The organism is Lysobacter silvisoli (assembly GCF_003382365.1).
GTDB classification, from domain to species: Bacteria; Pseudomonadota; Gammaproteobacteria; order Xanthomonadales; family Xanthomonadaceae; genus Lysobacter; species Lysobacter silvisoli.
Map to the genome: position 1 here is coordinate 1 of NZ_QTSU01000005.1, position 56,553 is coordinate 56,553.

Annotated in this window: 49 protein-coding genes; 19 read left to right on the forward strand and 30 right to left on the reverse strand. The window is 70.0% G+C overall.

Translation table 11 applies throughout. From position 1 onward, the window contains the following. A partial coding sequence (locus DX914_RS18830) for a PKD domain-containing protein (protein WP_231118341.1) occupies positions 1-2,138 on the reverse strand: 2,138 nt, incomplete at its 3' end. Between the two features lie 479 nt (positions 2,139-2,617). Between DX914_RS18830 and DX914_RS18835 the strand changes: the two genes are divergently transcribed. The 3 genes from DX914_RS18835 to DX914_RS18845 all read left to right on the forward strand — a co-directional run bounded on the left by DX914_RS18835 (position 2,618) and on the right by DX914_RS18845 (position 5,544). After that, on the forward strand, positions 2,618-4,255 hold the full coding sequence (locus tag DX914_RS18835) for a multicopper oxidase family protein (RefSeq protein ID WP_115861726.1): 1,638 nt from the start codon (positions 2,618-2,620) through the stop codon (positions 4,253-4,255). Positions 4,256-4,289: 34 nt separating this feature from the next. Further along, positions 4,290-5,027 (forward strand): FKBP-type peptidyl-prolyl cis-trans isomerase, encoded by a 738-nt coding sequence (locus DX914_RS18840; protein WP_115861728.1) that lies wholly within the window; start codon positions 4,290-4,292, stop codon positions 5,025-5,027. A gap of 112 nt (positions 5,028-5,139) precedes the next feature. After that, complete coding sequence (locus tag DX914_RS18845; RefSeq protein ID WP_115862092.1) at positions 5,140-5,544, forward strand: DUF3224 domain-containing protein; 405 nt, start codon at positions 5,140-5,142, stop codon at positions 5,542-5,544. A gap of 221 nt (positions 5,545-5,765) precedes the next feature. On the opposite strand, the gene DX914_RS18850 is transcribed toward DX914_RS18845, so the two are convergent. The 7 genes from DX914_RS18850 to DX914_RS18880 form a co-directional block, all read right to left on the reverse strand. Continuing rightward, positions 5,766-6,749, reverse strand: a complete 984-nt coding sequence (locus tag DX914_RS18850) for an NAD-dependent epimerase/dehydratase family protein (RefSeq protein ID WP_115861730.1) — start codon at positions 6,747-6,749, stop codon at positions 5,766-5,768. 85 nt (positions 6,750-6,834) lie between these two features. After that, entirely contained in the window at positions 6,835-7,626 is a 792-nt protein-coding gene (locus tag DX914_RS18855; protein ID WP_115861732.1) for a MetQ/NlpA family ABC transporter substrate-binding protein, read from the reverse strand. 74 nt (positions 7,627-7,700) lie between these two features. Beyond that, positions 7,701-8,372 (reverse strand): methionine ABC transporter permease, encoded by a 672-nt coding sequence (locus DX914_RS18860; protein ID WP_115861734.1) that lies wholly within the window; start codon positions 8,370-8,372, stop codon positions 7,701-7,703. Then, positions 8,369-9,376 carry a methionine ABC transporter ATP-binding protein gene (locus DX914_RS18865; protein WP_115861736.1) on the reverse strand — a complete coding sequence of 336 codons (1,008 nt, stop codon included), beginning with the start codon at positions 9,374-9,376 and terminating at the stop codon, positions 8,369-8,371. Before DX914_RS18865 ends, DX914_RS18860 begins: the two co-directional genes overlap by 4 nt. Positions 9,377-9,489: 113 nt before the next feature. Then, positions 9,490-10,143, reverse strand: coding sequence for a DsbA family oxidoreductase (locus DX914_RS18870; RefSeq protein WP_115861738.1), 654 nt, complete (start codon positions 10,141-10,143; stop codon positions 9,490-9,492). A 121-nt stretch (positions 10,144-10,264) separates the two neighbouring features. Then, positions 10,265-10,795, reverse strand: coding sequence for a GNAT family N-acetyltransferase (locus DX914_RS18875; protein WP_115861740.1), 531 nt, complete (start codon positions 10,793-10,795; stop codon positions 10,265-10,267). A 51-nt stretch (positions 10,796-10,846) separates the two neighbouring features. Continuing rightward, entirely contained in the window at positions 10,847-12,496 is a 1,650-nt protein-coding gene (locus tag DX914_RS18880) for a M28 family metallopeptidase (protein WP_115861742.1), read from the reverse strand. 344 nt (positions 12,497-12,840) lie between these two features. On the opposite strand from DX914_RS18880, the gene DX914_RS18885 reads away from it, so the two are divergent. Next, entirely contained in the window at positions 12,841-14,112 is a 1,272-nt protein-coding gene (locus DX914_RS18885) for an MFS transporter (RefSeq protein ID WP_115861744.1), read from the forward strand. Between the two features lie 145 nt (positions 14,113-14,257). On the opposite strand, the gene DX914_RS18890 is transcribed toward DX914_RS18885, so the two are convergent. Together DX914_RS18890 and DX914_RS18895 are read right to left on the reverse strand one after the other, a co-directional pair. Continuing rightward, positions 14,258-14,689, reverse strand: coding sequence for a PepSY domain-containing protein (locus DX914_RS18890; RefSeq protein WP_115861746.1), 432 nt, complete (start codon positions 14,687-14,689; stop codon positions 14,258-14,260). Between the two features lie 162 nt (positions 14,690-14,851). Continuing rightward, positions 14,852-15,601: a hypothetical protein gene (locus DX914_RS18895; protein WP_115861748.1), complete on the reverse strand. Its 750-nt coding sequence runs from the start codon at positions 15,599-15,601 to the stop codon at positions 14,852-14,854. Between the two features lie 185 nt (positions 15,602-15,786). Here DX914_RS18895 and DX914_RS18900 point away from each other — a divergent pair, with 185 nt between their 5' ends. Continuing rightward, entirely contained in the window at positions 15,787-17,148 is a 1,362-nt protein-coding gene (locus DX914_RS18900; protein WP_115861750.1) for an MATE family efflux transporter, read from the forward strand. A 193-nt stretch (positions 17,149-17,341) separates the two neighbouring features. Next, positions 17,342-20,596: a PGAP1-like alpha/beta domain-containing protein gene (locus tag DX914_RS20430; protein ID WP_196778966.1), complete on the forward strand. Its 3,255-nt coding sequence runs from the start codon at positions 17,342-17,344 to the stop codon at positions 20,594-20,596. A gap of 126 nt (positions 20,597-20,722) precedes the next feature. Here DX914_RS20430 and DX914_RS18910 read toward each other — a convergent pair whose 3' ends face one another. Then, positions 20,723-20,932 (reverse strand): cold-shock protein, encoded by a 210-nt coding sequence (locus DX914_RS18910; RefSeq protein WP_115861752.1) that lies wholly within the window; start codon positions 20,930-20,932, stop codon positions 20,723-20,725. 308 nt (positions 20,933-21,240) lie between these two features. On the opposite strand from DX914_RS18910, the gene msrB reads away from it, so the two are divergent. Continuing rightward, positions 21,241-21,708, forward strand: coding sequence for a peptide-methionine (R)-S-oxide reductase MsrB (gene msrB, locus DX914_RS18915; RefSeq protein WP_115861754.1), 468 nt, complete (start codon positions 21,241-21,243; stop codon positions 21,706-21,708). A 201-nt stretch (positions 21,709-21,909) separates the two neighbouring features. Next, positions 21,910-24,411 carry a S8 family peptidase gene (locus tag DX914_RS18920; protein ID WP_115862094.1) on the forward strand — a complete coding sequence of 834 codons (2,502 nt, stop codon included), beginning with the start codon at positions 21,910-21,912 and terminating at the stop codon, positions 24,409-24,411. A gap of 294 nt (positions 24,412-24,705) precedes the next feature. Here DX914_RS18920 and DX914_RS18925 read toward each other — a convergent pair whose 3' ends face one another. Beyond that, entirely contained in the window at positions 24,706-25,254 is a 549-nt protein-coding gene (locus DX914_RS18925) for a DUF6630 family protein (protein WP_115861756.1), read from the reverse strand. Positions 25,255-25,354: 100 nt separating this feature from the next. Here DX914_RS18925 and DX914_RS18930 point away from each other — a divergent pair, with 100 nt between their 5' ends. Together DX914_RS18930 and DX914_RS18935 are read left to right on the forward strand one after the other, a co-directional pair. Further along, on the forward strand, positions 25,355-25,669 hold the full coding sequence (locus DX914_RS18930) for a DUF3247 family protein (RefSeq protein ID WP_115861758.1): 315 nt from the start codon (positions 25,355-25,357) through the stop codon (positions 25,667-25,669). A gap of 75 nt (positions 25,670-25,744) precedes the next feature. Then, entirely contained in the window at positions 25,745-25,993 is a 249-nt protein-coding gene (locus tag DX914_RS18935) for a DUF3297 family protein (protein ID WP_115861760.1), read from the forward strand. Positions 25,994-26,041: 48 nt separating this feature from the next. Here the strand turns inward: DX914_RS18935 and DX914_RS18940 are convergent, their stop codons facing one another. Then, on the reverse strand, positions 26,042-27,412 hold the full coding sequence (locus tag DX914_RS18940) for an amino acid permease (protein WP_115861762.1): 1,371 nt from the start codon (positions 27,410-27,412) through the stop codon (positions 26,042-26,044). A gap of 171 nt (positions 27,413-27,583) precedes the next feature. Here DX914_RS18940 and DX914_RS18945 point away from each other — a divergent pair, with 171 nt between their 5' ends. Next, a complete protein-coding gene (locus DX914_RS18945) occupies positions 27,584-28,999 on the forward strand; it encodes a DUF1800 domain-containing protein (protein ID WP_115861764.1) in 1,416 nt (471 codons plus the stop codon). Between the two features lies 1 nt (position 29,000). Next, the gene (locus tag DX914_RS18950; RefSeq protein ID WP_115861766.1) at positions 29,001-30,143 is read left to right on the forward strand and encodes a DUF1501 domain-containing protein; all 1,143 of its coding nucleotides are present in this window, start codon (positions 29,001-29,003) and stop codon (positions 30,141-30,143) included. A gap of 1 nt (position 30,144) precedes the next feature. Here the strand turns inward: DX914_RS18950 and DX914_RS18955 are convergent, their stop codons facing one another. The 7 genes from DX914_RS18955 to DX914_RS18985 all read right to left on the reverse strand — a co-directional run bounded on the left by DX914_RS18955 (position 30,145) and on the right by DX914_RS18985 (position 42,195). After that, complete coding sequence (locus DX914_RS18955; RefSeq protein ID WP_115861768.1) at positions 30,145-32,007, reverse strand: hypothetical protein; 1,863 nt, start codon at positions 32,005-32,007, stop codon at positions 30,145-30,147. A 39-nt stretch (positions 32,008-32,046) separates the two neighbouring features. Then, positions 32,047-34,323, reverse strand: a complete 2,277-nt coding sequence (locus DX914_RS18960; RefSeq protein ID WP_115861770.1) for a hypothetical protein — start codon at positions 34,321-34,323, stop codon at positions 32,047-32,049. Between the two features lie 116 nt (positions 34,324-34,439). After that, entirely contained in the window at positions 34,440-35,474 is a 1,035-nt protein-coding gene (locus DX914_RS18965; protein WP_115861772.1) for a saccharopine dehydrogenase NADP-binding domain-containing protein, read from the reverse strand. A gap of 137 nt (positions 35,475-35,611) precedes the next feature. Further along, complete coding sequence (locus DX914_RS18970) at positions 35,612-36,136, reverse strand: class I SAM-dependent methyltransferase (RefSeq protein WP_115861774.1); 525 nt, start codon at positions 36,134-36,136, stop codon at positions 35,612-35,614. A gap of 2 nt (positions 36,137-36,138) precedes the next feature. Next, on the reverse strand, positions 36,139-36,603 hold the full coding sequence (locus DX914_RS18975) for a GNAT family N-acetyltransferase (protein ID WP_115861776.1): 465 nt from the start codon (positions 36,601-36,603) through the stop codon (positions 36,139-36,141). A 76-nt stretch (positions 36,604-36,679) separates the two neighbouring features. After that, positions 36,680-37,651 carry a diguanylate cyclase gene (locus tag DX914_RS18980; protein WP_115861778.1) on the reverse strand — a complete coding sequence of 324 codons (972 nt, stop codon included), beginning with the start codon at positions 37,649-37,651 and terminating at the stop codon, positions 36,680-36,682. An 8-nt stretch (positions 37,652-37,659) separates the two neighbouring features. After that, positions 37,660-42,195, reverse strand: a complete 4,536-nt coding sequence (locus tag DX914_RS18985) for a CHASE domain-containing hybrid sensor histidine kinase/response regulator (protein WP_231118342.1) — start codon at positions 42,193-42,195, stop codon at positions 37,660-37,662. 256 nt (positions 42,196-42,451) lie between these two features. Between DX914_RS18985 and DX914_RS18990 the strand changes: the two genes are divergently transcribed. Then, a complete protein-coding gene (locus tag DX914_RS18990) occupies positions 42,452-42,826 on the forward strand; it encodes a YciI family protein (protein WP_115861782.1) in 375 nt (124 codons plus the stop codon). A 251-nt stretch (positions 42,827-43,077) separates the two neighbouring features. On the opposite strand, the gene DX914_RS18995 is transcribed toward DX914_RS18990, so the two are convergent. Next, a complete protein-coding gene (locus DX914_RS18995; RefSeq protein ID WP_115861784.1) occupies positions 43,078-44,397 on the reverse strand; it encodes a metal-dependent hydrolase family protein in 1,320 nt (439 codons plus the stop codon). Positions 44,398-44,536: 139 nt separating this feature from the next. Then, complete coding sequence (locus DX914_RS19000; protein WP_115861786.1) at positions 44,537-45,292, reverse strand: type 1 glutamine amidotransferase domain-containing protein; 756 nt, start codon at positions 45,290-45,292, stop codon at positions 44,537-44,539. A gap of 115 nt (positions 45,293-45,407) precedes the next feature. Here DX914_RS19000 and DX914_RS19005 point away from each other — a divergent pair, with 115 nt between their 5' ends. Then, the gene (locus DX914_RS19005; protein ID WP_115861788.1) at positions 45,408-46,304 is read left to right on the forward strand and encodes a LysR family transcriptional regulator; all 897 of its coding nucleotides are present in this window, start codon (positions 45,408-45,410) and stop codon (positions 46,302-46,304) included. An 87-nt stretch (positions 46,305-46,391) separates the two neighbouring features. Further along, positions 46,392-46,949 carry a DUF3016 domain-containing protein gene (locus DX914_RS19010; protein ID WP_115861790.1) on the forward strand — a complete coding sequence of 186 codons (558 nt, stop codon included), beginning with the start codon at positions 46,392-46,394 and terminating at the stop codon, positions 46,947-46,949. A 33-nt stretch (positions 46,950-46,982) separates the two neighbouring features. Here DX914_RS19010 and DX914_RS19015 read toward each other — a convergent pair whose 3' ends face one another. From DX914_RS19015 to DX914_RS19025, 3 genes are all read right to left on the reverse strand, one after another. Next, entirely contained in the window at positions 46,983-47,798 is an 816-nt protein-coding gene (locus tag DX914_RS19015; RefSeq protein ID WP_158549401.1) for an alpha/beta fold hydrolase, read from the reverse strand. 255 nt (positions 47,799-48,053) lie between these two features. Beyond that, a complete protein-coding gene (locus DX914_RS19020; protein ID WP_115861794.1) occupies positions 48,054-48,470 on the reverse strand; it encodes a VOC family protein in 417 nt (138 codons plus the stop codon). A 129-nt stretch (positions 48,471-48,599) separates the two neighbouring features. After that, positions 48,600-49,508, reverse strand: coding sequence for a LysR substrate-binding domain-containing protein (locus DX914_RS19025; RefSeq protein ID WP_115861796.1), 909 nt, complete (start codon positions 49,506-49,508; stop codon positions 48,600-48,602). Between the two features lie 115 nt (positions 49,509-49,623). On the opposite strand from DX914_RS19025, the gene DX914_RS19030 reads away from it, so the two are divergent. The 3 genes from DX914_RS19030 (at position 49,624) to DX914_RS19040 (ending at position 52,020) form a co-directional block, all read left to right on the forward strand. After that, the gene (locus DX914_RS19030; RefSeq protein ID WP_115861798.1) at positions 49,624-50,382 is read left to right on the forward strand and encodes an SDR family NAD(P)-dependent oxidoreductase; all 759 of its coding nucleotides are present in this window, start codon (positions 49,624-49,626) and stop codon (positions 50,380-50,382) included. A 161-nt stretch (positions 50,383-50,543) separates the two neighbouring features. Beyond that, complete coding sequence (locus DX914_RS19035; protein ID WP_115861800.1) at positions 50,544-51,014, forward strand: RcnB family protein; 471 nt, start codon at positions 50,544-50,546, stop codon at positions 51,012-51,014. A gap of 127 nt (positions 51,015-51,141) precedes the next feature. Continuing rightward, positions 51,142-52,020 (forward strand): tetratricopeptide repeat protein, encoded by an 879-nt coding sequence (locus tag DX914_RS19040; protein ID WP_115861802.1) that lies wholly within the window; start codon positions 51,142-51,144, stop codon positions 52,018-52,020. Positions 52,021-52,032: 12 nt separating this feature from the next. On the opposite strand, the gene DX914_RS19045 is transcribed toward DX914_RS19040, so the two are convergent. The 4 genes from DX914_RS19045 to DX914_RS19060 form a co-directional block, all read right to left on the reverse strand. After that, the gene (locus tag DX914_RS19045; protein WP_115861804.1) at positions 52,033-52,608 is read right to left on the reverse strand and encodes a dihydrofolate reductase family protein; all 576 of its coding nucleotides are present in this window, start codon (positions 52,606-52,608) and stop codon (positions 52,033-52,035) included. An 89-nt stretch (positions 52,609-52,697) separates the two neighbouring features. After that, positions 52,698-53,537: an arylamine N-acetyltransferase family protein gene (locus DX914_RS19050; RefSeq protein ID WP_115861806.1), complete on the reverse strand. Its 840-nt coding sequence runs from the start codon at positions 53,535-53,537 to the stop codon at positions 52,698-52,700. A gap of 104 nt (positions 53,538-53,641) precedes the next feature. Then, positions 53,642-54,154, reverse strand: coding sequence for a DUF1697 domain-containing protein (locus DX914_RS19055; protein ID WP_115861808.1), 513 nt, complete (start codon positions 54,152-54,154; stop codon positions 53,642-53,644). A gap of 2 nt (positions 54,155-54,156) precedes the next feature. Beyond that, complete coding sequence (locus tag DX914_RS19060; RefSeq protein ID WP_115861810.1) at positions 54,157-55,128, reverse strand: LysR family transcriptional regulator; 972 nt, start codon at positions 55,126-55,128, stop codon at positions 54,157-54,159. Between the two features lie 113 nt (positions 55,129-55,241). Here DX914_RS19060 and DX914_RS19065 point away from each other — a divergent pair, with 113 nt between their 5' ends. Then, complete coding sequence (locus DX914_RS19065; RefSeq protein WP_115861812.1) at positions 55,242-56,036, forward strand: alpha/beta fold hydrolase; 795 nt, start codon at positions 55,242-55,244, stop codon at positions 56,034-56,036. Positions 56,037-56,045: 9 nt separating this feature from the next. Here the strand turns inward: DX914_RS19065 and DX914_RS19070 are convergent, their stop codons facing one another. Further along, positions 56,046-56,534 (reverse strand): hypothetical protein, encoded by a 489-nt coding sequence (locus DX914_RS19070; protein WP_115861814.1) that lies wholly within the window; start codon positions 56,532-56,534, stop codon positions 56,046-56,048. Positions 56,535-56,553: the final 19 nt, after the last annotated feature.

Sequence of the window (56,553 nt, forward strand, 5' to 3'; positions counted from 1 at the left end):
TGGTAGGTGTGCACGATCGCCACCGTCACCGACGCGTTGCTCGGGGCGTTGCCGCTACGGCCGGAGACCGTGATCGGGCTCTCCACCGTCGCGTTGTCGCTGATGGTGTAGTCGGCGGTGTTGCTGTAGGTTTGCACGCCGCTGCCGGTCACCGTGACCGAGGCGGACTTGGTGTTCGTGGCGCCGTCGTCGTCGGTGACCGTGAGCGAGACCGTGTAGGTGCCGGCGGCGCTGTAGGTCTTGCTCGGGTTGGTCGCGGTGGACGTGCTGCCGTCGCCGAAGTTCCAGCTACGCGAGACGATGCTGCCGTCGCTGTCGCTGGAGCTGTCGGTGAAGCTCGCGCTCAAGCCGCTGGTGCTCGAACTGAAGTTGGCCACGGGCGCGGCGTTGACCGGACCGCCGGCGGTGTAGTTCAGGATCAGCTTGGGCGCCGACGCGCTTTCGCGCGAGGTCCAGTCCACGCCGTCGATGACGCCCGAAGCGTTGACCAGGGCCAGGCCGTGATTGGCCGCCGCGCCCGATGCCCAATCCTCCATCAGCTGCACGCCGGCCGCGTTGAGGGCGATGGTGTGGGTGCCGGTGCTGGTGGGCGTCACGCTGCCCAGCTTGGGACCCAAGGTCGCGCCGGCATAGGTCGCATCGGCCTCGGTCCAGGCGCCGGTGACCTGGTACAGGTCGTAAGCGCCGTTGGACAGATTGGTCACATTGAGCGAAACCGTGGCCGAGGTGATGTCCAGACCCGCGGCCGACGACAGGTTCCAACCCATCAGACCGCGCAGCTGCAGGCCCACGTCGTCGCCGTCGGCGTACAAGGTGGCGCCGTTGTCGCGCGTGCCGTTCGACTTCACGGTCACGTCGCGCACGGTGTCCAGGCTCAGCGTGTTGGCCGGAGGCGCGCCCTTGTTGCAGGTGCCGCTGAAGCTGTCGGTGTAGCTGCTGCCGGCCTTGGGCACGAACTCGCCGATGTAGCCGGTGGCGGTGAGGCTGAGCTTGAGCACGCCATGGGTGCTGGCGTTGCTGGCTTCCAGCAGCGGATGGCTGCCGCTGAGGCCGTAGAACGCGCGGCCGCCGGTGCCCACCAGCACCTGGCGGATGCCATCGCTGGCCGCGGCCTGGCTCGGGTTCATCTTGGCGTAGCGCTGGTAGTTGTGGTCGTGACCCACCAGCACGAGGTCGGCCTTGGCCGCGTACAGCGCGTCCCAGAACGGCTTGACCTGGCTGTAGCCGGTGTAATGGCCGCGGCTGACCAAGGGATGATGGAAGTAGGCCGCCGTGCAGGGCTTGGTGTTCGCGGCCAGATCGGCCTTGAGCCAGTTGATCTGCGCGCTGGCGACGGTGCCGCCGGACATGGTGTTGAGGGCGATGAAATGCCACTCGCCCACGTCCCAGCTGTAGTAGCCCTTGCTGCGGTCGCCAGCCGGGCCGGTTTGCGCGCCCACGCCGTTGAAGTAGTCGAAGTAGCCGCTGGCGCCGCTGGTGTTGTACTCGTGGTTGCCGGGCGTCGGGCTGGTCAGGTCCTTGAAGCGGCCCCAGGTCGGCGCGTAGCGGTTGTTGTATTCGCTGAGCGTGCCGCTGCTGTAGGCGTTGTCGCCGGCGGTGAACACCGCGGTCGGATTGATCGCCACGATCAGATCCGAGGTGCCCGCGCAGGCGTTGCCGCTGGTGTCGCAGATGTCGCCCGCACCGGCCACCACCACCGGGCTCGCGGCCAGGCTTTGCAGGCCGTAGTCGTAGCTGTCGACTTCGAAGGCGCTGTCGGGATTGCCGAAGTAGGGGCGGATCTCGACGCAGTCGCCGCGCAGCGCGCGGGCGTGGAAGGCGCGGCCGTTCCACTGCTGGCCTTCGAAGGTGTAGCGGTCGCCGCCCGAGCTGATCAGGGTCAGCGAATCGTAGGGCTTGAGGTTCAGCGATTTGAAACCCAGGCGCACCCACTTGGCGCCGGGTTCGCACACCCGGTGGGAGGGCGCGCTGAGCACCGATGCGCTGCGCGCGGCGGGAATGCGTTTGCTGATGGCATTGTCCTCGGCCAGCTGCAGCGTGCGCTGCGCGGCACCGGCCTGCGGTGCGTGCAGCCATAGCGACGTCAGCGCCAGCGCGCAGGCCGCGATGGCGCCGCGGCCCGGCCATTCCTTGTGCATGTTGTTCACTGGTGGATTCCCGTTGGGTTGCTGTGAGGCGCGCGCACTGCGCGCCGCTCGCTGCCGGGGACGCGTTCCGGCGCCGCGGGCAAACGCCCGGCTCGCGCCAGCGCCCGGGCGCCGCCGGCAAGACGCCGACGCGACCGAGCAGACCACCGCCGCCGCCCGTCCCGGACCGCGCCGATGCAAAGGACCGCGCGCCCCCTGCGCGCGACGGTGCCGACAACTGCCCCAGCGGACTGGGCCGCTTCGGGGCTAGGCAACAACGCTGCGGATCATCGGCATCAGGCGCCCGCGCGACTGGGGCGGACGTCACAGGGCCGAAGCGTGCGACGGCGCCAGTGTGTGGCTGCGTCCACGGTTTGCCGCGTTGGCGGCGGCTATGGTGTCGCGGTTTTGTTGCAGTCGCGTTTTAGCCTGAGCCGTTTCTAGGGGGACCAGGTCGGGGCCGGGCCGGATGCTGTGCACAGGAATTGCGCATGATTGATGTACGACGCCGCCATGTGCTGACCGCACTCTCGGCCGCCGCCGGCGTGGCGGTGGCCGCGCCGTTCGCATGGCGGCAATGGCGTGCGCCGCCCGCGCCGCAAGCGGCCGCGTCTGTGCCGCCGCCTGCCGACGAGCACGCCGAGCCTGCGCGCTTCGCGCACGCGCTGCGCATGCCCGGCCGCGACGGTTTGTTCGCCGAACTGCCCTTGTCGCGGCTGTCGGCCTTGAGCGCGAGCATCGCCGCGTTCGACATCTTTGGCGGCGCGCACACCGAGCTATGGCATTACGCCGCCGAGCACGAAGGCCGCCGCTGCGCCGACCCGCTGCTGCGCGCGCAACGCGGCGAGCGTGTGCGTTTGAGCCTGCGAAACCAATTGCGCGAGGCCACCACCGTGCACTGGCACGGCCTGGCCGTGGACGAGGCCAACGACGGCAGCGGCCTGCATCCGGTCGCGGCCGGCGCGCAACGCGACTGCGATTTTTCCATCGACAACCGCGCCGGCCTGTACTGGTATCACGCCCATCCGCACGGCCGCACCGGCGCGCAGTTGCAGCGCGGCATGGCCGGCCTGCTGCTGATCGAGGACGAAGAGGAACGCGCGCTACAGCAACGCCTGGGACTGACCTGGGGCGAGCGCGACCTGCCCTTGATGATCGCCGATAAGCAGGTCGATGCGCGCAACGCCATCATCTACAAGGACTGCGCCGACGACTGGATCGGCAACCGCGTGCTGGTGAACTGGACGCCAGAACCGTATCTGGACGTGGCGCCGGCGCTGTACCGTTTCCGTCTGGCCAACGTGGCCAACGCGCGCATGCTGCGCCCGGCCTTCGTGCACCGCGGCCAGGCGCTGCCGATGCTATTGATCGGCACCGACGGCGGCCTGCTGGAACGACCGTGGCCAGTGGAAGACCTGTTTTTGGCGCCGGCGCAGCGTGCCGACGTGCTGGTCGATTTCTCCGCGCTCGCGCCGGGCGAGCGCGCGCTGCTGCGCAGCCTGGACTACGTGGCGATGGAGAACGAGGACGAGTCCGGCGCGTTCCAGCCCGACCCCATGGCCGACCATCCCGGCGCGGTCGCGATGGGCGATCCGCTGGACCTGATGGAACTGCGTGTGGTGGCGCCCCATGCGCCCGCACGCCCGCCCGTGCGCGTGCCCGAGCGGATGTCGGCGCTGCCGCCGCTGCCGGACACCGAAGGCTGGCCGGTGCGTGCGCTGCGCCTGCGCATGGACGATCAAGGCCGCTGGTTCATCAACGACTGGAACTTCCACCTCACCGGTCACGAGCCGGCCTTCAGCGTGCGCCGCGGCAGCCGCGAGGTTTGGGAGCTGCGCAACAGCATGACCAGCATGCCCCACCCCATCCACATCCACGGCCTGCAGTTCCGCGTGCTCTCGCGCAGCATCAGCCCGCCCGACATCCGCGGCCGCAAGGTCGCCGAGGGCGGCTTGGGACCGCAGGACCTGGGCTGGAACGACACCGTGGTGATTTGGCCCGGCGAGATCGTGCGCCTGGCGCTGGACTTCGACCAGCCCTGGCGCGGCACCCAGCGCTACATGCTCCACTGCCACAACCTGGAGCATGAAGACATGGGCATGATGATCAGTTTCGCGGTCACCGATTGATGGCACACACAACGCTAGAAACACGGAGTTCCGCATGAAGCTCGCCCCGCACCTGCCCGTCGCCGCGCTGCTGCTGGCCGCCTCGGCCGCGCTGTTCGCCTGCAGCCGCGCGCCGTCGCCGCCAACGTCCGCGCCGCCGGCGTTGGACAGCGAACGCGCGCGCGCCAGCTATGTGGTCGGCCTGGACATGGCCAAGACCCTGGCGCCGGTGCGCGAGGACGTGGACATCGAGGTGGTGCTGCAGGCGGTGCGCGCGGCCTACGACGGCCGTCCCTCGCCCATCGACGAGCCCGCGGCGCAACGCATCCGCGCGCAGCTGAGCCAGCGCTTGCGCGATCGTCACGATGCGGCCCAGCGCGAACTGGCGAAGAAAAACCTGCAAGCGGGCGATGACTTCCTGGCCGGCAACGGCAAACAGCCCGGCGTGCGCAGCACCGCCAGCGGGCTGCAGTACCAAGTGCTCAAGGACGCGCAGGGGCCCAAGCCGAATGCGCAGGACACGGTGCGGGTGAACTACATCGGCGCGCGGCTGGACGGCGCCAAGTTCGAAAGCACGTACGACACCGACCACCCGGCCGAACTGGTGCTGAGCCAGGTCATGCCCGGCTGGAGCGAGGGCGTGCGGCTGATGCCGGTGGGCAGCCGTTACCGCTTCTGGATACCGGCGCGGCTGGCCTACGGCGAGCGTGGCGTGCCCGGCCAGATCGAGCCCAATGCGACCCTGGTGTTCGAGGTCGAACTGCTGGAGATCGCCGGGCGCGGCGCGCCTTGAACCGACGCGCTCCTGTCGCAGCTTCGGCGACGCGGATCGTCGATGCTGGCCATTGACGGCCCATGCCGCCGCGCGCATCGTCGGCGCGGTCTTCGCCTGCCAGGACCCATTCATGAGCCGACACATCCATGGCGCTTTCGACGTCAAGATGAACCCGCAAGCCGCCGACGAAGGCGCCAGCGATGGCCTGGGCCGCATGCGCCTGGACAAGCGCTACCACGGCGAACTCGAGGCCAGCGGCCAGGGCCAGATGCTGGCCTTCCGCAGCGCCGTCGCCGGTTCGGCCGGCTATGTCGCGATGGAACGCGTGGAGGGCACGCTCGGTGGCCGCCGCGGCAGTTTCGTCCTGCAGCACAGCGGCACCCTGGATCGCGGCGCGGCGCAGCTGGATCTGAATGTGGTGCCCGATTCCGGCACCGGCGAACTCACCGGCCTGCGCGGGCGCATGAGCATCGTCATCGCCGAGGGCGGCGAGCATTACTACGACTTCGACTACGAACTGGCCGAGGCCCCGTAGGATGATTCTTGCTAAAGCGTAACCCGAAGACTTCGGAGTCATGCCTGGATGAAGCGCTGGATTCCCGCGTTCGCGGGAACGACTGGTGGGTTTGCGGCGAGCGCCACGATCCGTCATCCCCGCGAAGGCGGGGATCCAGAGACTTCAGAGTCATGCCTGGATGAAGCCCTGGGTTCCCGCCTTCGCGGGAACGACGGGCAAAAGCGCTTCGGGGCTGCGGCTCAATCGACCGGATACGGCCCTTCGGCGAAGGCATGTTCGTGGTAGCCCTTGCTGCCGATGCTGCGGGCCAGGTCGCTGCGCAGGTCCAGGCCTTCGCGCAGGCGTTGCAGGGCGTGGGCGAAGTCGTACTTCGGCGCCCAGCCCAGGTCGGCGCGCGCGCGTTCGTTGACGTAGACGCGGTCGATGCCGGGGAACATGCGCCAGCCGCGGCGCGCGTACTCGGCCTCGTAGCCGGGCACGCGTCGCGCCAGCACCGCCGGCGCGTCCTCGCGCAACTCCGCCAGGTCCTCGCGCTGGAACGGCGTGGTGGCGCTGATGATGTAGCGGCCGAAGCCCAGCGCCGGTGCGCGCTGGATCGCCAGCAGGTGCGCATCGACCACATCCTCGATGTCCACCCGCCGGAACAGCAGCTCGTTGGCCTTGATGTTGGCGTCGTCGAAGGCCTCGCGCGCCGACTTCAGGTCGTCCTGCTCGGGGAAGAAGCGCGAGGTGCGCAGCACCAGCAGCGGCAGGCCCTGCTTGTGCTGGAACAGCTCGCACAGGCTCTCGGCGGCGATCTTGGTGGTGCCATAGATGTTGCGCGGCACCGGCGCCACGTCCTCGGTCACCCAGGCCGCCGGGGCGCCCGGCGGCGGCGTCAGCGCACGACCGAAGGCGCTGGTGGTGCTGGTGAACACGAACGCGCCCACGCCGGCGCTCACCGCCTCCTCGAGCAGGTTGAGGGTGCCGCTGATGTTGGTGTCGACGAAGTCCTGGCGGCTGTGGGTGGCCACGTGCGGCTTGTGCAGGGTGGCGGTGTGCAGCACTGCGTCGACGCCGCGCATGCAGCGCGCGACCAGCCCGCGATCGACGATGGAGCCGACCGCGTCGGTGTGGGCCGAGGCGCTCACGTCCAAACCGATGGCCTCGTGGCCGTCGTGGCGCAGGCGCCGCATCAGCGCCTCGCCCAAGTGGCCGGCGCTGCCGGTGACCAGGATCTTCATTGCGGCTCCATCGTACGCCGGACGCGACCGCGTCCCGTGCCGGCATTGTCTCCGATCGCCGGCGCGCGCGACACCGCGCGCGGCCTTAGAACGCCGGCAGCACCGCGCCCTTGTACTTGGTCTGGATGAACACCTTGACCTCGGGGCTGGTCAGCGCCTGCGCCAGCTTGAGCACGCGCGGGTCCTTGAGGTTGTCCGGGCGTGCGACCAGGAAGTTCACGTAGGGCGAATTGCGGTCCTCGATGGTCAGCGCGTCGCGGGTCGGGTCCAGGCCGGCGTCCAGGGCGTAGTTGGTGTTGATCAGGGCCAGGTCGACCTGGTCCAGCACGCGCGGCAGCATCGCCGAATCCAGTTCGCGGAAGGCCAGCTTCTTCGGGTTGTCGATCACGTCGCGCAGCGTCGCCAGCGGGTCTTTGGGATTGCGCAGTTTGATGATGCCGGCCTTGTGCAGCAGGATCAGCGCGCGGCTGTTGTTGCTGGGGTCGTTGGGGATGGCCACGTCGGCGCCGGCCGGCAGCGCATCCAGCGACTTGTAGCGGCGCGAATAGGCGCCGAAGGGCTCGATGTGCACGCCGATCACCGTGGTCAGCTGGGTGCCGCGGTTGCGGTTGTAGGCGTCCAGGTAGGGCTCGGTCTGGAAGTAGTTCACGTCCAGCAGCTTCTGCGCGACCTGGTCGTTGGGCTGCACGTAGTCGTTGAACACGTGCACGTCCAGCTTCACGCCCTGCTTGGCCAGCAGCGGCTTGACCACCTCCAGGATCTCGGCGTGCGGCACCGTGGTGGCGGCCACGGTCAGGGTGTCGGCGGGCGTCTTGCCGCCGCCGGAGCAGCCGGCCAGCGCCAACAGCGCGAGCGAGTACAGGGCGATCTTTTTCATGCTTGGATTCCGTGGGGAGGGAATGCGGGGGAGCGGCGCTGGTCGATCATCGCGTACGGGTCATCGCCAGCGGGTCATCGCCTGCTAAAGCGCGCGACCAGACGGTCGCCCACGCTCTGCAGCGCCTGCACCAGGATCAGCAGCAGCACCACGGTCACCAGGGCCACGTCGCCGTGGGAACGCAGATAGCCGTCGCGGTAGGCCAGGTCGCCCAGGCCGCCGGAGCCGATCGCGCCGCCCATGGCGGTGTAGCCGATCAGGGCGATGGTGGTCACGGTGGCGCCGGCGATCAGCCCGGGCAGGGCCTCGGGCAGCAATACGCGCAGCACGATCTGGCGGGTGCTCGCGCCCATCGCCAAGCTGGCTTCGATCACGCCGCGCTCGACTTCGCGCAGTGCGGTTTCGACCAGGCGCGCGTAGAACGGCGCCGCGCCCACCACCAGCGGCAGGATCGCCCCGCGCACGCCCAGCGAGGAGCCCATGGCCGCCAGGGTCAGCGGAATCATCGCGATCATCAGGATGATGAAGGGCACCGAACGCAGCAGGTTCACCAGCAGCGACAGCGCCGCGTACAGGCGCGGGCGCGCATGCAGCTGGCGCGGCGCGGTCAGGAACAGCAGCACGCCCAGCGGCAGGCCGATCAGCAGGGTCAGCGGCAGCGCGCCGGCGAGCATCAGCAGGGTGTCGCCGCCGGCCTGGGCGATCTCCACCCACTTGGCCGCATCCAGGTTCGCGAACCCGCTCATCGCCGCACCTCCTCGACGTGCACGCCCGCGGCGGCGAAAGCCGCCAGCGCGCGCTCGGCGTCGCCGCCGACCAGGGACACGGTGAGCTGTCCGTAGGGCGTGTCCTTGATGCGGTCGATGCGGCCGGCCAGGATGTTGTAGTCCACCCCGCTCTCGCGCGCCACGCGCCCCAACAGCGGTTCGTAGGTACCGCCGCCGACGAAGGTCAGGCGCAGGATGCGCCCGGACACCGCGGCCATGTCGCGGTGCAGCTCGCCTTCGTCCAGGTGCTCGGCTTCGGCGACGAAACGGCGCGTGGTCGGGTGGCGCGGGTGCAGGAACACCTCGGTCACCGGCCCGCTTTCCACCAGCGCGCCGGCGTCGAGCACGGCGACGCGGTCGCAGACGCGGCGGATCACGTCCATCTCGTGGGTGATCAGCACGATGGTCAGCCCCAGTTCGCGGTTGATGCCGGCCAGCAGCTGCAGCACCGAGGCGGTGGTCTGCGGGTCCAGCGCGCTGGTGGCCTCGTCGCAGAGCAGGATCTTGGGGCCGGTGGCCAGCGCGCGGGCGATGCCCACGCGTTGCTTCTGCCCGCCCGACAGCTGCGCTGGATACTTGTGCGCCTGATCGCTCAAGCCCACCCGCGCCAGCAGCTCGTCCACGCGCGCGGAGACCTGCGCGCGCGGCGTGCCCGCCAGCTCCAGCGGGAAGGCGACGTTGGCCGCCACGGTCTTGGACGAGAGCAGATTGAAATGCTGGAAGATCATGCCGATGCGGCGGCGCAAACCGCGCAGGCCGTCGGCGTCGAGGGTGGCCACGTCGGTGCCGTCCACCAGCACGCGGCCGCCGCTGGCGCTTTCCAGGCGGTTGATCAGTCGCAGCAGGGTGGATTTGCCGGCGCCGGAGTGGCCGATGATGCCGAACACCTCGCCGGCCTCGATGCGCAGGTCCAGCGCTTGCAGCGCCGGCGCCTCGTGGCCGCCGACGCGGTAGGACTTGCTGGCCTGCTCGAATGCGATCACGGAATCGGGAGCCAATACGCGGCGCTCAAGCGTACCGCGCGACGGCGTCCGCCGTCGCCTGCGCGGCGGGCATGAGGGTAGAACGAAGCTTCAGTTGTCCGAAGCTGGCGGCTTCAGGCCGCCGGCAGCCCGGCCAGCTGACGCAGGGCGCGCTCGAACAGTTCCACCGGCTGGCCGCCCTGGATCAGATGACGGTCGTTGATGATGACCGACGGCACGGCGCTGATGCCCTGGGCCTGGAAATGGTTCTCCTGCGTGCGCACCTCGTCGGCGTACTCGTCCGACGCCAGGATCTGCCGCGCGCGCGCCTCGTCCAGCCCCACCGACGCGGCCACGCCGGCCAGGGTGTCGTGCGAGGACACGTCCAGGCCGTCGCTGAAGTAGGCCTGCAGCAGCGCGTGCTTGAGCGCGCGCTCGCGTTCGGCGCCTTCCAGCTGCGCCCAATGCAGCAGGCGGTGAGCGTCGAAGGTGTTGTAGATGCGGTTGCGCGCGTTGAAGGCGAACCCCAGCGCGGCGCCGCGCTGGCGCAGGGCCTCGCGGTTCTGCGCCAGCTGCGCGGGCGTGGAGCCGTACTTGCGGGCCAGATGCTCGTCGATGTCCTCGCCTTCCGGGGCCATCTGCGGATTGAGCTCGAAGGGCTGGAAATGCAGGTCCACCTGCAGGCCGTCGCCGATGCGCGCGATCGCCTGCTCCAGCGACTTCAGGCCCACCGCGCACCAGGGGCAGGACACGTCGGAGACGAAATCGATCTTCAGCGGCTGGGACATGGCGGTACCTGGCGAGCGACGGCCGGCGAGCGGCCCGAGACCGACAAGATGCGACCGCGCCGTCGCGGCTTCAACCGCCGCAGGCACGCACCGGTGGGCCGATGCGTTCCAGCGGTGGCCCTCAGTCCAGGGCCAGGCCCAGGATGCGGTCGTCGTAATCGCGGCCGCCGACGTTGAACCGGCGCGTGCCCAGCGCGCGGAAGCCGATGCGCTCGTAGAAACCGATCGCCGCGGCGTTGCCGTCGTACACGCCCAGCAGCAGCCGGCGCGCGCCGCGCGCGCGGGCTTCGTCGGCCGTGGCCTGCAGCAGGCGCCGGCCCCAGCCGCCGCCGTGATAGCGGCCGAGCAGGTAGATGCGCTTGAGTTCCAGATCGCGCGCGTCGGCATCGGGCAGCGGCAGCTGCGCCGGCGCGAGCACGGCATAGCCCACCGGCGCCTCGCCGGGCGCGGCCTCCAGCAGCCACAGCGCGCAGGCCGCATCGTCCAGCCAGGCGCGGTAGGTGGCCGCGGCGTGGGCATGCGCGCAGTGACGCACGATGTCGCCGCCGCCGAGGATGCCGGCGAAGGTTTCCAGGAAGGTGGCCTGGCCGACCAGGGCCAAGGCGGCTTCGTCGCCGGGTGCGCAGCGGCGCAGGCGCAGTTGGTCGTTCATGCGGATTCCGATGCGGCGCCGCTCCCGCGCGTGCGGGAGCGGCGCGGTGGCTTACTTGCGTTCGGCCGCGCTGGCGTCGCGCGCGGCGCGGAACTCCGAGTCCTGGCTCCAGTTCGGCCAGCGCTTGGAGTTGGCCAGGCCGTTGCCCAGGCTGTAGAGCAGTTCCAGGTCGCGGGCCATGCCGGTGAAGCTCCAGCTGGCTTCCCACTGGTCGGCCGGCTGATGGTAGCGATCGGCGGTGTAGGCGCGCTGCGCGGCCTCGCCCGCGGCGCGGCCGCCGTCGATGCGGTCGTCGCCGGAACCGAACGACACCGCCGGCACGCCACGCTTGGCGAAGGGGAAGTGATCGGAGCGGAAGAAGTGGCCGGCCTCGGGCTTGGGATCGGTCACGTAGCTCATGTCCCAACGCTTGGCCAGCGCGATCAACTCGTCCAGCAGGTCCTGCTTGGCGCTGCCGGCGGTGGAGAAATCGCGCGCCGGGCCTTCGGGATCGAGCGCGTCGGTGTTGATCACCGCCACGGTCTTGCCCAGCGGGTACAGCGGCTTGGACGAGTAGTACTCCGAACCCAGCAGGCCCTTTTCCTCGGCGGTCACCGCCAGGAACACCACCGAGCGCTGCGGCTTGGGCCCCTGCGCGAAGGCGCGGCCCATCTCGATCAGCGCGGCGGTGCCGGTGGCGTTGTCGACCGCGCCGTTGTAGATGGTATCGCCCTTGGCGTCGGGCGCGCCCACGCCCAGGTGGTCCCAGTGCGCGCTGTAGATCACGGTCTCGTCGGGGCGCTGGCTGCCTTCGATGCGGCCGACGATGTTTTGCGAGGTGATGACCTCGGTCTGCACCGCGTAGTTCGCCGACAGGGTCGCGCCCTTGAGCTCCACCGGCTTGAACGCGCGCGTCTGCGCCTGGCGCTTGAGCGCTTCGAAATCCAGGCCGGCGCGCTTGAACAGGTCGACGGCGAAGTCGCGCTGGATCCAACCCTCCATGCGCGGATGGGTGGCGCCGGGGCGGTCGCGGACCACGTCGAACATGGTGTTGGTGTTGGAGTTCTTGACCGTGGCCCAGCCGTAGGACGCCGGATCGGTCTCGTGCACGATCAGCAGGCCCAGCGCGCCCTGGCGCGCGGCCTCTTCGTATTTGTAGGTCCAGCGGCCGTAGTAGGTCATGGCCTTGCCGCCGAAGTCGCCTTTACCGCTTTCGAAATCCGGGTCGTTGATCAGCACCACGGCGATCTTGCCTTTCAGGTCCAGGCCCTTGAAATCGTCCCAGTCGCGCTCGGGCGCCTTGACGCCATAACCGGCGAACACCAGCGGCGCATCGGCGATAGCCACCGACTTGGAACCGTCGAGCGCGGCGCGCACGGCGATCTCGTTGCCCTGGGTCAGCGCCTGCGCCTTGCCGCCCACGCTGACCGACAGCGACGGCGTGCCGGCGATCTGCGAACGCGTCAGCGGCACCGCCTGCGTCCACAGGCGCTGGCCGTCCTTGAGATCGCCGCCGGGCTGCAGGCCCGCGGCCTGCATCTGCGCGACCACGTACTCGATGGTCTTGGTCTCGCCGGCGGTGGCCGGGCCGCGGCCCTCGAACTCGTCGGAGGACAGCACCCGCGTTTCTTCGGACAGGCGCTTGGGGTCGAACTTCGGCGCCTCGGCCGCCAGGGCCGCGGATACCGACAGGGACAGCAGGGACGCGAGCAGCAGTTTCATGGACGAAGGGCCCGGGCGGATGAGTGCGCCCGATACTAGGAGCGGCGGCGCGGGCGGTCCAGTTGCGTCGGTCACGGTCGCGCGACTTTGCCGAATCTGCGATTTCGGGCCGGTGGAACTGAGCGTTTCCGGTGCGCGCCTGACGCGCGTTCATGTTCTGCGGCACACTGTCGCCACGGCCGCGCAGCGCGCGGGCGTACCCCCATCCGCACCGCCGACCGCGCCCGAGCGCCGCCCACCGCCCCGCTCGAGCGGCCCCCACCGCTGCATCCCGCTGCCGCGGCCGGCCTGCGACTCGGATCTGCCATGCCCCGCTTGATTCCGCTGTCTTCCCGGTGCGCGCGATGAGCGCGTCCGCCGCCGCGCGCGTGCCGCCGCGCTCGCTCTGGCAAGGGCGCAGCCTGGTGCTGGCCGGCATCGTGCTGTCGGCCTTCACCCTGCGTACCGCGGTGACGTCGCTGACGCCGCTGCTGGACGGCCTGGGCCGCGAGTTCGGTTTCGGCCCGACCATGACCGGCGTGTTAGGCATGGTGCCCACCGCCGCGTTCGCGGTGTTCGGCGTGCTCACGCCCGCCATCGCCCACCGCCTGGGCCTGGAGCGCGCGGCGCTGACCGCGATGGCGCTGGCCGCGCTGGGCCTGCTCGCGCGCGCCTTCGCCGGCGATACCGCGCAACTGCTCGCCGCATCGGCCGTGGCGTTGGCCGGCATGGGCATGGGCAACGTGGTGCTGCCGCCGCTGGTGAAGCGCTACTTCGCCGACCGCTTGGGCGCAGTGAGCTCGACCTACATCACCGTGCTGCAACTGGGCACCATCCTGCCGGCATTGGCCGCGGTGCCGATGGCGCAGGCCGCCGGCTGGCGCGTGTCGCTGGGCTCGTGGTCGCTAGTGGCGGTGGCCGCGGCGCTGCCGTGGATCGCGGCGCTGTGGATGGAGCGCTACGGCCGCTCCGCGCAGGCGCGCACGCTGGCCGCCGCGCACGACCGCGCGGTCGGCAGCGGCGACGAAGCGCCGGAGCTGGCCGCGCCCGCCTCCACCGGCCGGGTCTGGCGCGCGCCGCTGGCCTGGGGCATGGCGCTGATGTTCGGCATGACCTCGCTGATCACCTATTCCATGTTCACCTGGCTGCCCAAGCTGCTGGTCGAAGCCGGCGGCAGCGCCGCGCTGGGCGGCAGCATGGTGGCGCTGTTCTCCACACTTGGGCTGGTGGCCGCGTTGGCGCTGCCGGCGCTGGCGGTGCGCATCGCCAATCCCTTTCCGGTGGTGCTGGCCTGCGTGGCCATGTACCTGGCCGGGTTCGCCGGGCTGCTGTGGGCGCCGATGACGGCGACGGTGCTGTGGGTGGCGCTGCTGGGCCTGGGCCCCAGCACTTTCCCGCTGTCGCTGACCTTGATCAACCTGCGCACGCGCAGCCAGGCCGGTTCAGCCGCGCTGTCGGGCTTCATGCAGGGATTGGGTTACACGATCAGCTGCCTGGGCCCGCTGCTGTTCGGCTGGCTGCACGAGCGCAGCCACGGTTGGGCGCTGCCGTTCGGGTTCTTGAGCCTGTGTCTGGTGGTGCTGGCGATAGGCGGCTACCTGGCCTGCCGGCCGCGCATGCTCGAAGACCAGTGGTAACTGTTAAAAGCCCCTCTCCCGTGCAACGGGAGAGGGGTTGGGGTGAGGGCATGCGGAGGTCACGAACTCGCGCCGTAATTCGCCTTTCGCGCGCCCTCATCCGCCCTCCGGGCACCTTCTCCCGCAAGCGGGAGAAGGGAGCGCTTTAGTCCTTTTCCTTGCCGATCACCTTGCCGGTGCGCGGATCGATCTTGAGTTCCACATCGCGGCCGGCCGGGTCGTCGGCTTCGGCATTCCAGATGCCGTCCTCGTAATCCACGTCGTGCACGTTGGTGTAGCCGGCCACGGCCAGGCGCGCGCGCACGTCGGCCTCGCTGAGGTTGGCCACCTGCTCGTCCGGATACACGCGCCCGGTCTTCGGGTCCAGACGCACGTCGACGCGGTTGCCTTCGGCGCTGCGTGCGTCGGCCTTCCACACGCCGTCGCTGAATTTGACGTCGTTGATCTTGGTGTAGCCCTGATCGGTCAGGCGCGCACGCACCTGGGCTTCGGTCATGGCGTCTTGCGCGAGGGCGGTGCCGGATACGGCCAGGGCGATGGCGAACGCGGCGATACGCAAACTCGGACTCGTCTTCATGGCTAGCTCCGTTGGGGGACGGTGCCTGAGTCTTGTCGCGCTCGCGCCAACCGGCGGTGAATATCGCGCGTTCAGTCGCGCACGTTCACGCTCGCTGCACACCTGCTGCACGCGACGCTAACGCCAGCGCGAACATCGCGCGATGCCGCGGCGCTTAGGCCGTCATTGTTCTATCGGATACACGCTGGCGATGGGGCAGGTCACGCGCGACACGCCGCCCCCGCGCGCGATGCCTTCGCCCGGCCGCATCTCGGCCTTGGCCACCACGCTGTCGCCGGGATTGCCGCAGATCGCGCTGATGCCCATGCCCGAACGCAGGTCGATGGTGTGGGCGTTGAACAGTTCCGGGCAGCTGTAGGCGAGTTCGACGCGGTAATAACGGTGGCCGCCGGAACGCTGCGGCGAGACTTCGACCACCAGGCCCTTGCCGTCCTCGCTCCAGCCGCGCATGTAGCGCGGGTTGAAGCAGTACGAAGTGGAGCCGCCGAAACCGCGACGCTTTTCGGTTTTCACTTCCACCGCGTCCAAGGTGGCGATGCCGTCGTCGCGGCGCTGGCTGGCCAGCGCCAGCTGCGCGTACTCGCGCGCGTCGATGACGGCCACCGCGGCCACCGGACACAGCTGCTGGCCGCTGCGCAGATACTCGTTGCCGTGGCCGCAGACCCAGCCCTCGCGCGCGAGCACGGTGGCCTGCGCGTCCACGGTGGCGGCCGGGCAGTCCTGCGCCAGGTCCACGCGGAAGCGGCGGCCGTCGGCCTGCATCACCGCCAGGGTGCGCTCGCCGGACTGCCGCGCCTCGCTCATGCTGCGCGCGTCCAGGCAGTTCGGCGCGGGCGCCGGGCTGCGCGTGGACGCGGCCAGCGGCGCGGCGGCCAGCAACAACAGCAGGGACAGCGGAGCGGTAGTGCGCATGCGGGGGTCCGTGGCGATCGCCGGCGCACGTGGCCAGCCTGCCGATTAGACGCGAAGTGCGGCTACCGCCGCTAGCGCGGGACGGCGCCCATTTGCTAGCGCGGCCTCGCCGCCGGTCGCACCGCGATGGCGTGCGCCTCGCGTGCGCGCTAAGGTCGCGCGCAGCCCAAGACCGCCGAACCGCCATGCAGGACCTGACCCAGGGCCCCATCCCCAAACACGTACTGCGCATGGCCGCGCCGATCATGGTCGGCATGCTGTTCCAGACCCTGTACTTCCTGATCGACCTCTACTTCGTCGCCCGCCTGGGCGATGCCGCGGTGGCCGGCGTGGGCGCGGCCGGCAACGTGCAGTTCATCGTCATGGCCCTGACCCAGATCCTGGGCGTGGGCACCATGGCCCTGATCTCGCACGCGGTCGGGCGCAAGGACCGCGACGACGCCAACCTGGTGTTCAACCAGAGCCTGCTGCTGGCGCTGGCCTGCACCGCGGTCACCCTGGTCGGCGGCTACGCGCTGGGCGGCGCCTACATGCGCACCCTGGGTGCCGACGCGGCCACCACCCAGGCCGGCATCGATTACCTGTACTGGTTCCTGCCCGGCCTGGCGCTGCAGTTCGCCCAGATCGCGATGGGCTCGGCGCTGCGCGGCACCGGCATCGCCAAGCCGACCATGGTGGTGCAGATGCTAACCGTGGTGCTCAACGCGATCCTGGCGCCGGTACTGATCGCCGGCTGGCTGACCGGCAAGCCCATGGGCGTAGCCGGCGCAGGCCTGGCCACCTCGATCTCGATCGCGGCCGGCGTTGTGATGATGGCGCTGTACTTCGCGCGCCTGGAAAAGTACGTGGGCTTCGACCGCAGCCAGTTCCACGCCCGGCTCGAAGTGTGGAAGCGGATCCTGCGCATCGGCCTGCCGCCCGGCGGCGAGTTCGCGCTGATGTTCGTCTACATGGCGGCGATCTACTGGGCGATCCGCGGCTTCGGCGCCGAGGCCCAGGCCGGTTTCGGCATCGGCCAGCGGGTGATGCAGGCGATCTTCCTGCCGGCGATGGCGATCTCGTTCGCGACCGCGCCGGTGGCCGGGCAGAACGTGGGCGCGCGCCGGCCGGAGCGGGTGCGCGCGACCTTCTACGCCTCGGCCATGATCGGCAGCGTGCTGATGCTGGCGCTGACCGCGCTGTGCCAGTGGCAGCCGTCCTGGCTGGTCGGCGTGTTCACCCAGGAGCCGGCGGTGATCGCGGTGGGCGCGCAGTTCCTGGGCGTGATCTCGCTGAACTTCGTCGCCTCGGGGCTGATCTTCACCTGCTCGGGCATGTTCCAGGCCCTGGGCGACACCCTGCCCGCCTTGCTCAGCAGCGCCAGCCGCATGCTCACCTTCGCCCTGCCGGCGCTGTGGCTGTCGACCCGGCCGGACTTCGAACTGCGCCAGCTGTGGCTGCTGTCGGTGGCCTCGGTGGCCCTGCAGGCGGTGATCAGCGTGCTGTTGCTGCTGCGCGCGCTGCGCCGTGCCGACCGGCGCATGGCCACTGCCGCGGCCGCGACCTGAGCCCGGCGACGGCGCAAAGCAGGCAAACGCACATCCCTCGCGCCAGCAAGCACGAGCGCGGGTTGGAGCTTCGTTTTTTCGGTCGCAGTCGGCTTAAAAGCCGGCAAATTTGCGCCTATAGTCGTCGCCGCAAGGAAGCCATGCCGCCGGCGGTTCAACCCAGCGGCCCATATCGCGATCAGGAGGATCCGCCATGCACACAGGCCATGTCCTGTCCGTTTTCGTTCGCCGCCGCCTGTCCGATGCGGCGCGCTGCCTGCTTTCGCTGTTGCTGCTGTTCGCCTGGCTGCCGCCGGCGTCGGCGCAAACCTGCAATACGCCGAATCTCGCCCGCAACGCCGTCGCCTTCGGCCACACCACCTACCCTGGCTATAGCGCGCAACGGGTCAACGATGGGGACCGCAGCACCGAGCTAGGCGGCGGATTCAGCTGGGTCAACGACTACGGCACCTGGCCGGCCACGCTCGACCTGACCCTGGCCAGCCCGGCGCGCATCGATCGGGTGCAACTGTTCACGACCCGCGGCTACGAAGCCACTGCCTACGATATCCAGCTGCGCGTCGACGGCACGTGGCGCACCGTGAGCTCGGTGCGCGGCAACAGCGCGGCCTCGCGCGACGACCGCTTCGCGCCGCAGCTGGCCGACGCGGTGCGCATCCTCGCCGTCAACGGCTCGGGATTGCAGCCGTACTACTTCCGCGTCAACGAACTCGAAATCTACGCCTGCGGCGGCACGCCGGCGACCACGCGCGTGGCCGGCCGCGTGGTCGAGTTCGGCACCGGGCGGGGGCTGGGCAATGTGGTGGTCGATCTGGGCGGCGGCATCACCGCGATCACCGATGCGGCCGGCAACTATGTGTTCCCGGCTGTGCCGGCGGGCACCTACACGCTGCGGCCGCGGCTGGCCGGCTGGACCTTCGGCAGCGACGCCTTCCTGATCGACCAGTTCACCATCGTGCTCAGCGGCGGCAGCCGCTTCGTGCAGAACCTGATCGGCTACAACCGCCATCCGATCGTCTACGTGACCGGCTGGACCGACAACTTCAACCGCTTCAACCCGGTCGTGGCGCAGTTGCAGAACAACGGCTATCGGGGATTCGACGCGAACATCCAAACCAGCCTGGGCTACACCCCGCCCTTGCACGTCAATGCGCTGCGGGTGCGCTCGGCGATCGACACCGCCCGCTACGAAACCGGGCAGCCGCGGGTAATCCTGTTCGGCCACAGCATGGGCGGGCTGGTCGCGCGCGCCTACATGGAGAGCGTGCTGTACCGCAACGACGTCTCGCAGATCTTCACCTTCGGCACGCCGCACCGCGGCGCGCCCGCCATCACCGGCCTGGCCTGCGTGCCCAACCAGCCGGCGGTGTGCGAGATGTCCAAACCGGCCATGCAGTTGTTCAACATCACCCATGGCCAGCGCCCGGGCACGGTCTATCACGCGATCGGCGGCGACGCGCCGATGTGGCGCCGGCATGAGATCTGCTTCCGCATTTTCGGCCGCCGCATCTGCATCCGCTCGATCCCGGTGCCGTCCTTCGAGTTCCGCAACGGTTGGGGCTGGACCTCGGGCGTGCTGATCCCGGGCGAGGACGACGGCCTGATCCAGACCTACAGCGCCACCGGCATGCCCGGTTTCCTGGACCGCATGGCCACGCAGGAGATCCACATCCGGCCGGGCCTGGGCCATCGCGACTATTACAGCTGGGGCGATGGCGTGCTGAGCCAGCAGACCTACTGGAACTGCCTGCATCCGGTCCTGGTCGCGCGCTCGCGCAGCCACTGCGGCGGGCCGTCCTTCCAGTTCCCGTTCCGCGCGCAAAGGCTGCAGGACACGGCGCTCGCCGGTGCCGCGATGCAGCCGTATCGCTTGGCCGGCAGCGGCGGCGCCACGATGAGCGGCGCCGACGAGTTCAATCAGCGCAGCCTCAACGTGCGCAAGACCCTGCTGGCCAACGGCCGGATCGAACGCGAGTTCCTGGTCGACGGCAGCCCGACCCTGTTCGCCGCGCGCTGGCTCGCCGGCAGCGCCCGGATCACCCTGATCGACCCGAGCGGGCAGGTGTTCGACCCGGAGTTCGCCGCCTCGGTGTACGAAGGCGAACCGCAACCCGGCGAACCGGTCGGCGACGAGCTCGATCCGAGCATGGTGCTGTACCAGGCCGCGGACACCACCGCGAGCTACCAGTTCCCGGCGCCTCGGCCGGGCCGTTGGCGCATGATCGTGGACGGCGGTGCCGACATCGAGACCGGCGGCACCGACCTGGCCACGTTCGCGTCCTTCGCCAGTCCGCTGGGGATCGAGTTCGATGCGCTGTTTCCGTTCCTGATCAGCGGGACGCGCGCCGAACTGACTCTGACGCCTAGCGCGGGGCTGCTCAGCGCCACCGCGGAAATCCGGATCCGGCGCATCGACGGCGGCATCGACGTGGTGCCGATGGTCCGCCAGGCCGACGGCCGCTTTACCGGCAGCTATGACGTACCCGACGCGCCGGGCATCGCCGAAGCCACCTGGTACGTGTCCGGCCTGACCGCGGCCGGCCTGGACTTCGAACGCGGCGGCAGCGAGTCGCTGCAGATCGGGCGGCGCAGCCTGAGGATCGCTTCGGTCGGGGCCGAAACCGCCATCGGCAGCCGCAGGCGCTATCAGGCGCTGGAAGTGCCGGTGGAGGTGATCGCCGACTACAGCGGACCGGCGATGGTCTCGGCCGACCTGGTCGCCGCGGACGGCCAGGTGGTCGCCAATGCCGCGCAGCTGCAGGATGTCGTCGCCGGCGCCAACACCCTACGTTTGCGCTTCAACGGCGAGGACATCTACGCCGGACGACGCAACGGCCCCTATCGTTTGACCAATCTGATCAGCACCGATCAGCGCGAAGCGGCGAACCTGTCGGACTGGCTCCAGGACGAGCAGCTGACCACCGCCGCGTACGACTACCGCCTGTTCGGACCGTTGACGCCGTTCGCCTGCGACGGGCGCAACCTCTTGCTCGGCGGGGCGGCGGTCGCCACCAGCACCGCCCCGGGCTACAGCCCCGCACGCACCACCGATGGCGACTTCAACACCGCGCTCGGCGGCGAGTACAGCTGGGCCAATGCCGGCAGCGTGCCGTTCGCCGCATTCGCGGCCATGCCGGGCAGCGGTTCCGACCGGTTGGACATCGCCCTGCCGGTTCCCGACCTGGCCGAGCAGGTGCTGGTGTACTCCAGCCTGGGCTACGAGGCGCGCGACTACGATCTGGAGTACTTCGACGGCAGCGCCTGGAACCTGATCGAGAGCGTGCGCGGCAACGTGCAAACCGTGCGCGAGCACCGCATGCCCGCGACCCGGGTGGAGCGGCTGCGCATCGTCGCGCACAGCGGCCCGGATCACGACACCGCCTACGTGCGCATCAACGAGGTTGCGGCCTACCGCTGCGGCACGTTCGCCCGCTTCGGGGCGCGCTGACCGCGCGCAGCGCGGGGTCGACCGCCGGCCGGCACCACCGGCCGGCGGCGAGCCCAGGCCGCCAAACGAAAAAAGCCCGGCCGAAGCCGGGCTTTTCCTAGATCGGTGCGCTTGCGCGCGCCCGGATCAGACGGCCTGGACGGCCTCGGCCTGCAGGCCCTTCTGGCCCTGCACGACGGTGAACGACACCTTCTGGCCTTCCTGCAGGCTCTTGAAGCCCTGCGACTGGATCGCGCGGAAGTGCACGAAGACGTCTTCGCCGCTCTCGCGGCTGATGAAACCGAAGCCCTTGGCGTCGTTGAACCACTTGACCGTACCGAATTCACGGTTCGACATGTTTGCTTGCTCCTTGAAACGTTATGGAATGCCGCGGTTGCGGCGTGATGCTGGTTGCAAGGAGGAAGCCAGGTAACGATGGGCGGATCTGGGATCTACGACATCGGGCCACGGTTCACGGTGACCCTTGACTAACACAGCATCCGATACCCTAGAGCCATGGCGCCCGGAATGCAAATCCCAGCCGCCGAACGGCGCCCTCCCGTTCAGCTGAACAGGGGCGGGACGCAGCGTTTCCGGCCCGCCGGCCGCCACCCGGCCCGGGCGTGGGTACCATCGGCGGACCCGCCCCCGCCGGAACCGCGCCCATGACCGCCTTCGACCTGACCCCTCCCAGCGATGCCCAGCGCCAGGCGCTGAGCGCGGGCCTGAGCGACGAGGAGCGCCGGGTGCTGTTGCAGCACGGCACCGAGGCGCCGTTCTGCGGGGTGTTCCTGGACAACAAGCTGGACGGCGTCTACACCTGCCGCTACTGCGGCCTGCCGCTGTTCCGCTCCAACGCCAAATTCGACTCCGGCACCGGCTGGCCCAGCTTCTTCGCGCCCTACGCGGGCGAGCACGTGCGCACCGTGCGCGATACCAGCTACGGCATGATCCGCGAGGAAATCGTCTGCGCGCGCTGCGGCAGCCACCTGGGCCATGTGTTCCCCGACGGCCCGCCGCCCACCGGCGAGCGCCATTGCCTGAACTCGGTGTCGCTGGCGTTCACCCGCCAGGGCCAGGCGCTGCCGGATCCCTTGCGGCGCGGCGGTGCGGAGAGCGGCGTCGCGGATTAGCCGATCCGCCGCCCTTTCGTAAAGGCACCTCATCGCGCGGCACGCACCATGTGCCGCCGGGCACCATCCACGCGCTAATACCGCTGCGAATGGGGGAAATCCCCCGCTCGCGCTGGGGCTCAACCCCGATGCATGACCGCGCGGCGCTCGCGAATACTCGCCGCGCCCTTCGTCCATCGTGGAGTTCGTGGAATGCCCGTCATGCCCCGCCCCGTTCGTCGCCGTGCGCTGCGTATTTCCGTTCTCGCCGCCGGCCTGCTCGCCAGCGGCGTCGCCCTGGCCGATGCCCATCTGGATCCGCAACTGCTGTCCAAACTCACCGCCGCGCTGCCCACCGACCGCTTGCAGGTGGTCATCAGCTACGAGCAGTCCGCGCCGGTCAGCGCCGCCCAGGTCGGCGTGCTGCAAACGCTGGGCATCCGCCAGGGCGTGACCATGCGCTCGCTGCCGATCGCCGGCGCGCTGGCCACGCCGGCGCAGATCCGCGCGCTGGCGCAGCGCGACGATGTCGCCTCGATCTATTACAACGCGCCGCTGCGTTACATGAACAACGACGCGCGCGCCATCTCCGGCGCCGCGCGCGCGGTGCAGAACCCGGGCGACTACCACCGCGCGATTCCGTTCAGCGGCCGCGGCGTGACCGTGGTGGTCAACGACTCGGGCATCGACGCCACCCACGAGGACGTGAAGTTCGGCGAGAACGTGGTCCAGAACGTGCTCGGCCCGCAGAACGTGCTGGCCAGCCTGGCCGCGGACCTCGCGCCGGGCATCGTGCCGGTCACCTACCTGGAAAACCTGCCCAACACCGACCTGGGCTCGGGCCACGGCACCCATTGCGCCGGCACCATCGGCGGCACCGGCGAGCGCTCCGGCGGCCTGTACCGCGGCGTCGCGCCCGGCGCGGACCTGGTCGGCTACGGCTCCGGCGCGGTGATCCTGGTGCTGGACGCGGTCGGCGGCCTGGACTATGCGCTGACCCATCAGTTCAGCTACGAGCATCCGGTGCGCGTGACCAGCAACTCCTGGGGCAGCAGCGGCCCGTTCGATCCGATGAACCCGGTCAACATCGCCACCTACGAGCTGTACAAGCGCGGCATCGTCAGCGTGTTCGCGGCCGGCAACGACGGCCCCGGCGAAGACACCCACAATCCCTACGCGCAGGCGCCGTGGGTGATCTCGGTGGGCGCGGGCGAGAACGACGGCGTGCTCACCGGTTTCTCCTCGCGCGGCAAGCGCGGCGAGTCGGGCACTTTCACCATGCCCGACGGCAAGCAGTGGACCTACGTCAACGAACCCACCCTCGTCGCCGACGGCGTGGACGTGGTGTCCACGCGCGCGCTCACCGGCGCGCTGCCGGCGACGGAACTGCAGCACGACGCCGACACCCTGGCGCCCGCGCACCTGCCGTTCTACACCCACATGAGCGGCACCTCGATGGCCACGCCGCACGTGGCCGGCATCGTCGCGCTGATGTTCGAAGCCAATCCGAACCTGACCCCGGCCCAGGTCAAGGACATCCTGCGCCGCACCGCCAGCAACATGACCGCGCGCCTGCCCTGGGAGGCCGGCGCCGGCTACGTCAACGCCTATGCGGCGGTGGCCGAAGCCTCCGGCACGCGCTACGGCTGGGGCGCCACGGTCAATGCGCTGCGCAGCTTCAACGCCAACGCCATCCTGCTGCCCGGCGGCAGCCAGCCGTTCTCGTTCGACTTCGTGCCCGTGGGCGCCACCGGCGAGCAGTCCTTCACCGTCGGCAGCGACGTGGCCTGGGTGGCCGCGCGCGCGACCATCGGCGAGAACACCCTGGCCCTGGTGCTGACCGATCCCGACGGCGTGACCTACGGTTCCTCGGTGGCGCTGCCGGTGCTGGGCGACACCGTGACCACCGGCGCGCCGGGCAAGCCCGGCGTGTGGAAGGTCAGCGCGCGCGGCATCGGCTCGGTGTCGGGCACCGGTCTGGACCCGCTCAAGCTCACCAACGGCTACGGCCTGCCGGGCACGGTCAGCGGCCAGATCAACCTGCTCCGGAGCGGCGGCTACACCGGCCTGAGCGACATCGCCAGCCATCCGGCGCGCCAGGCGATCGAGTACGCGGTGGCGCAGCGCCTGGTCGATGGTTTCCCGGGCGGCTACTTCAGCCCCGACACCAAGCTCAAGCGCTACGAACTGGCCCAATACCTGGTCATGGGCGGCAGCGTGCGCCAGTCGCTGCGCTTCGACGGCCAGTCCAGCTTCAGCGACCTGCCCGTGGGCAGCACCGCCTACGCCTACGCCGAATCGGCGGTGGCCGCCGGAGCGCCGCTGCGCGACCTCACCCAGCGCCAGGACGGCGTGATGGGCACGCTCAACGGCCAGTTCCGCGGCAACGACTCGGTCAGCCGCGTGAGCCTGGCCTACTCGCTGGTGCAGGCGCTGGGGCTGCAGCCGCAGGCCGCCGCCTACACCGGCCCGCTGACCGTGGCTTACGAAGGCCGGCGCATCGCCATCGACGATGCCGCCAGCATTCCGGCGGCGCTGCGCGGCTACGTGCAGCAGGCACTGGACCAGGGCGTGTTGAACGCGCGCTTCAGCCTGGTGCAGGGACCGTTCGACCTGCAGCCGACGGTGCATGCGAACTTCGATCCGAACGTGCTGGTCACCCGCGCGGGTTTCGCGGTCGCGGCGGGGCGCTTCGACGCGGCGTATCGCGCGGCGGAGGATTGAGCGCTTAAAGGGATAGAGCGGCGGCCCGGCCTAGTGCCGGGCCGCCGTCGTTTGTGCGCGCGGTTATGAATGGATAGCCCACGTATGTGGCGGTGCGACGCAATGCGCTGGTTCCACACCGCAACGTCGGCCACAACCGTCATTCCCGCGAAGGCGGGAATCGCTCTTTGCGGCTTTCGCGCTGAAGTCACTGGATGTTCGGCTCACGCCGAAGTAAAGCGGAGCCCGCATTCGCGGGAATGACGGCCGCAGGTTTCGCGGCGGCGACGAAGCGATGGGCCGCAGTTTTTGCAGTTAGAACGCGTCGCTGCCCGGCCGCGCCTCGATCCCCAGCAGCGTGCTCAACGCCTGCATCGCCTCGTCGTCGCGGCGCAGCGCGATCCAGCCCGCGTGCGCGTCGGTGCCGGTGTTCCAGGTCCACAGCGTGTAGCCGTGCTCGCGCAGGCGATCGTGCGCCAGCGCCATCAGCTCGGGAATGTCGGTGCCGGCCAGGAAATCCTCGTCGCCGGGATCGTCGCTGCCCCAGTCGATGCGCAGGTTCCAGCGCGCGGCCAGTTCGTTGAGGCTGTCGATGAAGGACGCGGCGTCCTCGGCGTCGACGTAGAAGCCGGCCTTCCAGTCGATCGCGTCGCGCAGCAGCCACACCGGCTCGTCGGTCTCGCCGCCGGCCTCGGCCAGCGCTTCGCGGTAGTCGGCGAACTGCTGCAGCGCCGATTCCTCGTCGCCGGGGTTGATCATCAGCAACAGCTGCCAGACCAGGGCCTCGGGCGCGGCCTCGTCGTCCAGGTCGTGGTCGTAGCCGTTGAGGCCGTCGTCGTCGTAATCGTCGTCGGGCGCGTTCATGCGCGCAGGATGCCGCTCCCGGGCCGGCTTGGAAAGCTTCACCCGCGCTTGCGCCCGCGGCGGCTAGCCTGCGGGCAGGTACCCGCCGGAGAACGCCGCCATGTCCCGCAACGCCGACCACGTCTACACCGCCGCGCGCGACATCGCCCGGCTGGAAGCGCGCATCGCCGGTCTGCCCGACGACGCCCGCGTGCAGTTGTCCATGCGCGACGGCCGCGTGCTGCGCGGCGTGGTCGCCGCCCTGCCCACCTTGCAGTCCTTCTACGGCCCCGGCGAGCAGGAAGGCCTGAACGGCGTGGTCCGGCTGGAGGAGCCGCTGGGCGCCGGCGGGGTGCGCATCCACGACCTGTGGCTGGACGAGATCGACGCGATCCGGCCGCTGACCGCGGCCGAGCTGGGCCGCAGCGCGCACTGAGCGGGCGCGGCGCGTATCCTACGCAGCCGGCGCGGACCCGCGCCGGCCCCGCCCGCAACCGCTAGACCGACGACGATGACCGACACGCCACCCGACCGCCTTTCCAACGACCCGCGCAGCCCCTTCCACGACGAGCAGCTGCTCGAGCGCGGCATCGGCATCCGCTTCAACGGCCAGGAGCGCCACAACGTCGAGGAATACTGCGTCAGCGAAGGCTGGGTGCGGGTGCCTGTGGGCAAGGCGCTGGACCGCCGCGGCAATCCGATGACGATCAAGGTCAAGGGCCAGGTCGAGGCCTACTTCCTGACCCCGGCCAAGGAATAAGGCCGTTGGCGCCGCGTCCGCCGTTGTCGGCGAACGCGGCGCGTCGAGTCAGTTCGCCGGCGCGCGCTTGCCCAGGCCCAACGCGTAGTACAGCGCCACCAGCAGGATCAGGAAGGCCGGACCCACGTACAGCGCCACGCGCGTGTCGGGGAAATAGGCCATCAGCCCGACCACCAGCACCAGGAACGCCAGCGCGATCCAGGTGCCCCAGGGGTACATCGGCATCTTGAACTCCAGCGCCGCGGCCTGCTCGGGGCTGAGGCCGGCGCGGAACTTGCGGTGCGCCAGCAGGATCACCGCCCAGGTCCAGATCGCGCCGAAGGTGGAGATCGAGGTCACCCACACGAACACCTTCTCCGGCACCAGGTAGTTCAGCAGCACGCCGAACAGCAGCACCGTCACCGACACCAGCACCGCCTTGCGCGGCACGCCGCCGGCCGAGGTGACCGCGAACGTGCGCGGCGCCTGGCCCTGCTGGCCCAGGTTGTAGAGCATGCGCGCGGTGCTGAAGATGCCGCTGTTGCACGAGGACAGCGCCGCGGTCAGCACCACGAAGTTGATGATGCCGGCGGCCTCGCGGATGCCCAGGCGTTCGAAGGTCTGCACGAACGGGCTGCCGGTGGTGCCCAGCTCGTTCCAGGGGTACAGCGACAGGATCACGAACAGCGCGCCGACGTAGAAGATCACGATGCGCCAGAACACCGAGTTGATCGCATCGGGAATCGACTTCTTCGGATTGGCCGCCTCGCCCGCAGTCAGGCCGATCATCTCCACGCCCAGGTAGGCGAACATCACCATCTGCAGCGACATCAGCACGCCCTGCGCGCCGTTGGGGAAGAAGCCGCCGTGCGCCCACAGGTTGGAGATGCCGATGGCGGTGCCGCCGTTGCCCAGGCCGAACACGATCATGGCCAGGCCGCCGACGATCATCAGCACGATGGTCACGACCTTGATCATGGCGAACCAGAATTCGAACTCGCCGTAGGCGCGCACCGCGATCAGGTTGACCGAGCCCATCGCCGCCAGCGCGGCCAGCGCCCAGGCCCATTGCGGCGTGCCCGGGAACCAGACCTGCATGTAGATGCCCACCGCGGTGATCTCGGCCACGCAGGTCACCAGCCACAGGAACCAGTAATTCCAGCCGGTGAGATAGCCCGACAGCGGGCCCAGATAGTCGCGCGCGTAGCGGCTGAAGGAGCCGGCCACCGGGTTGTGCACGGCCATCTCGCCCAGCGCGCGCATGATGATGAAGATCGCCGCGCCGCCGAGCAGGTAGGCCAGCAGGATGCCGGGGCCGGCGAGCTTGATCGCATTGGCCGAACCCAGGAACAGGCCGACGCCGATCGCCGCGCCCAGCGCCATCAGGCGGATGTGGCGTTCGCCCAGGCCGCGGTGGAGGTCTTGCGAGGAGCTTTGCATACGGGCTCTCCGGCCGCGCGCGGCCTGACGGTGGCGCGAGGCTCGCGCGGTGCCGCCACCCTACGCCAAGCGGGGTCTTGCGTGTAGGGCCGCGGCGAGATTTCCGCCAGGATGTGTCAACCGCATCGCGTCCGGCGCGTTGTGCTTGAGGTGTGGCGACGGAGCGACGGCATGATTCCCCGCGAAACCGTGAGCGCGGTCAATCGTTTCGGCCTGGGCGCCGCGCCCGGCCAGCTGGCCGCGGTGGGCAGCGATCCCCGCGGCTGGCTCAAGGCGCAGCTGCGCGGCGACGCGGCGGCCTCGCGCTATGCCGACCTGCCTTCCAGCCTGGACTACCTGCGCCGCGAAGCCGGCTACTACCGCGAGCGCCAGGCCGCGCGCCGCGACGGCGACGGCAAGGACGCGGTGGACAGTTTCCGCCAGCGTTTCGGCGACGACCAATGGCGCGAACAGGGCCGGCGCTACCGCGTCGCCGCCGCCAACGCGGACGGCTTCGCCGAGCGCCTGGTGCGGTTCTGGTCCAATCACTTCGCCATCTCCGTCGACAAGCGCGCCGCCTCGCTGTACGCCGCGCCGATGGAGCGCGAGGCGATCCGCCCGCACCTGTACGGCCGCTATGCCGACCTGCTGACCGCGGTGGAATCGCACCCCGGCATGCTGCGTTACCTGGACAACGTGCGCTCGGTGGGCGCCGATTCGCGCTATGCGCGGCGCGCGCGCCAACGCATGGCGCGCGCAGATCGGCAGCGGCCGCGGCGCGAAGTGGGTCTCAACGAAAACCTGGCGCGCGAAATCCTGGAGCTGCACACCCTGGGCGTGGACGGCGGCTACAGCCAGGCCGACGTGACCGAACTGGCGCGCGCGATCACCGGCTGGGGCGTGCCGCTGCCGCGCGAGCTGGCCGACGGCGGCGCGGATTCGGCCTTCGCGTTCCGCGCTGCCGCGCATGAGAGCGGCGTGCGCAACGTAGTAGGTCGCCGTTATGCGCAGGGAGGCCTGGAACAAGGCCGCGCGATCCTCGCCGACCTGGCCGTGCACCCTGCGACGGCGCGCCACCTGTCCTACAAGCTCGCGCGCCACTTCGTCGCCGACACCCCGCCGCCGGCACTGGTCGCGCGCCTGGCCGCGGCCTGGCAGCGCAGCGGCGGCGATCTGGCCACGGTCTATGCCGCGCTGATCGACAGCCCCGAGGCGTGGGGCGCGGACGCGCGCAAATTCAAAACGCCGGACGACTTCGTGCTGTCGGCGCTGCGCGCGGGCGGCATCGTGCCCGGCGAGCGGCCGCGCGCGCTGGTCGGCCTGCTCGCGCGCATGGGCCAACCGCCGTTCACCCCGCGCTCGCCGGCCGGCTACGCCGACGAGGCCGCCGAATGGAACGGCGCGGACGCGCTGTGGAAACGCGTGCAGGCCGCGCAGAGCCTGTCCGAGTCCGCACCCGAAGCGCGCATCGAACCGCTGGCGGTGGCGCAAGCGGTGTTCGCCGACCGACTGGACGCCGACACGCTGAGCGCCTTGCGCCGCGCCGAGTCGCCGCGTTCGGGCCTGACGATGCTGTACGCCAGCCCGGCCTTCCAATGGAGGAGCTGAGATGAAACTGAGCCGACGCCTGTTCCTGGGCGCCGCGGGCGCGGCGACCGTGCTGACCGTGTGGCCAGGCCTGAGCGCGGCCGCCGCCGGCGATGGCGACGCACGCCTGCTGGTGGTGCTGCTGCGCGGCGGCCTGGACGGACTGCATGCGCTGCCGCCACGCGACGACGCGGCCTATGCGCGCCTGCGCGGCGCGCTGGCGCCGCAGAACGCGCGGCCGCTGAATGCCGATTTCGCCCTGCACCCCTCCCTCGAATTCGCACACGGTCTGTACGGCCGCGGCCAGCTGTTGCCGATCGTCGCGATCGCACCGCCGTATCGCCAGCGTTCGCACTTCGAAGCGCAGGACTGCCTGGAGAACGGCACCGCCAGCGCCAGCGGCGCGGCCACGGGCTGGCTCAACCGTTGCGCGGCCGCCCTGCGCGGCGGCGAGGCCTTGTCGCTGACCGCGGTCACGCCGCTGATCATGCGCGGCCCCGGCGCCACCACCAGCTGGTCGCCGCCGCTGCCCGAAGACGTGGACCCGGTGCTGCTGCAACGGCTGCAACCGCTGTACGCGGCCGATCCGCAGCTGTCGGCCGCGTTCGCGCGCGCCGTGGACACGCAGGGCCTGGCCGGCACGGCCGGCAACGCACGCAGCGGACGCCTGGCCCAGACCATGGCCGCCGCGGCCCAATTCCTGGCGGCGCCCGACGGCCCGCGCCTGGCCTTCGTCGAGGACTCCGGCTGGGACACCCACGGCAACCAGGCCGCGGTGCTCGCGCGCAAGCTGGCCGAACTCGATGCCGGCCTGCGCCGCTATCACGACGACGCGGCCGCGATCTGGAACCGCACCGCCATCGCCGTGGTCAGCGAATTCGGCCGCACCGCCGCGGTCAACGGCACCGCCGGCACCGACCACGGTACCGGCGGTCTGGCCCTGCTCGCCGGCGGCGCGGTGCGCGGCGGCCGCATCGGCGGCGACTGGCCCGGCTTGTCGCCGTCTGCGCTCAACGACGGCCGCGACCTGCGCGCGACCACGGATCTGCGCGCCTTGTTCAAGGGCCTGCTGGCGACGCATCTGCGCGTGTCCGAGAGCGCGCTGGAGACGCGGGTGTTTCCCGACAGCCGCGCAATCGCGCCCATGATCGGCCTGACCGGCTAGTTCAAACCCAGTACAAAACCAGGATCACCGCCAGCACGTAAGCGATCACCGCCAGCAACCCCAGCAGCGGCAAGGCCGGCATCAGGAATATCTGGTAGCCCAGGATCGACAGCCCGGCCAACAGGCCCAGCCAGACGAAGGCGCACAAGGCCGACACCACGGCCAACACCGCGTTCTTGCGTTTGGCCGCCTCGAAGGTCTGCAGGCCCGTGCGCTCGCCCTCGACGATGTACGCGCCGATGGCCGCCAGCTTCTGCGGATCGTCCACCGCCACGCCGGTGGAATGCGCGCCGCGCGAGTACTGCAGGTTGTCCACCGCCGCGGTCAGGCCGGAATCGGCGAAACCGTCGAAGCCGGCGCCGCCCAGGTCGAGCAGCCCTTGGCGGTTGTCGAGCCGGAATAGCGCCGACAGCTGCTGGAACACCTTCGGGAAGATCGCCACCACCCAGTCGCGCGTGGCTACCACGTTGACCACGCTCTCGACCCGCTGCGCGTCCACCAGCTCGGCCCAAGGGTAGGAATACGGCATCACGCTGCCGGCGAAGAACACCCGGCGCACCTTCATCGTCGCGTAGCGCAGCAGCGCGCTGCCCAGGATGTAGGTGCCGTTGCTGTGGCCGACATAGTCCATCGATCGCGCGTTGGGAAAGCGCGCCGTGTGTTCGGTGTAACGGTCCATGAAATCGCGCACGTTGCGCTGCCGGTCGAACGGCAGCAGGAACCGCGCCATCGGGAACCACCCGTACTTGGAACTGAACACCGCGACCTTCTCGCCGCTGGACTCGTAACGCCGGCGCACCTCGTCGCGGACCTTGTCGGTCCATTCGCCCAGGTCGCGGATGCCGTGCATGACGTAGACCAGGCGCGTGACCTGGCGGTCTTCCTTGAACTCGATCCAGTCCGGCTCCAGCGCCTGCACATCGCCCAGCAGCGCCGCGGTAATCGCCTGCCGGCGCTGCTCCACCACCGCGCCGCCGCCTTCGCTGAGCATGCCGCCGATATCGGCATGGCTGGTCTCGGGCAGCGTCTTGAACACCGTGCCGGCGGACACGCTCAGATCCTGGCCGTCCTCTTTCGACACCAGGTCGTCCTCGCTGCCGATGAGCTGGATGACCTGCGGAAAGTGCAGCCGCCCCTGCACCACGTCCTCCGAGCGCGCCAGCTTCACCCATTGCAGCCGCGTATCGGCGATGAAGGCCGAGCCGCGGTGCATATCGAACACGAAGCGGCCGATGCCGAGCACGCGGCCGATCGGCTTGGCGATGCGGATGAACAGATAGGTGGGCCAGGGCATCAGCGCCGGACGCGGCTCCACGCTCCAGCCCCGGTTGATGCCCGCCAGCAGCACCATGCGCTCGGTCTTCTCCACCCACGGCCGCCGCGCGTGCTTGCGGCCGAACGGCGCGCGGTCCTCGTCCTCGCCGTAGCCCCAGACCAGGGCCTTGCGCAGCAGGGACGCGCCGCCGCTGTAGCCGAACAGGATCACCCGACGGTACTGGCCGCGCTTGAACTGCTCGTGGATGCCGCGCTCGATCGCGTCGGCCACCGCCGCGGCGCGCGCGTTGCTCGCGTAACCGCGCGCGCCTCCGGTCTTGTAGTCGAAGATCAGCCGGTCCGCCTCCGGCAGGGTCCGGGCGATGAGGTCCAGCGCGCCGCTGAAGCGCGCAACGCCGGGCAGCCCATGCACCGCGACCACTAGGGTATCGGCCGTCTCCGCGCTACCGCGCTCGAGCCTGTGCTCCGTCCTGGCCGGTCGCACCAGCCAGCCGGCGATCAGGCGCAAGGCCATCCACAGCAGCGCCAGCGCCAGGGCCGAGGCCAAGCCCGGCCAGATCATCGACCACAACTGCTGCAAAGTCGCCATGTCGTTCCTCCCCTAAGGAACCGCGATGACCGATGCCGCTCAGTTCGCCGCGCCCACCACGAGCGTCTTGTCCTGCTGCCCGTCCTTGTAGCTCAGGGTCAGCGTGGTCGCATAGGTCTTGCCGTCGTGGCGTTCGTCGCGCAGCTTTTCGGCCAGCAAACTGGCGACCGCACGGATCAGGAAGGTTTGCTCGAACGCGCCGCGCATCAGGGCGAAGTGGTCGTCGAAGTCCTGCCAGTCGCCGCGCACCTCCAGCAGCTCGCGCATGCGTTTGGCGCCGATGCGCAGGCGCTCCCAGCGCTTCCAGAAGGCGCGTTCCGCGCTGCCGGCACGCAGCAGCACCTGATAGACCGTCCATGGCGTCTCGCCCTTGGTCTCCTGCCCGGCCAAGCCACCGCCGTAGTCGCGCAGGTTATCGGCGATCAGGTTCTTCAGCGCCTTGCCCTCGCTGCCCGGATGACGGCGGTAGTCGTCGAACAAGGGGGCGTACAGCGCCTCGCGGCTGGCCGCGGTTGCGCGCGCCGACTGCTTGGCGTACCAGGGCAGCGCGCGGGCGGCATGGCGCGCCCAGGCCGCGTCGTCGGCCTCGGCCAGCGCGTGCATGGCCAGCGATGCGCCGCGATCGCTGAGCATCACGCTCAACCGCGGCTGGCAGCTGTCGGCCTTGGCCAGCGCCGTTTGCAGGCGATCGTACAAATCCGGCGCGGCACCGGTGTCGATCACGCCCCACAGCACCGCGTCGTCCACCACCCGCTCCAGTTCGCTGGCGGTGCGGATGCGGTTTTCCTGCCACCACAGCTGCAGGCCGCACTTGAAGTTGGAGCCGGCGGTGAGTTGCGGCGCGCGCGCCTCCTCCAGGTCGGCCTTGAGGGTCGCGCCGTAGTCGGTGTTCCAGGTGTTCGCGCTGGCGGTGTACTGCGTACTGCCCAGGTAGGCGCGCGTCCAGCGCTCGCCTTCGGCCGACACGTAGCGCCGGCTGACGAAACGGTCCTTGCGTGTCTGCTTGCTCTTGAGGTTGAACCAGGTGCCCACGCCCAGGCTGAAGCCCCAGGCGCGCACGCGTTCCACGGTCTTCTGGTGCAGGAAAAAGTCCAGCGCCAGGCCCGGGCCCGGATACGCCAGCACGCGCGCGAAGTCGAAGCCCAGCAGCGCACCGTGCAGCGCCGTCAGCGCGTCTTGCGACAGATGCGCTTCCAGCAGCGAGGCTTCGCTGGACAGGCGCAGGTATTCGTAGGTGAAACCCAGGCTGACCTTGGTTTCGGCGATCTGGGTGATGCGCTGGGTCAGCTCCTCGCTGAGCTCGGTCAGCTTCTTCTTCAGCGGCTGCAGCGGGCTGCCGTCCAGACCGAAGCGCTTGGCCAGCGCTTCCGCCACCGGACGGTACTTGGCCGGCACCTTGTCCAGCGAAGTCGCGTCCTCGATCGCCTTGATCGCCGCGGCCGGCGCGTCCAGCACGCCGGCCATGACCGAGCTCAACGCGGTCTTGACCGCGGCCGGGTCGGCGAATTGGATCTCCACGCCGGCCTTGGCCTGGAAACGGGTGTCGTGGACCTCGCTCTTGCGCACCGCGACCCGGAACGCGCGCTCGCCCGAGGCCTTCTCGCGCACGAAGCACAGGGCGAAGTCGTCTTCCAGGGTCGCGGTGAACGTCGCGCCCGCGCTGGCGCCGATCTCGATCAGGTAGGCGCCGCTGGCCGCGCCCGGCAGGCCGGACAGCGCCTGCAGCGAGGTGGAGAAGATGTCCGACCAACTCAGGCTGAGCGTGGCGGTGAGCTTGCCGCGCGCCTTCAGCGCCACCGCTTCGCCCACGCCCAGCGCGGCGATGTCGGACGCCGACAGCACGCTGCCCAGTTCGTCCACGTCCGACAGCACCGCCTCGCCGATGCGGCGGGCGGCGTCGTGGCGCTTGTAGTACAGCAGGCGCAGCGACCGGTCGCCGGCGATGCTGCCGCCGGCGCTGCCGATCTTGGCGCTGGCCTTGGCCGTGGCCGCGGCGGTCAGCGAGTACTTGAGCCAGGCGCTGCCGGTTTCGAACGCCAGTTGCGGGCGCCAGTCGGTGGTGGCCTTGTCGGGGTCGGTGGCGGCGGCGCGGTTGCCGATCACGCCGTCCTCGTCTTTGTCGTCGGCGCCGTTGTAGAGGTGCACGGCGGCGGCGATGGACGCGCCGAACACGGCCTTGATCGGCCCGCTCTGCGCGGTGGTCTGCGCGCCCTTGTCCACGTTCAGCAGTTCGGTCTGGACCGAAGCGTCCTTGAGCGGTTTGGCGGCCACGCCGCCCAGCTTCTCGACCAGGTCGGGAATCGCGATCTTGCTCATAGCCGGCTGTCCTTGCGGTCGGTTCGGTGCGTCCGGACGATCCTGTCCGGGAAAGGGCCGGGCGCGCTCCCCGCGCGCCGCGGCCGGCCGAGTATCCGCCTAATCCGTGTCGACTGTCACTGTTCACTTTCCGCCAACACCGGCGCCTCCTCGTCGACCCGCAAACCGCCTTCCTGCAGCCGGCGCAGGAAGTAGCCGGGCTCGATCAGGGTGTCGGGAAAATACAGCCCCGGCGCCGCGGCGGGCGTCTGGCCCAGGCCGAGCAGCGCCTCCACGCCCAGCGCGATCGACAGCGCGGTCAGCGGCGCCTGGCCTTGCGGATGCACCAGGTCGTGGCGTTGCCGGCGCGCCTGGCCGTCGTGGCCGACGCCCTCGATCTCGATCGCGATCTCGGTGGAGTACGGCTCGCCGCGGCGGCGGCTGGCGGTGACGCCCAGGCCCATGTCCAGGCGCAGCCAGCGCGCGTCGGTGGCCGCGGCCAGGCTGACCACGTCCAGCGGCGAATACGCGGCGGCCGCCACCTCGACGCCGTCGACACTGCGCAGCGTGGCCGCGCCTTCGTCGCCGCGCAGCCAGCGCCACTGGCCGTCTTCCAGCACCTGCGCGCCGGCGGCGGTGGTCAGGCGTTCGTAGTCGACGTAGGCGGCCGGGCCGCCCATGTCTTCCTCGTCCAGCAAGGCGCTCAGGGCGATGCGGTCCACGCGCGCGAACTCGCGGGCGTAGAGCAGCGCCGGCAGCGTGGCGGCGCCGGCCAGCCAGTGGCTGGCCAGCAGGATCGGCGCGGCCTGGGGCGCGCGCAGGTAGCGCGCGACTTCCGGCGCGATCTCGAACGAACCGCTGGAGGTGCTCACGTAGGGGATGCCCTGCGCTTGCGCGTAACGCTGGGTGTTCAAGCTGGCGTCCTTCACGAACACCACCACGGCGCTGTAGCGCGCGGACGCCGGCAGCCCCAGGTCGGCGCGTTGCAGGTCGACGGTGGTGGCGTCGGCTTGGCCCAGCGCATCGGCGATGGCTTGCGCCTTGGCCAGATCGCGACCGGCGATGGTCAGGCGCAGGCCCGGGTGCAGGCGGCGCAGGGCGTGCGCGGCTTGGGCGCCGACGACGCCGGAGCCGCCGACGATAAGGACAGGGGCGAGGGAGAGAGCGGACATAGGGAACTCCTGGGTGGGCGGCCGTCGCCTGGGCGACAAGCTACGATTGGTAAGTTACTAAAGGTAATTTACCAATCGAACCCGGCCCGCGCCGCCCCAGGCGCGCCCTCACACCGTTCCATGCGCGCAACGCCGCGCTAGCCGGCCACCGCGGTCAGGTACAGCGTCGGCACCGCTGCGGTGGCCACGCGCTCGACCGTCTGCAGCGCGTAACCGTGGCGCAGCAGGTGCTCGCGCACCGCCGTTTCGATGCGTGGCAAGGCCGTCGCCGATGGCGGCTGGAAGGCGAGCAGCAGGCGCCCGCGCGGCGCCAGCCAGCCGCGCATGCGCGCCAGCTCCGCTGCGTCGCTGTTCCAGAACGTATTGAGGTTGACCGCCACGATGCGATCGAAGCGCTCGCCCGGTTCGGCCTTGGCGATCTCGCCCAGGCGGAAGCTCAAGACACCGGAGGCCACCGCGTCGGCGTTGCGCCACACCGCTTTGGCGATGGCCGCGGACGAGCGATCCAGGCCCAGGTAATGCCCGCGCGCGAGCTGCGGCGCGATCAGGGCCGCGAGCACGCCGTTGCCGCAGCCCAGTTCGAGCACGGCATCGGCCGGCCCCACGGCGAGGCGTTCGGCCGCGCCCTTCAGACGTTCGGGTATTGCCGGTGCCGTGGCCATCGCTAGTCGGCCAGGGCCGCGGCCATGGCCGCCTGCGGCCAGGTGCACACGCCCTTCTCGCGCACCTGCGCCCCGATGCGGCGGTAGAAACGCCGGGCGCCGCCGTTGCCGGTTTCCACCGTCCAGCGCGCATGGGCCAGGCCGCGCTGCACGCAGACCTCGGCCACGGCGCGCATCAGGCGCTCGCCCACGCCCTGGCCGCGTGCGGCGTCGGTCACGTACAGATCGTCCAGCGCCAGGCAGTCGCCGCGCCACCAGATCGAATAGCCCAAAGTGTAGGAGACGAAGCCCACGGCCACGCCGTCGATTTCGGCGAGCAAGGCCTGATAGCGGCTGGCGTCGGCCGCCAGGCTGGCGGCGTCGGCGAGCAGGTGCGCCTGCTGGCCTTCGTACTCGGCCAGTTCGCGCATCAGGGCGTAGAGCGTGGCGGCATCGGCGGAGGTGGTGGCGCGGATGGACAGCGGCATAAGAAGTCGCGGCGTTGGCTGCGGCCACTTATGCGGCTTGGGGCCGGCGCGCCGCAAGTGCGGGGCTCACTCCAGGCTAGGCCCCGCTCGCATCGGCGTCGCCGTCGGCCGCGCACACCCTGGCCCTGCCCGCGCGCTTGGCGCGGTACAGGCCGTTGTCGGCCTGGGTCAGCAGGCCGGCGATGGTGCTTTCGCCGTCGGCGCGCGCGCTGGCCACGCCTATGCTCACCGTCACCACGCCCAGTTCGCTGCCGGCGTGCACGATGCCCAGCGCGCGCACCGCGCGTTCCACGTTCTCGACCACGGTCAACGCGCCGTCCAGATCGATCTCCGGCAGCAGGCAGGTGAACTCCTCGCCGCCGGTGCGCGCGACCAGGTCGCCGGCGCGGGCCAGGCTGCCTTCGATCGCGGCCGCGACCTGGCGCAGGCAGTCGTCGCCGGCCAGATGGCCGTAGGTGTCGTTGTAGGCCTTGAAATGGTCGATATCGACGATGCTCGCCGACAGCGGCTGGCCGGCGCGGCGGCAGCGCTGCCACTCGCGCTCCAGGCGCTCGTCGAACTGGCGGCGGTTGGCCACGCCGGTCAGGCCGTCGACCCAGGCCATGCGCCGCAACAAATCCGACTGCAGCTTCAAGGTCAGGTGCGCGCGCACGCGGTTGCGCACGGTCAGCGCGTTGATCGGCTTGGTGATGAAGTCCACGCCGCCGGCGTCCCAGCACGCGGCTTCTTCGGCCGGATCGTCCAGGCTGGTGACGAAGATCACCGGGATGCTTTCGGTCTGCGCGTCGGCCTTGAGCGCACGGCACACTTCCAGCCCGCTCATGTCGGGCATGACCACGTCCAGCAGCACCAGGTCCGGCGGGGTCTGCCGGCAGAAGGCCAGCGCCTGCGCGCCGTTGGTGGCCATGAACACATCGTGGTCGGCGGAAAACACTTCGTGCAAGGCGCGGATGTTGATCGGCTGGTCGTCCACCACCAGCAAACGCGCGCGTTGCGAAGCGGCCGCCGTCCCGGGCAACGCCTCCACGTCGTACAGGGTCACGCTCATCTCCTCCCTCACCTGGGCACCGCCAGCAATCGGCCGCAAACCTCCGCGGCGGCGGCGAAATCGAAACGGGTCAGCGCATCGGCCAGTTGCCGGTGCTCTTGCGGATGGTCGCGGAGCAGGCCCGCTTCCAGCCGGTGGAATTCGTCCAGCGCGCTCAGGTTGGACGCGATCAGCATGCCGCGCAGGCGCTGCAGCAGCTCGGGCGTGATGCGCACGGCGTCGGCCGGCGGCGCCTGGTCTTCGGCCAGCGCCTCCAGGCTTTCGCGCGCGGCGGCCGAGGCATCGTTCAAACCCGCGCGCAGCGCGCCCAGTTGCAAGGCGCGCAGCCAGTCGTCGCCGGCACCGACGATGGCCTTCTCCTGCAGTTCGGCCAGCTGCGCCAGACGCATCGCGCCGACGGTGGCGGCCACGCCCTTGAGCGTGTGCAGCTGGCGCGCGGCATCGTCGCGCTGGCGCGAGCGCAGGGCGGTGGCCAGCTCGCCCATGATCTGGGTGGCGCCGTCGGGGAAGCCGCGCAGCACGTCGGCATAGACGCGGCGCTTGCCGCCGAAGCGCGACAGCGCGGCCGGCCAGTCGAGCAACGGCGGTTCATCGTTGGCCGCTTTGGGCGGCTCGATCGGCGCGGGGGCCGGCGCGGGCGCGGCGGCTTCGGTCTTGGCGGCTTCGACCGGCGCAGCGACGGGCGCCGCGTTTTCCTGCGCCACCGGCGATTCCACCACCGGCTCGCTGTTCGCCGCCACATTCGCGGCCTGATCGCGCCCGGTCCAATGCAGCAGCCGCGCGACCAGCGTGTCCAGATCGAAGGGCTTGCCCAGGTGATCGTTCATGCCCGCCGCCAGGCAGGCCTCACGATCGGAGGGCAGCACGTTCGCGGTCATGGCGATGATCGGCAGCTTGCGCAGGCCCAGGTTGCCGCGGATGCGTCGGGTGGCGGTGTAGCCGTCCATGTCCGGCATCTGGATGTCCATCAGCACCACTTCGTACTTGTTGGCGCCGCGGCTGAGCAACTGCAGCGCGGTGGCGCCGCCGCCGGCCACTTCCACGCGCGCGCCCTCGCTCTCCAGCAGATCGGTGACCACCTGCTGGTTGGTCGGATTGTCCTCCACCACCAGCAGCGACAGCCCGTCCAGGCGGCGGCGCGAGGGGCGCAGCGGTTCGGCTTCGGGCAGCGGCGGCGGCAGGCCCTGGCCCGAACGCGCGTCAGCCACCGCGTCGATCAGCATGGCCACGGTCACCGGCTTCATGAGGAAGCCGTCCAGCACCGCCTGCTCGCGCGACAAGCGCTCGACCAGCATCTCGCGGCCGTGCGCGGTCACCATCACGATCAGCGGCGCCTGGCCGGCGCCGAGCAGTTCGCGGATGCGGCGCCCGGTTTCCCAGCCGTCCAGGCCCGGCATGCGCCAGTCCAAGAAGATCACCTGGTAGGGCGTGGCCTCGGCATGCGCGCGCTCGACGAACTCCAGCGCCTCCTCGCCGCTGCGCGCGGCATCGGCCTTCCAGCCGATGGACTGGACCATGGCCGCGATCGCGTTGCGCGCGCTGTCGTTGTCGTCCACCACCAGCGCGCGCAGTTCGCGCAGGCGCTCGGGCGGACCGGCCGCGGCCTGGTCGCCGGGCAGCTCCAGCGACACGCTGAAGAAGAAGCGGCTGCCGCGCCCGCGCTCGCTCTGCACGCCCAGCTCGCCGCCCATCAGCCGCACCAGACGCTGGCTGATCGCCAGGCCCAGGCCGGTGCCGCCGAAGCGGCGGGTGGTGGACGCCTCGGCCTGGGAGAAGCCCTCGAAGATCGCCGCCAGCTTGTCCTCGTCGATGCCGATGCCGGTGTCGCGCACTTCGAACTCCAGCGCCACCCGCTGATCGTCGCCGCCGACCGCGCGCACCACCAGCACCACTTCGCCGTAATGGGTGAACTTGACCGCGTTGCCGAGCAGGTTGATCAGCACCTGCTGCAGGCGCAGCGAATCGCCGACCAGGCGCTTGGGCGCGCGCTCGTCGATGTCGAACACGATCTCGATGTCCTTGTCGCCGACGTTGGCGCTGAGGATCACCGAAATGTCGCGCAGCACCTGCTCCAGTTCGAACTCGTGCGACTCCAGGGTCTGCCGACCGGCCTCGATCTTGGAGAAGTCCAGGATGTCGTTGAGGATGCCCAGCAGGGTCTTGGCCGCGGTCTCGGTCTTGTTGGCGTAGTCCATCTGGCGCAGGTCCAGACGGGTCTTCTGCAGCAGTTGCAGCATGCCCAGGATCGCGTTCATGGGCGTGCGGATCTCATGGCTCATGTTGGCCAGGAAATCGCTCTTGGCCTTGCTGGCCGCCTCCGCCGCCGCCACCGCGTCCACCATCGCCGCCTCGGCGGCGCGCTGCACGGTGATGTCCTCTGCGATGGACCAGGTGTGCAGCTGGCCGTCGATGCGCAGGGCCACGCCGTTCAGGCGCACCGGCACGCGCGCGCCATCCTTGCGCACGAACTGCTTTTCGTACGGGCCGTAGCGGCCGCTGCCCTTGAGCGCGCGCTGCACCGCCTTTTCCTGCAGCTCGAACTCCTTGGGCGTGAGCCTGGACTGATCCAGCGCGCGCAGCTCGGCGTCGCTGTAGCCGGTGAGCGCGCGGAACTCCTCGTTGAACTCGACGAAGCGGCCGCTCTCGTCGGTGAGCGCGATGCCCAGCGGCGACAGCTCGAACAATCCGCGCAACTTGCGCTCGTTGGTCTCCAGCGCGGCCTCGCGGCGCTTGCGCTCGCGCAGGTCCACGGCGATGCCCAGGTAACCGGCGATCTCGCCGTCGTCCTTGCGCAGGGTGCTGACGTTGAGCAGCACCGGAATGCGGTCGCCGCCCTTGGTGATGTAGGTCCACTCGTTGGAATCGGGCTCGGTGCGGGCCTTGACCACGAACACTTCGAAGCCCGGGTCCACCGAACGCCCCAGTTCGGCCTGCAGCGCGTGCGCGCGCTCGGCCATTTCCAACGGGTCGTGGAAGATCGCCTGGGTCTCGCGTCCGACCACCTCGTCGGCCGAATAGCCCAGGATCGCCTCGGCGGCCGGATTGAACAGGGTGATCAAGCCCTGCGGATCGGAAGCGATGATCGCGTAACCGGCATTGGCCAGGATCGCGCGTTGCAACGCCGAATAGGCCTGCAGCTCGGCGGTGCGCTCCTCGACCTGATGCTCCAGGGTGGCGTTGAGCTGCAGGATCTCGGCCTGGGCTTCCTTGCGGTCGGCGATGTCGCGCACGGTCGAGGCCACGCCCACCACGCGGCCGCTGCCGCTGCGGATCGGCGCGGCGGAAATCTCCACGAACAGCGGCGAACCGTTGCGGTGGCGGCGGATGGTTTCGATCGCCACCGCTTCCTCGCCGGCCAGCGCGCGCTGCAGGATCTGGCCGTCTTCTGAGATGCGCTCGTAAGGCACCACCAGTTCCACCAGCGAACGGCCGATGGCGTCGTCGGCGCGGTAGCCGAACATCTGCTCGGCGGCGCGGTTCCATTCGGTCACCCGCCCGTCGGGCGAAGTGCCGACGATGGCGTCGTGCGAGCTTTCCACGATCGCCGCCAGGCGCGCGCTCTGCGCGATCGATCGGCGCTTGCGTTCGCTGGACCCCAGGAACAGGTACAGCATCACCGCCAGCAGCGCGCCCAGGCCGGCGATGGCCGCGGCCGCACGCAGCGGCTGCTGCAGTTCCAACGCGGCCAAGGTGGCCGGCCGCGCCTTGATCTCCATGCGCCACTGGCGGCCGTACAGCTCCAGCGTGCGGGCGCGCGAGCGCGCGTCGTCGATGCCGTCGGCGGCGCCGGCGGAGGCGAAGATGCGGTAATGCTGGGCGATGTCGGTGACATCGGTCAGGGCGAAGTCGTACTCGCCATGGGCCTGTTCGAAACCGGCCAGGATCTCGTCGCTGACCAGCGGCGCGAACACCCAGCCGATGCCCGCGGCCTGGGCCGCGTCGGCGGCCGGCGTCTGCGCGCCGGCGTAGACCGGCAGCAACAGCAGCAGGCTGCGGTTGGGCCGGTCGCGCGCCTGCAGCAGGGTGATCGGCGCGGTCAGGGTGGCACGGCCGCTCTTGAGCGCGGCCAGCGCGGCCTCGCGCCGGTAGCGCTCGGAGGCGATGTCCAGGCCCAGCGCGTCGCGATTGGTCGCTTCCGGTTCCAGGTAGCGGATCAGGAATTTCTCGCCCTTGCGCGGCGTCAGCTGGCGCAGCTTGACCTCGCGCGCGCCCTCGGCGCGCAGGCTGGCCAGGAAGGCGCCCTCGCGCCCGGCCGGCACCCGCGCGATGTAGCCGTAGCCGCGTGCGCCCGGGAACTCGCGCGCCATATCCAGCGATTCCACATAACGGCGGAAGCGCTCGCGGTTGATCGCGCCGCCGGCGCCGATGACCGCGCCGCGCGCGCCGCGCAAGCCGTATTCGTACATCCGCATGCGCGCGGTCAGATCGGCCGCGGCCTGGTCGGCCAGGCCGTCCAGCAGCTGCTGGGTGCGGGTCTGGTTGCCGGCGTGCTGGCGCAAGCCGACCATCACCGCTCCGGCCAATCCGAGCAGCAGTACCAGCACAGCCAAGCGCGCGGGGCTGCGGAAACGGCTAATGGGGCTCCCCTCCCAAGTTAGAGCCCTGAAAAGTAACAAAACGCGTGTGCAGAATCCGAGGGGGATTGCGCGGAATGGGCCAGTTGAGGCCCCGGTGCGGCGGGCCGTGGCAGCCCGCCGGTCCTCGCCCGGCCCGGTTCGGTGCCACCGGAGTGACCACCGGCGCATGTGTCGGCACCGGAATGGTGGTTGAATGCGCGGGCCTCCCCACCACGAGATCCGCATGAAGTTCCTGGTGATGATCTACAACGACGACGGCCTGCTCCAAGCCCTGCCCGACGGTGCTACCGATACCATGATGCGCGAGTGCCTGCTGCACGCCGACGAGCTGCGCGACCAGGGCCACTTGCTGGATTCGCAACAATTGCACGCGCCCACCACCGCCAAGACCCTGCGCGTGCGCGGCGGCCGCGCCACCATCACCGACGGCCCCTTCGCCGAAACCAAGGAATACTTGGGAGGTTTCAACCTCATCGAAGCGGCCGACATGGACGAGGCCCTGCGCATCGCCCAGCAGTTCCCCTGGGCAAACTCCGGCGCGATCGAAGTGCGGCCAGTGATCGATATCGCCCAGGTGCGGGAGCGCGTGGGGGCTTGAGGTGAGTGTCGGTAGCGGGGGCGCCGCTACTCGAGCAAAAGCAAATGCCCCCTAGCCCCCCTATTCAAAGGGGGGAACCGCGATGCAGCGCCTTTGCTTGTCTTCCCCCTTTGAAAAAGGGGGACTGAGGGGGATTTGCTCTTAGCCAGTCTCGCCCCCTGCGACCCGCCCCCAGCAAACTGCCCGCCTCCTCGTCAGGGAGACCGGCGGGGGCGGCGGGCGGACTGGGACCGCGCGCCGCCCCGGCCTCATCAGTTCGCGCCGGCCGGGCGCTTGACCACCACGCCCGCGCGCATCACCAGCAGCGGCCGTTCGGTGGCGCGGATATCGCGGAGCACGTCGCCGGGCACGGCGACGATGTCGGCGGCCTTGCCCGCCTCCAGGGTGCCGGTGTCGCCGTCGATGCCCAGCAGCTTGGCCGAGCCCTGGCTGCTGGTCATCAGCGCCTGCGCCGGGCTCATGCCCATGTCCACGTAATCGCCGAACTCGCGCGCGTTGAGCCCGTGCGGGAACACCGCCGAGTCGGTGCCGTAGGCGATGGGCACGCCGATCTGCAGCGCCTGCTTGAACATGCGCGTGTGCGCCGCGGCCGCCGCGCGCGCTTTCTCGCCGATCTTGGGCGGATAGGTGCCGGCCTTTTCGTCCACCCACAGCTGGGTCATGCGCGTGGGCACCAGGTACACGCCCTTGCGCTTCATCAGCTGCAGGGTGTCGGCGGTGAGGAAGCTGCCGTGCTCGATCGAGTCCACGCCCGCCTCCACCGCCAGCCGCGCGGCCACGTCGCCGTGGCTGTGCGCGGCGACCTTGCGGTTCCAGTTGTGCGCCTCGCCGATGATCGCGCGCAGTTCCTCGGGCGTGAGCTGGGGCACGTCGACCGGATCGGACTCGGACAGCACGCCACCGGAGGCGCAGATCTTGATCACGTCGGCGCCGAACTTCATTTGCTGGCGCACCGCCAACCGGCATTCCTCGGCGCCGTTGCACACGCCCTCCAGCGGGCCGGCCGGGCGCACCCGGTCCGGCGGCGCGTTGACGCTATCGCAATGGCCGCCGGTGGAACCCAGCGCGTGGCCGGCCGCGATCAGACGCGGGCCCTGCACCAGGCCGCTGTTGATGGCGTTGCGCAGGCCGATGTCGACGAAGTCCGGCGCGCCCAGTTCGCGCGCGCTGGTCACGCCCGCCGCCAGCGCCGCCTGCGCATTGCGCTGGGCGTGGAAGGCCTGCTCGGTGGGGAAGCGCAGCATGTTCTCGTAGAAGCCCTGCGCCCAGTCCTCGTTATGGTCCGAGGCCAGGTGCGTGTGCGCGTCGATGTAGCCCGGCAGCAGGGTGGCGTCGCCCAGGTCGATGGTGCGCACGTTGGCGTCCACCGGCGGCTTGGCGTCGGCGCCGACCGCGACGATGCGGCCGCCGCTGACCACCACCACGCCCGGCGACACCAGCCGCCCGCTCTTGCCGTCGAACAGGTGCGCGGCCTTGAGCACCACCACCTCGGGCGCGGCGGTCTGCGCCGACGCGCTCAGCGCCAGCCCCCACGACAATGCGACGGACAACGCGGCGATGCGGAACTTCATGCGGCCTCTCCCCAGGTGCGTGACGGTGCCCCGAGTGTAGGCCGCGCGGCGCCGCGGGAAACGGGCGCCGCACTTGATCCAGGTCGCATTCCGGACCCCGGCCCGGCGGCGATGCGCCGGGCGGGGGTGCGGGCTGCTCTTACTTCGCCGCCGGCGCGCGCAGCAGGTCGCGCACGGCTTCGGCCACGCCGGTGGCCGACTGCGGGTTCTGGCCGGTGACCAGGCGTCCGTCCACCACCACCTTGGCGGTCCAGTCCGGCGCCGGCTGGTGCAACGCGCCGCGCTGGCTCAGCGTGGTCGCGAGCAGGAAGGGCACCACCTGGTCCAGCTTCACCGCGCGTTCCTCGTCGTCGGTGAAAGCGCTTACTTTCTTGCCCGCCACCAGGTAACGACCGTCGCTCAGGGTCACGTTCACCAGCGCCGCCGGGCCGTGACAGACCGCGGCCACCACCTGGCCGGACTCGTAGATCTCGCGCGTGACCCGCCGCACCGCTGGGCTGTCCGGGAAATCCCAGACCGCGCCGTGTCCGCCGGCGTAGAACACCGCGGCGTAACGGCTGGCGTCCACCTGCTCCAGGCGCTGGGTATGGCGGATGGCCTCGCGGAACTTGGGGTCGTTCCAGTAGCGGGCGTTGGTGGCGTCGTCCAGCTCCACGCCGTCCACCGGCGGCTCGCCGCCCTGGATCGAGGCGAACTCGACCGGGATGCCGGCGGCGTCGAACACCGCCAGCGGGTGGGTGACCTCGCCCAGGTAGAAACCGGTGGGCTGGCCGGTGTCGCCCTTCTGGCCGTGGCTGGTGAGCACGATCAGCACGGGCTTGGTCTGGGCGTGGGGGGCCGGGCCGGCCGCCGAGGCGGCCAGGCCGATCAGGGCGGCGGCGAACAGGGAGGTCATGGCGTTGCTCCGGTTGGGGGGTCGGCGGGTGCCGACCGGTGAACGCCACTCTATTGATCGCATAAACGGCGATAAACTTGGGTCAAGGAAAATCACTTGTGCGCTTAACGCAAAAATGAGCCGCCGCTACGACCACCTCGCCGACGTCGAAGCCTTCGCCACCGCGGTGGAGCGCGGTTCGCTGACCGCTGCCGCCCAGGCCCTGGGCACCACGCCCTCGGCCGTCAGCCGCGCGGTGGTGCGCCTGGAAACCCGGCTGGGCGTGCAGCTGTTGCGGCGCACCACCCGCCGCCTGGGCCTGACCGATGCCGGGCGCCTGTACCTGGAGCAGTCGCGCGCGGCCTTCGCCCTGATCGACGACGCCGAGCGCCAGTTGCAGGGCCACGACGGCGAGCTCAGCGGCAGCGTGCGCCTGAGCGTGCCCACCACCTACGGCCACTACCGCCTGCCCGATCGCTTGCGCGCGTTCGCGCAGCGCCACCCGCGCGTGCGCGTGGAACTGAGCATCGCCAACCGCAACGTCGACCTGGTCGCCGAGGGCTACGACCTGGCGATCCGCCTGGGCGAACTGCCCGACAGCGGCCTGGTCGCGCGCCCACTCGAGCACGCGCCGGCGTGCCTGGTCGCCTCGCCGGATTACCTGCAGCGCGCCGGCGTGCCGCAACGCATCGCCGACCTGTCCGCGCATGCCTGCCTGTCCTTTGTGATGCCCAGCACCGGTCGCGTGTTTCCCTGGCTGCTGCGCGAGGACGGCCACGACCGCGACTGGATTCCGGCCGGCGGCGTGCGCCTGTCCGACGACCCGCTGGGCCTGGTCACCCTGGCCGAGCACGGCATGGGCATTTGCCAAAGTTACAACTTCGTCGTCGCGCAGCGCCTGCGCAGCGGCCGCCTGGTGGAAGTGCTGCCGCAGGCGCGCGGACGCGGCCGCGCGTTCTCGGCGATCTACGCCCCGCACCGCCAGCTCTCGCCCGCCGCGCGCGCGCTGATCGACGCGCTGACCGAGAGCTAAAGACCGGCGCGCGCGGCATTTGCGGGCGCCGCGGCGCAGGCGGACAATCTTAGTGCCGCCTAACCGCGCCCCATCACGGAGCACCCCATGACTCTCCGTCCTTCCCTGCTCGCCGCCCTGCTCGCCCTCGCCCTGGCCGGCGGCGCCGACGCCAAGACCCGCTACGTCACCGACCCGGACGCGCCGCGCGCGCTGCCCGAACAAGGTCCGGTGGACGTGAGCTGGCAGAACCCCGCGCAGTTCACCGAGATCCGCTACAGCGGCAACTCCAGCGAAGCCAAGCGCGGCAACTGGGTCTACGACCTCGCCCAGCACCTGCGCCAGCGCGCGCAAAAGCGCCTGCCCGCGGGCGAGCGCCTGGAAGTGGACATCACCGACATCCGCCGCGCCGGCAACTATGAGCCCTGGCGCGGCGTGAACTTCGACGACACCCGCTTCATCCGCGACATCTACCCGCCACGCATCACCTTGAACTTCAAGCGCATCGGCGCCGACGGCCAGGTGATCGCCGAAGGCGAACGCAAGCTCAGCGACCTGGGTTTCCTCACCAACGCCAACGTGCTCAGCAACACCGACCCGCTGCGCTACGAAAAGTCGCTGATCAACCGCTGGGTGGACCGCGAGTTCAAGAACCCCGGCGCCTGAGCCGCGACCGACGCGTGCGCGTCGGTCGCCCGGTTAGCGGACCGACGCCTCCAGGAACCGCCGCAACAGCGCATTGAACGCCTCGGGCCGGTCCACGAACACGCCGTGGCCGGCCTCGTCCATCACTTCCAGCACCGCGCCCGGCACCTGCTGCGCAGCCGCGCGCTGCGCGGCGAGTTCGTCGGATTTCGCCGACGCCACGATCAAGGTCGGGCGATCCAGCTTGGCCAGCGCGCCGCTGCGGTCGGCGCCGTACAGGTCCGCGACCAGCATCGCCACGCCGGTGGACGTGGGCGTACGCAAGGCGATGTCCACGCGGCGCTGCAGCACCGGCGGCGGCAGCGGGCGGGCGAAGATCGCGCCCATCATGCCCTGCAGGTATTCACGTGGATGCGCCGCATAGATCGCCATGCGCTGCAGCAACTGCGCCGCCGCCTTGGGGTCGGTCTGCGCCGAGGCCGCGCCCTTGGACACCGCCGCGTCCACCAGCACCACGCCGGCCAGGCGTGTGGTGCCATAGCGCTCCACGTAAGCCATGCTGTCCTGCACACCCTGCGACCAGCCGATCAACACCGCGCGCTCGATGCGCTGCGAGGCCAGCAGCGTTTCGATGTCGCCCGCCCGCACCTCCGGCGTATTGCCGCCGCCGGCCAGGTCCGAGGCGCCCTGCGAGCGCGGGTCGATAGCGATCACCCGGTAGCCGTCGGCGAAGGCGGCCAGCTGCGCTTCCCAGATCGTATGGTCCATGCCCCAGCCGGGCACGAACACCAGCACCGGCGCATCGGCGCGGCGGTTGTCGACGTAGTGGATTTTCGTGCCGTCGGATGACGTCGAATGCGCCGACTGCAAACCGCCCGCCGTTGCCGGCGCTACTGCCAGCCATAGTCCAAGCGCGGCCCCGGCCGAAAACCTCAAGCCACTACGCAGCGCAGCACCGATCCCTGCCATCGCCTCACTCCCGCTATCAGATCGGCCGATCATGCCGGGCGGCGCTGGTGCGCGTATGTGCCGTGAGTGTGATCTTTCGCCGCGCTCGGCTCAGAAACGCGCAGGCCGCCCCGATCGCTCGGGGCGGCCTGTAGCCAGCGGCTAATAACGTTGCGATCAGCCGGCCTGAATCGCGTTCGGATCGGCGTTCTCGTCCATGTAGAACACTTCCCACTGGTGGCCGTCCGGGTCTTCGTAGCCGCGCTGGTACATGAAGCCGTAGTCCTTGGCTTCCGGCGACTTGGCGCCGGCGGCCACGGCCTTGTCGACCAGCACGTCGACCGCGGCGCGGTCCTCGGCGTTGATGCTGATGATGGCCGACACGGACTTGTGGGTGTCGGCGATGGGCTTGTCGATGAAGGTCTGGAAGAACGGCTTCACCAGCAGCATCACGTAGATGTCGTCGGAAACGACCATGCAGGTGGCGTTCTCGTCGGTGAACTTCTGATTGAAGGTGTAGCCCAGCTGGGTATAGAAAGCGACGGAACGCTCCAGGCTCTGCACGGGCAGGTTGACGAAGATCTTGGTGGTCATGTCGGTAGTCCTGTTTGGGTAGGAAAGGTTCGGCGGGCCTTCGTAGGGTGCTTTCCGGCCTGCTCATAAGGGGCGACGAAGGCAGGGGCGCCGAATCGACACGACCGGCAAAAAATATTCTTGCGGCCTTCAGCCGGGTGGGTCCAGGTAAGGCTGCAGGCGCTCGGCCAGCCAGTGCATGAACACCTGCACCCGTTGCGGCAGATGGCGGCGGTGGGCGTAGAGCAGGGTCACCGGCATGGGCTCGGCCGGCCACTGCGGCAGCACTTCCACCAGCCGGCCGTCGTCCAGGTGCTGCTGCAGGCCCACCACCGGCGCCTGGATCAGGCCCAACCCGGCCAGGCAGGCGCCTTGGTAAGCCTCGATGCTGTTGACCGTGAGCGCGCCGGCCATGGGCCGCACGCGGTAGGCGCTGCCGTCCCAATACTCCCAGCCGTCAGGGCGCGCGCCCAGGTTGGTCACGTAATGGACCAGGCGATGCGCGTCCAGATCTTCCAGCGTGCGCGGCGTGCCGTAACGCCGCAGGTAATCGGGGCTGGCGCAGTTGACCGTACGCAGCTGGCCCAGCGGCCGCGCGACCAGGCTGCTGTCGCCCAGCGCGCCCACGCGCAGCACGCAGTCGAAACCCTCGCGCACCAGGTCCACGCGGCGGTCGGTGCTGCTCAGTTCCAGCTCCAGTTGCGGATGCTCGGCCAGAAACGCAGGCAGCGCCGGCAGCACCCGGTCGCGCGCGATGCTGCTGGGCATGTCCACGCGCAGGCGGCCGCGCAATGCCTGCGGCGCCTGCCGGAACAGGCCCTGCACTTCGTCCAGGTCGGCCAGCAGGTCCTTGCAGCGTTCGTAGAACACCTGCCCGTCCTGGGTGAGCTGGACCTTGCGCGTGGTCCGGTGCAGCAGCCGCGCGCCCAGCAGGTTCTCCAACTGCTGCACCGCCGTGGAGGCGCTGGCCTTGGGCAGGGCCAGGCTGTCGGCGGCGCGGGTGAAGCTGGTCAGTTCGGCGACGCGGACGAAGACCTGCATCGCCTCGATCTGGTTCATGGCGCGCTCTCCGGCAATTGTTCGCGATTTGCGAACAAATAAATCGAATTGCGCAGATTTATCACCATTCAACCCGCCAATAAAGTGGCGCCACCCCATCAAGGAGCGCCCCACCATGACCACCCCCATCGCCCTGATCACCGGCGGCAGCCGCGGCCTGGGCCGCAGCGCCGCGCTGCGCCTGGCCGAGCACGGCAGCGACGCGATCCTGACCTACCGCAGCCAGCGCGCCGAAGCCGAAGCCGTGGTCGCCGACATCCAGGCCCTGGGCCGCCGCGCCGTGGCCCTGCCGCTGGACGTGGGCGACAGCGCCGGCTTTCCCGCCTTCGTCGAACAGGTCCGCCAGGCCCTGGCCACGCACTGGCAGCGCGAGCGCTTCGACCACTTGGTCAACAACGCCGGCATGGGCGTGCACGCCGCCTTCGCCGAGACCACGCCGGAGCAGTTCGACCAGCTGATGAACGTGCACCTCAAGGGCCCGTTCTTCCTGACCCAGGCGCTGCTGCCGCTGATCGCCGACGGCGGCCGCATCGTCAACGTGTCCAGCGGCCTGGCCCGCTTCGCCCTGCCCGGCTATGCCGCCTACGCGGCCATGAAGGGCGGCGTGGAAGTGCTGACCCGCTATATGGCCAAGGAACTGGGCGCGCGCGGCATCGCGGTGAACACGCTCGCGCCGGGCGCTATCGAGACCGACTTCGGCGGCGGCGCCGTGCGCGACAACCACGAGCTCAACGCCTACATCGCCGCGCAGACCGCGCTGGGCCGGGTCGGCCTGCCGGACGATATCGGCGGCGCGTTCGCCGCGCTGCTGTCGGCCGACAGCCGCTGGATCAACGCCCAGCGCATCGAGGCCTCGGGCGGCATGTTCCTGTAAGCGATTACCGTCACAGGCGCGCTGAACGGCGCGCTAGCAAGGTGTAAAGCCTGGTTAAACGCGGCGCGCCCGACCCCCTCGACGCGCGCCGCGTTTCGTCGATGATGCGGCCACACGCATACGACAAGCCGGGGACCACCCGGCGTCACCGGAGAGCTTTTATGAAACGCCTACTGCTGGCTGCCGCGCTCACCTTCGTCACCCTGTCCGCCCCGGCCCTGGCCTACGACCGCGACAAAGGCCGCGGCCACGACCGCCACCACCGCGACGACGACCGGGGCCGCGGCCACGGCCGCGACTATCGCGACGATCACCGCTACCGCGGCGACCGCGATCGCGACCACGACCGCCGCGACTACCGCGGTTACGACCGCTACGACAGCCGCTACTACTACAGCTACGACGGCCGCAACCACCCGCCGGGCCGCCACCGCGGCTGGCACAAGGACTACCGCCGCGGCCAGCGCATCGACGTGGTCTACATGCAGCCGCGCTACTACATCGACGACTACCCGCGTTACCACGTCGCCCCGCCGCCGCGCGGCCACCGCTGGGTGCGCATGGACGACGGCCGCTTGATCCTGATCGCCGTGGCCACGGGCATCATCGCCGACGTGCTGCTGCATCACTGATCGGTCCAACAGCGCAATTCGAGAGCCCCGCTACCGCGGGGCTTTTCTTTTGGCAGCGCCACGACCGTCCGCTGCCTTATGCTGCCCACGGGCGTCACGACGACCGCCTTCCAGGGGAGCCGACCGAATGAAAGCGCTGCTCGCAACCGCTTTGCTGCTGTTCGCCGCCGGCGCGCACGCCTGCATCAACGAAGTCGGTACCGATCGCAACGGCCGGCGCTTCGACAGCCTGTGGTACCTGGGCGAAGGCGTCACCGAGCCCATGCGCGAACGCTCCGGCCGCCGCCACGCCCTGGAGCGCGCGAAGACCACGATCGCCGAAGCACGCAAGCAGCCCAGCTTCGAATCCCTGACCAACCTGGGCGTGCTGTTGATCTACCAGGGCCAGTACCCGCTGGCGATCCGCCACTTCCTGAGCGTCGAACGCCGCTACCCCGGCCACCACGAAACCGCAGCCAACCTGGGCACCGCGCTGGAACTCGCCGGCCAGGACTCAGTCGCGTTGCGCTGGATCCGCCTGGGCATCCAGCGCAATGTCGACGAACACCTGCGCTCGGAATGGCTGCACGCACGCATCCTCGAAGCCAAGATCGCCGCAGCGCGCGACCCGGCCTACCTGCAGCGCCATTCCATCGCAGGCCTGCGCTTCGAAGCCAAGACCGTGCCGGCACTGCCCACGTCCCTGCCACCCGGCAACGACGGACAACCGCTCAAGCCTTGGATGCTGGATCGATCGCTGAGCTACCAGCTGCGCGAGCGCACCCAATTCGTTCCTGCGCCCGACCCGGTCGTGGCCAACCTGCTCTCGGACTGGGCCACACTGAACCTGGCCGGCGGCCCGCTGGAGAACGCCGCCGCCCTCTACGACCTGGCCGCGGACTACGGCGCGCCGCGCGATGCCCTCATGCGCGAACGGCAGGCCTACATCCGCAAGACCATCGTTCTGGCCAAGCTCAAGGATTCCGAGGGCTACGCCTGCGCGATCTGCGAACCTATGACCGAATAGCGGGGAAGGGCGTTAGCGCAGGGCGTAATCCATCCGCACCGCACCGCTTCCCAGCCGCTGCGCGCCCAGCAGACGCAACGCATGACGCGCGGTTACGTCGCCGAACAGGCGTTTGCCGGGTCCCAACAGGATCGGGTTCACGATCACACGCAGCTCGTCGACCAGATCGGCGTTGATCAGACTGGCGACGAAAGCCGCGCCGCCCACCGCGTGCATGTCGCGCCCAGAGCGCGACTTGAGCGCACCGATGTCGGCGATGTCGCGCACGATGCGCGTCTGCGGCCAGGCCGCCTGGTTGAGGCGGCGGGTAAGCACGACATGCTCGGTCGCGGCTGCAAACCGCGCGTAGGCGACCTCCTGCACGGTCGGCGGCCGGCCGGTGAACTCCAGCACGCCCGTTGGGTCGGCCTGGACGGCGCTCCAATAGGCCTCATAGCCCGGATACATCCCGCCGCCGAGCAGGCAGGCATCGACCTGGCCGCAGACGTCGAACCGGTCCTCCCACGAATCCACCCAGTCCAGCTCCCCTTGCGGGCCCTCGATGAGGCCGTCCAGCGAAACTTGCAGGGCGGCGATGATCTTGCGCATGGCGTTCGCTCCGTGGGGGTGTAGGGGAGCGACGAACGCAGAGGGTGGATTTCGACAGTCCGCGCCTCACCGAGGAACCGCAATCGTCGTTAGCCCGTGCGGCCTGGGGCCGCCGCCAGCTTTTTCGCAATCGCGGCATACACCTTGGGATCGTCCGGCAGCGTGATCCCCAGCTCGTCGCGCAACACCGCCAGCACCGCGTCCGCGCTTTCCAGCTCCCACCGCTCGCTCGGCGCGCCCAGGCGATGCACCGCGTAGCTGCCGTTGCGCAGGGTCTTGCGCAGGCCCGGGCCCATGCGCGCGGCGTAGAGCTGGCCGCGGAACGGGGATTCGGGGTGGGTGGAGACGTACCAGTTGCCCACCACGTAGTCGATCTCGGCGGTGGGCTGCAGGTCGAACACATACAGGCCGCGCCATTCCTCGCCGACACGGGCTCGCAGGATGTAGCCGTCGTCGCGGCGGCTGATGCGGTAGTCCTCGTGCGGCGTGGACTGCGCTTGCTCGCTGTCCAGGCGCAGCGGGCCGGTGGGCACCATGCTGCCGAAACCCACGTCGGCCAGATAGGGCACGCCTTCCACCGTCGCCTGCACGAACAGATGCGTGCGCGCCGGCAGCGCGTCCTCGGCTCCGCCCATCACCACCCGGCCGGTCAGGCCGCGCGCGTCGTAGCCCAGGGCCTGCAGCAGGGCCAGGAACAGGCGGTTGAGCTCGTAGCAGTAGCCGCCACGACCGTCGTGCAGCAGCTTACGTTGCAGCGACGGCAGGTCGATCGCCACCGGCGCATGCGTCAGGGCGGCCAGCGTTTCGAAGGCGAAGGTCGATACGTGACGCAGCTGCAGTTCGCGCAGCGCGTCCAGGGTAGGCGGCGGCGGGGCGTCGTAGCCCAGGCGGCGCAGGTACAGGTCCAGGTCGTGCAGTTGCGGCGGCATGGCGGCGGTGTTCGTGGAGACCGATGCCAGGCTACGGCCTCAAGCGCACTTGAGGTCAAGACGACCGAGCCGACGTCCATGCAACGCTGCGGTGCACGACCGGCTCAACCGGCGCCCGCCAATTCGATCAGTTTGGCCACGGTGTTCATATTGCGCGCGGTGCCGTTGGCCGCGGCCGGCAGGATCAGTTTGGAATCGGCCATGCCGTCGCCGTAATGCACGTAGATTTCGCGCTCGCCCAACACGATCTGTTCGTCGCGCAAGTGCTTGGCCTTGGCCACCGTATCGGCCGGCGGCGGGGCATCCAGAAAAATGGTGACCACGCGATTGGGCGCGCCTTGCGGGAATGGATTGCCCGCCAGCACCCGCGCCAGATCGGCGCCGTCGCGCACGATCGCGCCCACCGGCTTGCCGGCGTACTCGGCCAACCGCTTTTCCAAGGCCGATTTGACCTGGGCGGCGCTCTTGCCGCTGCGGAACAGCACATTGCCGCTGGCGATGTAGGTGCGCACGTCCTGGAAACCGATGGCTTCGCACAGGGCGCGCAGTTCCGCCATGGGCAATTTGCCTGTGCCGCCAACGTTCACGGCACGGAGCAGGGCGATGTAGGTAGGCATGCTCACAGTTTACGCGACGGGGGCCGACGCCCATCCGATTTGCCGCACCCGGCCGTGCGCCTGCGGGGGGCCATCGCGCTGCGCCAATCCGGCGCCTGCTCCTCCAGGTACTGCCACAGCCGCTGCGCCACCGGCCCTTGCGGCCGATCGCGGCGTCGCGCCGCCACCAGGTCTTCGGTCCCGCCGGGAAAATGCCGGCCGGCGATGGACAGCAAGCGCCCATCGCGCAGTTCGTCCTCGATCAGAAATTTGGGCAGGTGCCCCCAGCCCATGCCCTGCAGGATCACTTCCTTCTTCATCAGCTGATCCCCGACCGTGCACTGCGGCGCGCCCTCGATCACGAAGTGCGCCTGCGCCGGCGGGCGGTGCGCGGTGTCGCGCATCACGCATTGGGTGTAACCGCGCATGCGCTCGGGCGTGAGCGTGCGCGGCAGCGGTGTGGGCAACAGGTACGGCGCCACCACCGGCACCAGCGCCACCGGCCCCAGGTCCAGCCATTCCACGCGCGGATCGGTCTTGTCGATGCGGTGCAGGATCAGGTCGGCGTCGCCGTCGAACAACCGCTCCCAGGGGCCGGTCACCGCCTCGAAATGCAGATGCAGGCGCGTGCCCGGGCACTGGGCGAAGAAGCGTCCCAGCAACCCAAGCGCCTGCGGGACCGGGCACAGATCGCCGATGACCACGTGCAACTCGCCTTCCTCGCCCGCCGCCAGCTGCGCGGCATGCGCGCGCAGCCCGTCCAGCTCCTGCAGCAGACCCTGCGCACGGCGGTGGAAGGACAGCCCCGCCTCGGTCGGCCGCACGCGGTAACCGCCGCGGTCCAGCAGCTTCAAGCCCAGTTGCCGCTCCAGCTTGGCCACCGCCGCGAACACCGCCGGATGCGAGCGATGCAGCGCCGTGGCCGCGGCCTGGAAGCCGCCGGCGCGGACCACCGCGTCGAAGCATTGCAGGTCGTGCAAGGTGAACTCGGACATGTCCGCATTTCTTACAGAGTGTTTGCGAACTTTGTAATATCGTTTGGACCGGCCCGCAACTAGCCTGCTCCCATGGCGGACGCAACGCCCGCCCACCTTACGGAGCAGCCGACATGAACCAGACCCCGTCCGTCGCCGTCGCCGACGGCACCCGCATCGCCTACCGTTTCGACGGCGACCCCAGCCTGCCGGTGTTGGTACTGTCCAACTCCATCGGTACCACCCTGCACATGTGGGACGACGAAGTCCCCGCACTGTCCCGGCGCTTCCGTGTGCTGCGCTACGACACCCGCGGCCATGGCGATTCCGATGTGGCGCCCGGCGCCTACTCGCTGGACCGTCTGGGCCGCGACGTGCTGGAACTGATGGATGCGCTGGATATCCAGCGCGCGCATTTCCTGGGCCTGTCGCTGGGCGGCTTCACCGGCCAGTGGCTGGGCGTGCACGCGCCCGAGCGCATCGACCGCCTGATCCTGAGCAACACCGCCGCTTACTGGGGCCCGGCCGCGCCGTGGGCCGCGCGCATAGCCTCGGTGCTGCAAGCGCCGGACATGCGCGAGACCGCCGAGCTGTTCCTGCGCAATTGGTTCCCGGCGGACATGCTGCAGGCCAACGGACCGCAGGTGCAGCGCTACCGCGCCATGCTGCTGGCCACCGACCGCCACGGCCTGGCCGGCAACTACGCCGCCGTGCGCGACGGCGACCTGCGCCGCACCCTCGCCCTGATCCCCAACCCCACCCTGGTGATCGCCGGCCAGCACGACCCGGTCAGCACGGCGGCCGATGGCGAACGGATCGCGGCCAGCGTTCCCGGCGCGAAGTTCAAGCTATTGCCGGGCGTGCACCTGGCGAACGTGGAGTTCCACGACGACTTCCTGGCCACGGTGCTGGACTTCCTCACCGTCTGACCGCGGGCCCTACACCGCCTGCGCACGCCAGATCTGGTTCGCCCCGCCGTTCCACGGGAACGCGATGATCGCGTTGCCCTCGGCGGTGCCGGATTCGCTGATGTCCACCACCTGGTCGCGGTCGAAATCGTTCAAGGCGAACCAGCAGTCGCCCTGCAGGAAATCCACCTTGAACGCCGGCGCGAACACCAGGCTGCCGTCGCCCGGGTCGGCCATGGGTTGGGTCAACAGCACGCCGCCCGCGCCGCATTGCCAGGTCAGGTACTGCGCCCAGTCCGGCGACAGGCTGAAGCTCTCGGGCGAGGCCGGGCTGGACGTCCACACCGTCTGATTCGGATTACCTGCCGACAAGCGGTGCACGCGCGCGCAATGCGCGCCGTTGGTGTCGGCATCGGGCGGGAAATAGCCCATCGCCACGTCCGGGTCCAGGTAAGAGACGAAACGCACCCGGTTGTTGAAGAACTCTTCCACGCTGGTCAGATTGCCGTAAGCGTCCATGCGACTCCCCCTGTGGAAT

Excerpts from the sequence above, each read along its gene's own strand:
- DX914_RS18995 (WP_115861784.1), bottom strand. The coding sequence starts at position 44,397 with ATGAAGTTCCGCATCGCCGCGTTGTCCGTCGCATTGTCGTGGGGGCTG.
- DX914_RS18980 (WP_115861778.1), bottom strand. The coding sequence starts at position 37,651 with ATGAGCGTGACCCTGTACGACGTGGAGGCGTTGCCCGGGACGGCGGCC.
- DX914_RS18875 (WP_115861740.1), bottom strand. The coding sequence starts at position 10,795 with ATGAACGACCAACTGCGCCTGCGCCGCTGCGCACCCGGCGACGAAGCC.
- DX914_RS18930 (WP_115861758.1), top strand. The coding sequence starts at position 25,355 with ATGTCCCGCAACGCCGACCACGTCTACACCGCCGCGCGCGACATCGCC.
- DX914_RS18870 (WP_115861738.1), bottom strand. The coding sequence starts at position 10,143 with ATGTCCCAGCCGCTGAAGATCGATTTCGTCTCCGACGTGTCCTGCCCC.
- DX914_RS19030 (WP_115861798.1), top strand. The coding sequence starts at position 49,624 with ATGACCACCCCCATCGCCCTGATCACCGGCGGCAGCCGCGGCCTGGGC.
- DX914_RS19005 (WP_115861788.1), top strand. The coding sequence starts at position 45,408 with ATGAGCCGCCGCTACGACCACCTCGCCGACGTCGAAGCCTTCGCCACC.
- DX914_RS18960 (WP_115861770.1), bottom strand. The coding sequence starts at position 34,323 with ATGAGCAAGATCGCGATTCCCGACCTGGTCGAGAAGCTGGGCGGCGTG.
- DX914_RS19055 (WP_115861808.1), bottom strand. The coding sequence starts at position 54,154 with ATGCCTACCTACATCGCCCTGCTCCGTGCCGTGAACGTTGGCGGCACA.
- DX914_RS18900 (WP_115861750.1), top strand. The coding sequence starts at position 15,787 with ATGCAGGACCTGACCCAGGGCCCCATCCCCAAACACGTACTGCGCATG.
- DX914_RS18970 (WP_115861774.1), bottom strand. The coding sequence starts at position 36,136 with ATGGCCACGGCACCGGCAATACCCGAACGTCTGAAGGGCGCGGCCGAA.
- DX914_RS18965 (WP_115861772.1), bottom strand. The coding sequence starts at position 35,474 with ATGTCCGCTCTCTCCCTCGCCCCTGTCCTTATCGTCGGCGGCTCCGGC.
- DX914_RS19025 (WP_115861796.1), bottom strand. The coding sequence starts at position 49,508 with ATGAACCAGATCGAGGCGATGCAGGTCTTCGTCCGCGTCGCCGAACTG.
- DX914_RS19050 (WP_115861806.1), bottom strand. The coding sequence starts at position 53,537 with ATGCCGCCGCAACTGCACGACCTGGACCTGTACCTGCGCCGCCTGGGC.
- DX914_RS18860 (WP_115861734.1), bottom strand. The coding sequence starts at position 8,372 with ATGAGCGGGTTCGCGAACCTGGATGCGGCCAAGTGGGTGGAGATCGCC.
- DX914_RS18940 (WP_115861762.1), bottom strand. The coding sequence starts at position 27,412 with ATGCAAAGCTCCTCGCAAGACCTCCACCGCGGCCTGGGCGAACGCCAC.
- DX914_RS18850 (WP_115861730.1), bottom strand. The coding sequence starts at position 6,749 with ATGAAGATCCTGGTCACCGGCAGCGCCGGCCACTTGGGCGAGGCGCTG.
- DX914_RS18975 (WP_115861776.1), bottom strand. The coding sequence starts at position 36,603 with ATGCCGCTGTCCATCCGCGCCACCACCTCCGCCGATGCCGCCACGCTC.
- DX914_RS18935 (WP_115861760.1), top strand. The coding sequence starts at position 25,745 with ATGACCGACACGCCACCCGACCGCCTTTCCAACGACCCGCGCAGCCCC.
- DX914_RS18835 (WP_115861726.1), top strand. The coding sequence starts at position 2,618 with ATGATTGATGTACGACGCCGCCATGTGCTGACCGCACTCTCGGCCGCC.
- DX914_RS18845 (WP_115862092.1), top strand. The coding sequence starts at position 5,140 with ATGAGCCGACACATCCATGGCGCTTTCGACGTCAAGATGAACCCGCAA.
- DX914_RS18990 (WP_115861782.1), top strand. The coding sequence starts at position 42,452 with ATGAAGTTCCTGGTGATGATCTACAACGACGACGGCCTGCTCCAAGCC.
- DX914_RS18945 (WP_115861764.1), top strand. The coding sequence starts at position 27,584 with ATGATTCCCCGCGAAACCGTGAGCGCGGTCAATCGTTTCGGCCTGGGC.
- DX914_RS18880 (WP_115861742.1), bottom strand. The coding sequence starts at position 12,496 with ATGAAACTGCTGCTCGCGTCCCTGCTGTCCCTGTCGGTATCCGCGGCC.
- DX914_RS18855 (WP_115861732.1), bottom strand. The coding sequence starts at position 7,626 with ATGAAAAAGATCGCCCTGTACTCGCTCGCGCTGTTGGCGCTGGCCGGC.
- DX914_RS18895 (WP_115861748.1), bottom strand. The coding sequence starts at position 15,601 with ATGCGCACTACCGCTCCGCTGTCCCTGCTGTTGTTGCTGGCCGCCGCG.
- DX914_RS18925 (WP_115861756.1), bottom strand. The coding sequence starts at position 25,254 with ATGAACGCGCCCGACGACGATTACGACGACGACGGCCTCAACGGCTAC.
- DX914_RS19060 (WP_115861810.1), bottom strand. The coding sequence starts at position 55,128 with ATGTCCGAGTTCACCTTGCACGACCTGCAATGCTTCGACGCGGTGGTC.
- msrB (WP_115861754.1), top strand. The coding sequence starts at position 21,241 with ATGACCGCCTTCGACCTGACCCCTCCCAGCGATGCCCAGCGCCAGGCG.
- DX914_RS19010 (WP_115861790.1), top strand. The coding sequence starts at position 46,392 with ATGACTCTCCGTCCTTCCCTGCTCGCCGCCCTGCTCGCCCTCGCCCTG.
- DX914_RS19040 (WP_115861802.1), top strand. The coding sequence starts at position 51,142 with ATGAAAGCGCTGCTCGCAACCGCTTTGCTGCTGTTCGCCGCCGGCGCG.
- DX914_RS18885 (WP_115861744.1), top strand. The coding sequence starts at position 12,841 with ATGAGCGCGTCCGCCGCCGCGCGCGTGCCGCCGCGCTCGCTCTGGCAA.
- DX914_RS18910 (WP_115861752.1), bottom strand. The coding sequence starts at position 20,932 with ATGTCGAACCGTGAATTCGGTACGGTCAAGTGGTTCAACGACGCCAAG.
- DX914_RS19000 (WP_115861786.1), bottom strand. The coding sequence starts at position 45,292 with ATGACCTCCCTGTTCGCCGCCGCCCTGATCGGCCTGGCCGCCTCGGCG.
- DX914_RS18920 (WP_115862094.1), top strand. The coding sequence starts at position 21,910 with ATGCCCCGCCCCGTTCGTCGCCGTGCGCTGCGTATTTCCGTTCTCGCC.
- DX914_RS18955 (WP_115861768.1), bottom strand. The coding sequence starts at position 32,007 with ATGGCGACTTTGCAGCAGTTGTGGTCGATGATCTGGCCGGGCTTGGCC.
- DX914_RS18840 (WP_115861728.1), top strand. The coding sequence starts at position 4,290 with ATGAAGCTCGCCCCGCACCTGCCCGTCGCCGCGCTGCTGCTGGCCGCC.
- DX914_RS20430 (WP_196778966.1), top strand. The coding sequence starts at position 17,342 with ATGCACACAGGCCATGTCCTGTCCGTTTTCGTTCGCCGCCGCCTGTCC.
- DX914_RS19065 (WP_115861812.1), top strand. The coding sequence starts at position 55,242 with ATGAACCAGACCCCGTCCGTCGCCGTCGCCGACGGCACCCGCATCGCC.
- DX914_RS19020 (WP_115861794.1), bottom strand. The coding sequence starts at position 48,470 with ATGACCACCAAGATCTTCGTCAACCTGCCCGTGCAGAGCCTGGAGCGT.
- DX914_RS18950 (WP_115861766.1), top strand. The coding sequence starts at position 29,001 with ATGAAACTGAGCCGACGCCTGTTCCTGGGCGCCGCGGGCGCGGCGACC.
- DX914_RS19070 (WP_115861814.1), bottom strand. The coding sequence starts at position 56,534 with ATGGACGCTTACGGCAATCTGACCAGCGTGGAAGAGTTCTTCAACAAC.
- DX914_RS18890 (WP_115861746.1), bottom strand. The coding sequence starts at position 14,689 with ATGAAGACGAGTCCGAGTTTGCGTATCGCCGCGTTCGCCATCGCCCTG.
- DX914_RS19035 (WP_115861800.1), top strand. The coding sequence starts at position 50,544 with ATGAAACGCCTACTGCTGGCTGCCGCGCTCACCTTCGTCACCCTGTCC.
- DX914_RS19045 (WP_115861804.1), bottom strand. The coding sequence starts at position 52,608 with ATGCGCAAGATCATCGCCGCCCTGCAAGTTTCGCTGGACGGCCTCATC.